The 57,671-nt window shown below is 73.9% G+C and carries 51 protein-coding genes and 3 pseudogenes (1 of these 54 running past the window's edge); 29 read left to right on the top strand and 25 right to left on the bottom strand.

From position 1 onward, the window contains the following. A protein-coding gene (locus tag FF36_RS14265; protein WP_044885535.1) for an MMPL family transporter crosses the window boundary here: on the top strand, positions 1-222 show its final stretch. 2,202 nt of this gene lie to the left of the window's left edge; the window shows 222 of its 2,424 coding nt (coding positions 2,203-2,424); its start codon lies off the left edge, out of view; its stop codon occupies positions 220-222. Here FF36_RS14265 and FF36_RS14260 read toward each other — a convergent pair. Next, positions 150-1,367, bottom strand: coding sequence for a sensor domain-containing phosphodiesterase (locus tag FF36_RS14260; protein WP_044885583.1), 1,218 nt, complete (start codon positions 1,365-1,367; stop codon positions 150-152). The two genes, FF36_RS14265 and FF36_RS14260, sit on opposite strands and share 73 nt — an antisense overlap. A gap of 221 nt (positions 1,368-1,588) precedes the next feature. Here FF36_RS14260 and FF36_RS34920 point away from each other — a divergent pair, with 221 nt between their 5' ends. Then, positions 1,589-1,771, top strand: a complete 183-nt coding sequence (locus tag FF36_RS34920; protein ID WP_044885534.1) for a hypothetical protein — start codon at positions 1,589-1,591, stop codon at positions 1,769-1,771. 60 nt (positions 1,772-1,831) lie between these two features. Here the strand turns inward: FF36_RS34920 and FF36_RS14250 are convergent, their stop codons facing one another. Then, entirely contained in the window at positions 1,832-2,095 is a 264-nt protein-coding gene (locus FF36_RS14250; protein ID WP_044885533.1) for a DUF2277 domain-containing protein, read from the bottom strand. Positions 2,096-2,258: 163 nt separating this feature from the next. On the opposite strand from FF36_RS14250, the gene FF36_RS34915 reads away from it, so the two are divergent. Together FF36_RS34915 and FF36_RS40830 are read left to right on the top strand one after the other, a co-directional pair. Next, positions 2,259-2,783 (top strand): hypothetical protein, encoded by a 525-nt coding sequence (locus FF36_RS34915; protein WP_396230625.1) that lies wholly within the window; start codon positions 2,259-2,261, stop codon positions 2,781-2,783. Then, entirely contained in the window at positions 2,762-3,040 is a 279-nt protein-coding gene (locus FF36_RS40830) for a pentapeptide repeat-containing protein (protein ID WP_128423315.1), read from the top strand. Before FF36_RS34915 ends, FF36_RS40830 begins: the two co-directional genes overlap by 22 nt. Before the next feature lie 14 nt (positions 3,041-3,054). Here FF36_RS40830 and FF36_RS14240 read toward each other — a convergent pair whose 3' ends face one another. The 3 genes from FF36_RS14240 to FF36_RS14230 all read right to left on the bottom strand — a co-directional run bounded on the left by FF36_RS14240 (position 3,055) and on the right by FF36_RS14230 (position 5,614). Continuing rightward, positions 3,055-3,522, bottom strand: a complete 468-nt coding sequence (locus FF36_RS14240; protein WP_157871717.1) for a hypothetical protein — start codon at positions 3,520-3,522, stop codon at positions 3,055-3,057. A gap of 351 nt (positions 3,523-3,873) precedes the next feature. Next, the gene (locus FF36_RS14235) at positions 3,874-4,767 is read right to left on the bottom strand and encodes an oxygenase MpaB family protein (protein WP_044885530.1); all 894 of its coding nucleotides are present in this window, start codon (positions 4,765-4,767) and stop codon (positions 3,874-3,876) included. A gap of 367 nt (positions 4,768-5,134) precedes the next feature. Further along, positions 5,135-5,614, bottom strand: a complete 480-nt coding sequence (locus FF36_RS14230) for an SRPBCC family protein (RefSeq protein ID WP_044885529.1) — start codon at positions 5,612-5,614, stop codon at positions 5,135-5,137. Between the two features lie 485 nt (positions 5,615-6,099). Here FF36_RS14230 and FF36_RS14225 point away from each other — a divergent pair, with 485 nt between their 5' ends. From FF36_RS14225 to FF36_RS37925, 3 genes are all read left to right on the top strand, one after another. Next, positions 6,100-6,507, top strand: a complete 408-nt coding sequence (locus FF36_RS14225) for a hypothetical protein (protein ID WP_044885528.1) — start codon at positions 6,100-6,102, stop codon at positions 6,505-6,507. Beyond that, the gene (locus tag FF36_RS14220) at positions 6,504-6,728 is read left to right on the top strand and encodes an SAM-dependent methyltransferase (RefSeq protein WP_044885527.1); all 225 of its coding nucleotides are present in this window, start codon (positions 6,504-6,506) and stop codon (positions 6,726-6,728) included. Before FF36_RS14225 ends, FF36_RS14220 begins: the two co-directional genes overlap by 4 nt. 212 nt (positions 6,729-6,940) lie before the next feature. Then, positions 6,941-7,204, top strand: a complete 264-nt coding sequence (locus FF36_RS37925; RefSeq protein WP_236706509.1) for a hypothetical protein — start codon at positions 6,941-6,943, stop codon at positions 7,202-7,204. A gap of 9 nt (positions 7,205-7,213) precedes the next feature. Here FF36_RS37925 and FF36_RS14210 read toward each other — a convergent pair whose 3' ends face one another. Beyond that, the gene (locus tag FF36_RS14210) at positions 7,214-7,627 is read right to left on the bottom strand and encodes a GNAT family N-acetyltransferase (protein ID WP_044885526.1); all 414 of its coding nucleotides are present in this window, start codon (positions 7,625-7,627) and stop codon (positions 7,214-7,216) included. Between the two features lie 307 nt (positions 7,628-7,934). Here FF36_RS14210 and FF36_RS14205 point away from each other — a divergent pair, with 307 nt between their 5' ends. The 4 genes from FF36_RS14205 to FF36_RS14190 all read left to right on the top strand — a co-directional run bounded on the left by FF36_RS14205 (position 7,935) and on the right by FF36_RS14190 (position 12,166). Beyond that, the gene (locus FF36_RS14205) at positions 7,935-9,281 is read left to right on the top strand and encodes a vanadium-dependent haloperoxidase (protein ID WP_044885525.1); all 1,347 of its coding nucleotides are present in this window, start codon (positions 7,935-7,937) and stop codon (positions 9,279-9,281) included. A gap of 226 nt (positions 9,282-9,507) precedes the next feature. Next, complete coding sequence (locus FF36_RS14200; RefSeq protein ID WP_044885524.1) at positions 9,508-10,311, top strand: ABC transporter permease; 804 nt, start codon at positions 9,508-9,510, stop codon at positions 10,309-10,311. Positions 10,312-10,336: 25 nt separating this feature from the next. Continuing rightward, entirely contained in the window at positions 10,337-11,158 is an 822-nt protein-coding gene (locus tag FF36_RS14195) for an ABC transporter permease (protein WP_044885523.1), read from the top strand. 54 nt (positions 11,159-11,212) lie between these two features. Further along, a complete protein-coding gene (locus tag FF36_RS14190; protein ID WP_044885522.1) occupies positions 11,213-12,166 on the top strand; it encodes an ABC transporter ATP-binding protein in 954 nt (317 codons plus the stop codon). 126 nt (positions 12,167-12,292) lie between these two features. On the opposite strand, the gene FF36_RS14185 is transcribed toward FF36_RS14190, so the two are convergent. Next, complete coding sequence (locus tag FF36_RS14185; protein ID WP_236706508.1) at positions 12,293-15,355, bottom strand: SpoIIE family protein phosphatase; 3,063 nt, start codon at positions 15,353-15,355, stop codon at positions 12,293-12,295. Positions 15,356-15,938: 583 nt separating this feature from the next. Here FF36_RS14185 and FF36_RS14180 point away from each other — a divergent pair. Beyond that, a complete protein-coding gene (locus FF36_RS14180; RefSeq protein WP_044885521.1) occupies positions 15,939-16,229 on the top strand; it encodes a WhiB family transcriptional regulator in 291 nt (96 codons plus the stop codon). 117 nt (positions 16,230-16,346) lie between these two features. Further along, the gene (locus FF36_RS14175) at positions 16,347-18,068 is read left to right on the top strand and encodes a phytoene desaturase family protein (protein ID WP_044885520.1); all 1,722 of its coding nucleotides are present in this window, start codon (positions 16,347-16,349) and stop codon (positions 18,066-18,068) included. Here the strand turns inward: FF36_RS14175 and FF36_RS14170 are convergent. The 10 genes and pseudogenes from FF36_RS14170 to FF36_RS14130 all read right to left on the bottom strand — a co-directional run bounded on the left by FF36_RS14170 (position 17,998) and on the right by FF36_RS14130 (position 31,618). Beyond that, complete coding sequence (locus tag FF36_RS14170) at positions 17,998-18,966, bottom strand: helix-turn-helix transcriptional regulator (RefSeq protein WP_044885519.1); 969 nt, start codon at positions 18,964-18,966, stop codon at positions 17,998-18,000. The genes FF36_RS14175 and FF36_RS14170 overlap by 71 nt on opposite strands. Before the next feature lie 50 nt (positions 18,967-19,016). Next, positions 19,017-21,614 (bottom strand): FxSxx-COOH system tetratricopeptide repeat protein, encoded by a 2,598-nt coding sequence (gene fxsT, locus FF36_RS14165; RefSeq protein ID WP_052681111.1) that lies wholly within the window; start codon positions 21,612-21,614, stop codon positions 19,017-19,019. 313 nt (positions 21,615-21,927) lie between these two features. Further along, complete coding sequence (locus FF36_RS14160; RefSeq protein WP_044885518.1) at positions 21,928-22,494, bottom strand: FHA domain-containing protein; 567 nt, start codon at positions 22,492-22,494, stop codon at positions 21,928-21,930. Then, on the bottom strand, positions 22,491-23,831 hold the full coding sequence (locus FF36_RS14155; RefSeq protein ID WP_044885517.1) for a VWA domain-containing protein: 1,341 nt from the start codon (positions 23,829-23,831) through the stop codon (positions 22,491-22,493). Before FF36_RS14155 ends, FF36_RS14160 begins: the two co-directional genes overlap by 4 nt. Then, on the bottom strand, positions 23,812-25,005 hold the full coding sequence (locus tag FF36_RS14150) for a protein phosphatase 2C domain-containing protein (RefSeq protein WP_242418886.1): 1,194 nt from the start codon (positions 25,003-25,005) through the stop codon (positions 23,812-23,814). The genes FF36_RS14155 and FF36_RS14150 overlap by 20 nt, the downstream gene beginning before the upstream one ends. Then, positions 25,002-26,673: pseudogene (locus FF36_RS14145) on the bottom strand (serine/threonine protein kinase); the annotation flags it as partial. The gene FF36_RS14150 and the pseudogene FF36_RS14145, both read right to left, overlap by 4 nt. A 13-nt stretch (positions 26,674-26,686) precedes the next feature. Further along, the coding region (locus FF36_RS37920) for a serine/threonine protein kinase (RefSeq protein ID WP_277912932.1) at positions 26,687-27,320 on the bottom strand (634 nt) is incomplete at its 3' end. Beyond that, positions 27,317-28,750 (bottom strand): hypothetical protein, encoded by a 1,434-nt coding sequence (locus FF36_RS14140; protein WP_044885515.1) that lies wholly within the window; start codon positions 28,748-28,750, stop codon positions 27,317-27,319. The genes FF36_RS14140 and FF36_RS37920, both read right to left, overlap by 4 nt. A 565-nt stretch (positions 28,751-29,315) precedes the next feature. Continuing rightward, positions 29,316-30,338, bottom strand: coding sequence for a glutamate ABC transporter substrate-binding protein (locus FF36_RS14135; protein ID WP_242422504.1), 1,023 nt, complete (start codon positions 30,336-30,338; stop codon positions 29,316-29,318). Positions 30,339-30,394: 56 nt separating this feature from the next. Next, positions 30,395-31,618 (bottom strand): hypothetical protein, encoded by a 1,224-nt coding sequence (locus FF36_RS14130; protein ID WP_242418899.1) that lies wholly within the window; start codon positions 31,616-31,618, stop codon positions 30,395-30,397. Here FF36_RS14130 and FF36_RS35950 point away from each other — a divergent pair. The 4 genes from FF36_RS35950 (at position 31,608) to FF36_RS31540 (ending at position 35,664) form a co-directional block, all read left to right on the top strand. Continuing rightward, a complete protein-coding gene (locus FF36_RS35950) occupies positions 31,608-31,979 on the top strand; it encodes a hypothetical protein (protein ID WP_199865394.1) in 372 nt (123 codons plus the stop codon). The genes FF36_RS14130 and FF36_RS35950 overlap by 11 nt on opposite strands. Positions 31,980-32,652: 673 nt before the next feature. Next, the gene (gene modA / locus FF36_RS14120) at positions 32,653-33,435 is read left to right on the top strand and encodes a molybdate ABC transporter substrate-binding protein (RefSeq protein ID WP_157866955.1); all 783 of its coding nucleotides are present in this window, start codon (positions 32,653-32,655) and stop codon (positions 33,433-33,435) included. Between the two features lie 229 nt (positions 33,436-33,664). Further along, positions 33,665-34,486, top strand: coding sequence for an ABC transporter permease (locus FF36_RS14115; protein ID WP_242422503.1), 822 nt, complete (start codon positions 33,665-33,667; stop codon positions 34,484-34,486). Between the two features lie 62 nt (positions 34,487-34,548). Next, positions 34,549-35,664, top strand: a complete 1,116-nt coding sequence (locus tag FF36_RS31540; protein WP_242418885.1) for an ABC transporter ATP-binding protein — start codon at positions 34,549-34,551, stop codon at positions 35,662-35,664. Positions 35,665-35,755: 91 nt separating this feature from the next. On the opposite strand, the gene FF36_RS35450 is transcribed toward FF36_RS31540, so the two are convergent. Then, positions 35,756-36,073 (bottom strand): STAS domain-containing protein, encoded by a 318-nt coding sequence (locus tag FF36_RS35450; protein WP_206778457.1) that lies wholly within the window; start codon positions 36,071-36,073, stop codon positions 35,756-35,758. A 677-nt stretch (positions 36,074-36,750) separates the two neighbouring features. Here FF36_RS35450 and FF36_RS14100 point away from each other — a divergent pair. The 3 genes from FF36_RS14100 (at position 36,751) to FF36_RS14090 (ending at position 39,548) form a co-directional block, all read left to right on the top strand. Continuing rightward, the gene (locus FF36_RS14100; protein WP_044885512.1) at positions 36,751-37,470 is read left to right on the top strand and encodes a GAF and ANTAR domain-containing protein; all 720 of its coding nucleotides are present in this window, start codon (positions 36,751-36,753) and stop codon (positions 37,468-37,470) included. Then, the gene (locus FF36_RS14095) at positions 37,467-38,237 is read left to right on the top strand and encodes a GAF and ANTAR domain-containing protein (protein WP_044885511.1); all 771 of its coding nucleotides are present in this window, start codon (positions 37,467-37,469) and stop codon (positions 38,235-38,237) included. Before FF36_RS14100 ends, FF36_RS14095 begins: the two co-directional genes overlap by 4 nt. 126 nt (positions 38,238-38,363) lie before the next feature. Next, a complete protein-coding gene (locus FF36_RS14090; RefSeq protein ID WP_082121904.1) occupies positions 38,364-39,548 on the top strand; it encodes a fatty acid desaturase family protein in 1,185 nt (394 codons plus the stop codon). 92 nt (positions 39,549-39,640) lie between these two features. Here FF36_RS14090 and FF36_RS14085 read toward each other — a convergent pair whose 3' ends face one another. Next, on the bottom strand, positions 39,641-40,270 hold the full coding sequence (locus FF36_RS14085; protein ID WP_052681106.1) for a TetR/AcrR family transcriptional regulator: 630 nt from the start codon (positions 40,268-40,270) through the stop codon (positions 39,641-39,643). Beyond that, a complete protein-coding gene (locus FF36_RS37915) occupies positions 40,271-40,420 on the bottom strand; it encodes an aldehyde dehydrogenase family protein (protein ID WP_255649208.1) in 150 nt (49 codons plus the stop codon). Between the two features lie 229 nt (positions 40,421-40,649). On the opposite strand from FF36_RS37915, the gene FF36_RS14080 reads away from it, so the two are divergent. After that, on the top strand, positions 40,650-41,489 hold the full coding sequence (locus FF36_RS14080; protein WP_044885510.1) for a mycofactocin-coupled SDR family oxidoreductase: 840 nt from the start codon (positions 40,650-40,652) through the stop codon (positions 41,487-41,489). 9 nt (positions 41,490-41,498) lie between these two features. Here the strand turns inward: FF36_RS14080 and FF36_RS14075 are convergent, their stop codons facing one another. From FF36_RS14075 to FF36_RS14060, 4 genes are all read right to left on the bottom strand, one after another. Next, complete coding sequence (locus FF36_RS14075) at positions 41,499-44,027, bottom strand: CaiB/BaiF CoA transferase family protein (RefSeq protein ID WP_044885509.1); 2,529 nt, start codon at positions 44,025-44,027, stop codon at positions 41,499-41,501. After that, positions 44,024-45,340 carry an acyl-CoA dehydrogenase family protein gene (locus FF36_RS14070; RefSeq protein WP_082121912.1) on the bottom strand — a complete coding sequence of 439 codons (1,317 nt, stop codon included), beginning with the start codon at positions 45,338-45,340 and terminating at the stop codon, positions 44,024-44,026. The genes FF36_RS14075 and FF36_RS14070 overlap by 4 nt, the downstream gene beginning before the upstream one ends. Before the next feature lie 50 nt (positions 45,341-45,390). Further along, positions 45,391-46,509 (bottom strand): acyl-CoA dehydrogenase family protein, encoded by a 1,119-nt coding sequence (locus tag FF36_RS14065; protein ID WP_044885571.1) that lies wholly within the window; start codon positions 46,507-46,509, stop codon positions 45,391-45,393. 133 nt (positions 46,510-46,642) lie between these two features. Next, positions 46,643-47,326, bottom strand: a complete 684-nt coding sequence (locus FF36_RS14060) for a TetR/AcrR family transcriptional regulator (RefSeq protein WP_242422502.1) — start codon at positions 47,324-47,326, stop codon at positions 46,643-46,645. A gap of 298 nt (positions 47,327-47,624) precedes the next feature. Between FF36_RS14060 and fxsT (FF36_RS14055) the strand changes: the two are divergent. Then, positions 47,625-50,109: pseudogene (gene fxsT, locus FF36_RS14055) on the top strand (FxSxx-COOH system tetratricopeptide repeat protein); the annotation flags it as partial. 9 nt (positions 50,110-50,118) lie between these two features. Next, positions 50,119-50,864: tetratricopeptide repeat protein (locus tag FF36_RS37910; protein WP_242422501.1), on the top strand; the 746-nt coding region annotated here is incomplete at its 5' end. 37 nt (positions 50,865-50,901) lie between these two features. Here the strand turns inward: FF36_RS37910 and FF36_RS14050 are convergent. Then, positions 50,902-51,396 (bottom strand): hypothetical protein, encoded by a 495-nt coding sequence (locus FF36_RS14050; protein ID WP_128423312.1) that lies wholly within the window; start codon positions 51,394-51,396, stop codon positions 50,902-50,904. Between the two features lie 327 nt (positions 51,397-51,723). Here FF36_RS14050 and FF36_RS14045 point away from each other — a divergent pair, with 327 nt between their 5' ends. From FF36_RS14045 to FF36_RS14015, 6 genes and pseudogenes are all read left to right on the top strand, one after another. Then, on the top strand, positions 51,724-52,122 hold the full coding sequence (locus FF36_RS14045) for a DoxX family protein (RefSeq protein WP_236706497.1): 399 nt from the start codon (positions 51,724-51,726) through the stop codon (positions 52,120-52,122). A gap of 1,764 nt (positions 52,123-53,886) precedes the next feature. Continuing rightward, on the top strand, positions 53,887-55,113 hold the full coding sequence (locus FF36_RS14030) for a DUF418 domain-containing protein (RefSeq protein ID WP_044885503.1): 1,227 nt from the start codon (positions 53,887-53,889) through the stop codon (positions 55,111-55,113). A 67-nt stretch (positions 55,114-55,180) separates the two neighbouring features. Next, positions 55,181-56,188 carry a sensor histidine kinase gene (locus FF36_RS14025; protein ID WP_242422500.1) on the top strand — a complete coding sequence of 336 codons (1,008 nt, stop codon included), beginning with the start codon at positions 55,181-55,183 and terminating at the stop codon, positions 56,186-56,188. A gap of 5 nt (positions 56,189-56,193) precedes the next feature. Continuing rightward, the gene (locus tag FF36_RS14020; protein WP_044885568.1) at positions 56,194-56,832 is read left to right on the top strand and encodes a LuxR C-terminal-related transcriptional regulator; all 639 of its coding nucleotides are present in this window, start codon (positions 56,194-56,196) and stop codon (positions 56,830-56,832) included. 110 nt (positions 56,833-56,942) lie between these two features. Further along, positions 56,943-57,268: pseudogene (locus FF36_RS40370) on the top strand (hypothetical protein); the annotation flags it as partial. A gap of 1 nt (position 57,269) precedes the next feature. Then, positions 57,270-57,671 (top strand): RNA polymerase sigma factor (locus FF36_RS14015; RefSeq protein WP_242422499.1); only part of this gene is annotated, 402 nt, incomplete at both ends.

Genomic DNA, 57,671 nt, shown 5'->3' with positions numbered 1-57,671 from the left:
CTGGTCCGCCTGTACATCGCGGCCGGCGCCGGCCACCCCGATCGGGGCACGGCCGCGGGCGGTGGATCGACCGCCCCGGGCGGCGGCCTACCGCCGTTCCCCCGGCCCCGCACACCCGTGCGCGGTGTCCGGGGTGCGCACCGGCCGGCTCACCCGCCGGCCGCGACGCAGGCGTCGCGCAGCACGGGGGTGGGGGAGCCGAGCAGGAAGCCCTGCCCGTAGCGGATCCCGGTCTCGCGGGTGGTGCGCAGCTCGCCGGTCGTCTCGATGCCCTCGGCGATCACGGCGCCGCCGATCTCCTCGGCGACGTGCACCAGCCCCGTCGCGACCGCGCGGCGCGCCGGATCGACGTCGATGCCCTGGGTCAGGCTGCAGTCCATCTTGATGATCTCCGGGCGGAGCCGGACGAGCTGCTCCAGCCCGGCGTAGCCGGCGCCGACGTCGTCGGCGGCGAGACGGACCCCGAGTCGGCGCAGCCGGTCCAGGGCGCGGGTGACCTCGGGGGCGTCGGCGATCCGCTCGTGCTCGGTGATCTCCACCAGGAGGCGCTCCGCGTCGGTCCCAGTGACCATTTCCACCAGGCCGGCGGACAGGGTGGTCGCGCAGACGTTGACGGCGAGGCCGATGCGCGCGGGGATCTGGGGGAGCGCGCCCAGCGCGCGGCGCACCGCGGCGAGCTCCAGCTCGACGGTCAGCCCGACCGCGCCGGCCGCCGCGAACCACTGCGTCGTGCTGCGGGAGGCGTCCGGAAACCGGGACAATGCCTCCACTCCGATGATCCGGGCCTGTTCCAGGTCGAACACCGGCTGGAACGCGAGCGCCGGGCCGCCCTGGTCGATCAGGCGGCTGACGTCCAGCCACACCTGGCTGCGCGCCTGCCACATCCGCTGCAGGTCGGTCACGGAGTCGCGCAGGATCTCGGCGAGCATCTGCAGGAAGCGGGCGTCCCGCTCGCGCAGCTCGTGGTGGGGCCGGTGGGCGATGCAGCCCAGCAGACCGTAGAGCGCGTCATCGCCGTCCATGACCGGCACGGCGGCATAGGAGCGGATGTCCAGCTCGCGCGCTACGGGCGAGTTGGCGGTGCGGGGGTCGGCGAGGGTGTCGGGGATGAGCGCCGGCAGCCGGCCGCTGAGGACCTCGGCATACAGGCCGGTCTGTCGCCGCACGGTGGACCCCTGGGTGATGTGGAAGGATCCGCCGTCGCCGTTGAGGACCTGGACGACGAGCACGTCGCCCTCGATCCGGCCGAGCCACGCCGCGTCCATGTCGAGATGCCGGCGTAGCACGCCGAGCAGCTCCACCACCGCCGGCGAGGGCGTGGGGACCTCGGCCGTCGGCCCGAGCAGCGTGGCCGCGCGCACCGTCATCCGCATCACCTCCCCGCGAGGTGTCTGTGCCCGCGGACGCGTCCGCGCACACGCGCGCCAACCGCCGCCCTGCCTCCGCGAGCCGGACAAACGTGCAGGTCAGGGGCTTGTCTGTGGTCTGCATCAGATCGGAGCAAATTCGGTGCTTTATGCACGCGGGAGCGGGAAGGGCCCAGAGCGAGGGCAGCAACGCCGCGGAACCAACCAGGTGGAGTGACCACGTGAGCATGTTCGACAGCTTGTTGCACGGACTTGACGACCAGGAGCAGGACCGGACGCGGGAACTGATCGCCGACAGTGTCGCCACCGATCGCGCCGACGCGCTCGCCGGCAAGGCGCCGGACCGGCTCGTCGACTCCGGCAGCCGTCACCGCCGTTCGCGGGCCGAGACCCAGCGCCGGTAGCGGCCCAGCCGTCGGCAGGTGGCTTGCCGTCGGCGGGTGTGGCCGGCCGTCGGCAGGTGGCTAGCTGTCGGCCCTGGCGCGTACTTCCGGCCGCCGCAGCGGTGGCACCGTCGAAGGCGGTTGACGGCGGGCCGGAAGCGCGTCGAGCAGCCGCTGCACCGAGGCGGCGACCTCGGCGACGGCGGCCTCGAAGGCGGCGTCCGCCGTGGTCGGCGGCCGGCGCAGGCCGCTGATCTTCCGGACGAACTGGCGGGCGGCGGCCTGCACCTCGTCGGCGGTCGCCGGCGGCTCGAGTCCCCGCAGCTCGGTGATGTTGCGACACATACCGCAACGGTAACGACCGGACGCCCACAGCCACCTCCGGGCCATCGGGTCGTGGCTCCGGGCCATCGGGTCGTGGTCTTCCCCGAAAATCACATACCCCGGGCGGCTGGATTGGGGGAAAATAAGGAGGGGTGCAGTGTCGTGCCCATGCAAGATGCGGGGCATGGCGGTACTCACCGTGGAGGGGAGCCGAGCGCTCATGGCGGACGGGTATTACGGCGAGTCGTCGGGTGGCAACCGGGGGGCGGGCCGGCGCGGCGAACGGTTCGCCCAGGCGCGCCGGCTGGCCGGCCAGGCGCGCCAGGACCGCACCACCTCGTGGTATATCCCGCTGGTGATCACGGTGATCGCCGCCGGGGCGTCGTTCGACGCCTTTGGCCGCGCCGTCGGGTTCCTCTACGCCCTCGCGCTGACGCTCGCCTTCGTGGCGCTGACCTGGACGACGATCCGGCTCATGCCGTCGGTGTCCGACGAGCTCAATGTCTCCCGCGTCAGCGGCCCCCGCAAGCTGTACGCGGTCGTGAACACCCCGGTGCGCACCCGCGGCTTCTTCGTGCTCGCCGCCGCCCTGCCCATCGTCATCGCCCTGATCAAGGCGGTCGGCTTCTTCGTGCTCGGCGGCATCCTGCTCGTCGGCGTCGTGGTCGGTGCCGCCGTGGCCGCCGCCTGGGTCTTCGAGCGCCGCTAGCCGTTGCGACCCTCGGCCCGGCGTCGGCGGCTGCCCGGCCGGCGTCGGCTACGGGGGCGGACCTGACCGGGGCAGACCTCCGCGGGGCGAGCCTCACCGAAGTCAGCGCGCAACGCCCGACCCTCCACCAGAGAAAGGCCGGCACGTCCCGCAGGGGACGTGCCGGGCCGAGCGTGGAAAACGCGCGTCCTCGACTGGGGATCACGGTGATCGGAGGTCCGCTTCTGAAGCCGACCCGTAGCGCCCACCCCAGCTAGAAGCGTGCAGAAGGTCAGTGATGGTGGTGGTGGTGGTGACGGTGGCGGTGGTGTCCCTGATTACCCCCGCCGTTGATGACAATGATCGTGACACCTCCGGTAGAGCCACCTTTCTTCAGTCCGCCGCCGGTGTTGCCGCCACCGAGTTTGCCGCCGCCGGGGTAGCCGCCACCGGTGTTGATGCCGCCGCCGGGTTTGCCGCCGGGGTAACCGCCCCCGCTGGGGTAGCCGCCCCCGCTGGGGTAGCCGCCCCCGCTGGGGTAGCCACCGCCGGTGGTGCCGCCGCTGCTGGGGTTGCCGCCGCCGGTGGTGGTGATGCCGCTGCTGGGGTTGCCGCCGATGCCGGTGTTGCCGCCGATGCCGGTGGGGTTGCCGGTGCTGCTGGTGTTGACGCCGCCAGTGTCGGCGCTGGCCGACGGGGCCACGAACACCGCTGCCACGGCGAAGGCCAGGGCGATCACATACAGAAGTCTCCGTTTCATCATGTTCCGCTCCCGTCGATGGTTATGGCGCCTGACGGCGCCATCGGGCACAGGACGGTGGCCACCCTCCACGGCGATGTCACTCAGAGTGTGCACTAAATCGCCGTAAGCTCAGGATGGGGGACGTTGACCGTGTGCGCCACTCTGCCGGCATCCGCCCGCCCGGAGGCGCTTCGGCTCGACGCGAGGCAGGGGCTCTGCGGACGCCGTGGGTATCCGGCGCGCCTTCTACCCGTTGACCACCGCGGGCAGTCCTTCCACCTCCCGCGATCGGGTCGACCCTCGCCCGACCCACCGGGGTCGACGTCGAGCGGCGTTGGCGATGTTGGGCACTATCGGTGGCTGGAGTAGTCAGGCGGCGGGTCGGTCGGGGTCGGTTCCGGGCGCTGCCGGTGCCGGGCGGGTGGCCCAGCGGATGGTCGAGACGATGCCGTGGCCGGCCAGGCGGCCGATGGTCGCCTCGGCCGCGGGCAGGTACGGCAGGCGCAACGGCCAGCGGGTCCAGGCGGGCATCAGGCCCACGGCCGCCGACGCCAGCACGCCGTAGGGGGGTCGGGCCAGGAGTGGGAGGGGTGCCTGGAGCAGCAGGTAGCGGGCCGCGGCTCGAGCCTCGGGGGTGCCAGCGAGTTCGGGACGGAACGCGCGCAGGGCTCGTGCCAGTTCCGCTTCGGTGCGCGGCGGGTCGGCGGCGCCGAGCTTGTCGGCGACGGTCGCGGCGTCGGCGATGTAGGCGTCGCGTTCGGCGGCGTTCAGCGGGCCGCCGGTGCCGTAGCGCTGATATGCGGCGAGGAAGCTGTCGACTTCGGCGATGTGTACCCAGCGCAGCAGGTGCGGGTCGCCGGCGGCGTAGGGACGACCGTCGGGGGCTACTCCGCGGACGCGGCGGTGGACGCCGCGGACCCGGGCGACGGCCCGCTCGGCCTCCTCGGCCGGGCCGAAGGTCGTCGCGGCGAGGAAGAAGCTGGTCCGTTGTAGCCGGCCCCACGGGTCGTGGCGGAAGTCGGAGTGTCCCGCCACCCCGGCCATGGCCAGCGGGTGCAGCGACTGCAGCAGCAGCGCGCGCAGACCACCGACGAACATCGCCGCGTCGGCGTGCACGCGGCGGATCGGCCGGTCCTCGGCGAACCAGCGTTCGCCCTCGGCGTCGAAGATCTGTTCCCGTCGGCGCGGGCCCTCCGGGCCGGCGACCCGCTGCAGGACGTGGCCGCCGAGCCAGGCCCGCACGTCGTCGGCACCGCTGATCATCCGTACACCCACCATTACCCCATGATGCGCCGGGCGGCGCGCCACGGTCCTGCCGCCGTCACGGGTGCCAGCGGACATTCACCGGGTGGTGTGCGGAAGTGCTGTGAGGGCCGGTGCCTGCCGCCGGTGGCGGAAATTGCTGGAGGGTGATGACGGTTGGGGCCGGGTGAGCGAGCATGAAGCTCCAGCATCTGTTGATCGCCCTGTGGCCGGGACCGCCACGGACCGATTCTCATATCTGTGCGTGGTTGATTGGGCGCGGACATGTTCAGGCCGAGCCTGAATCTGGATGATCGTGGTGTTCCGCGGAACAGGGCCGCGTCGGGCCGCCGGGCGGACGCATGCGGCCGGCAACGCTGGACGGCGGTCAGGCGGTCAGGCTGACCAGGCGGTCGAGGTTCGCCAGCGACTTCTCCAGCATCGTCAGCGGCACCACCGGCCAGCTCACGCGGGCCTTCCACTTCTCCGACACGGCGCTCCAGTCGCAGTAGGAGGTCACGTCGGTGGTGTGGTCGTCGACCGGCGCGAGGGCGTAGCCGTAGACGTGGCCGATCGGGGGGTGGTCGACGCCGCCGACCGTCCACTCGACCAGGGCGTCGGGCTCGATGCGGGTGACGACGTTGCGCACCCGGTACTTGCCCATCGGCAGGTCGCCGAGCGGCTCGCGGTCCATGTCCATCTCGAACGCGTCGCCGGCGCTCGTCACGCGCCGGGCGTCGCCGGCGGCCACGAGCATGCCCGACCCGTCGATGCGGACGTGGCCGTCGGGGTCGGTGACAAGCTCGAAGATCCGCCCGGCCGGGGCGGAGATCCGGCGGGTGGTGGAGATGCGGTGCTCGTCGGCCACGGGTGTGCTCCTTCGCGTCGGGACAGATCCCGATGGATCCGGGGTGCCGGGGTGCCGTGCCGCCGGTCAGCACCGCGGGCCCGCGGTGATCCGAGTCACGCCCTTACGTTGTATATGCCGCGACCGGTCGGCGCTCAACCGTTACCGTCACCACCTCGGGCGGCCCGCGACCGCGGCGCTCCCGCCGCGGCGGCACGCGCCAGAGCGGGGTTTCCCCACCCCGGACGGCAGCCTTCCCTCGGCCGTCGACGGCTACTGCGGCGCGGCCCGGGTCTGTTGACGAACGGCACCGGCTACGAGGGGCGCGCCCCGGGCCTACCGGGGACCGTGCAAGAGTGCCGATCACCATCGTTGCGACTTACTGATGGGCGTGGTCGGGTGCGGCATACGATCCGTTGGTGGTGGCGAAGAGAACGAGTAAGGGTAGTGGGGGATCCGGGCGAAACAGAAATATTCTAAGAAGGTTGAACGATCGTCTTTGGGATATGGCAGGGGAGGAATGGGAAAGGGATCGGACAGCTGACGCCTACTATGCCTCCCCGGCGCGTGCGTACATATTCCTTGAGGACGGCGCGATGACACTCCTCGACGGCTACAGCAGAAAGATTGAGTCTATTTCCCGCGGTCGGGCTGCCGAAATCCTGCAGCTCATCGAGGGGGGTCGAGAAGAGAATGGAGTCGAGTTCGGTGTGACCGTCTGGAAGGAGATGAAGGGTCACGGAAAACTCCTGCTTTTCGAGACCTCCACTGAGTTTTCCCGCCATCTGTTCGGAGCCGCCCTGGGCGCGGGGGTGACGCGGCGTGAGGGCGTGGCGATGGATCCTGATGGATTTCGGGGTGCCGTGCCACCGGTCAACACCGCGGGCCTGCGGACCTCCGCAGAGCGCTCATGACAGCCGACGCGTCGCCCCAGCAGGACCCGGGCCCTCGGATCGACACCTCCGTGCCGCACGCGGCCCGGATCTGGAACTACTGGCTGGGCGGCAAGGACTCCTACCCGGTGGACCGGGAGGCCGGCGACGAGCATCCTACGATCTTCCCTGGCATCGCCGAGCTCGCCTGTGCCTCCTTCCCCGCCGTCGACGGCTACTGCGGCGTGGCCCGGAAGTCCTGACGTGATCAGAGCCGGGGATTTCGACTACGAACAGCACGGCGGCGGCTACGCGACGCAGCGGCGAGCCGACCCCCGGATCGAGGCCCAGCTACATGCCGCCCTCGGGGACGCGCGCACCGTGCTCAACGTGGGGGCGGGCGCCGGAACTGATCGAGGCCGACCGCCGCCGGTTTCCCGGCATCGACCTGATCTGCGCGCTGATCGGTACGCGCGTGACCGTCGAGCCGGTGCCGATACCCGGGGACTGCGTCGACGGGTTCATCGAGGCTTTCTACGCCCGTCCGGAGCGGTTCCTCGATCCGGCGGTACGCCGGGCACAGTCGGTGTGGGGCTTCATCAGCGACGCCGACGAGACCCGAGCGGTTGACCGGCTTCGACACGATCTCGAGTCCGGGAGCTGGGATCGGCGGCACGGGCACCTGCGGACCCAACCCGAGTTCGTGGGAGCGCTCCGACTCGTCGTCGGCCATCCCTGAGCCGGCCGGTCAGCCCAGGGGGTGGACCCAGCGCGTCCAGGACGACTGCGACCGGTAGTCGGCCGCGCGGTAGAGCGCGTGTGCCCGGGTGTTGGTGTCGTCGACCATGGCGTCGATCCGACGGCCGCCGAGGGCGAGGAACCGTTCCCGCGCGGCGGCCAGCAACGCCCGGGCGACTCCGGCGCGCCGGTGCTCGGGGGCGACGGCGAGCCGGTACAGGTGACAACGCCAGCCGTCCCAGCCGGCGATGAGCGTGCCGACGACGGTCCCGTCGACCTCCGCGACCAGCACCGCCTGCGGGTCGTGCGCGAGCAGCGCCGCGACCCCGGCGGCATCGTCGCTCACGCTCGTCCCGTGCGCGGCCGACTGCCAGAACGCAAGGAGGAGCTCGACGTCGCCGTCCCGGCCGGTGCGAATCCTCACCCGACGATTCTCCCGTCCAGACCCGGGCCGAGGTGAGCGTTTGGATCGGCCGTGTCGAGAACATCTCGGTTTCGCCGCACGGCCGACGTCATCCGTGCGAGAGTGCACGGGTGCAGGGTTATCTTCTCGTGGGTTGGCCTCATGTCGACCTCCAGCGGGTGACGAGCGCGGCCTGTCGCCGGATCTGAACACCCCCGGGCCGGCGTACGGCCGACGCCCATAGGCGTCGCCGCCTCCTTCACTCGCTTTCGCGGAGACGATTGTGTTCTCTTCACGTGTGGTAATACGTGCGGCAGTTCGGGGGCGCGTGCGCTCGGTCGCCGTCACCGTCGCCGTCACGCTGGCCGCTGCGACGATCACGGTCCTGGGCCCGGCCGGAACGGCGGCGGGCGCGGCGGACGCGGCAACAGGCTCGGACGCGGCAACGGGCTCGGACGCGGTGGTGGGCTCGGACGCGGTGGTGGGCTCGGGCGCGGCAACAGGCTCCGACGTCGTCCTCACCTGGTACGACGTCACGGCGGACACCGTCGCCGCCGCGGCCCTGCCCACCCAGGTCACCAACAGCCGGATCTGGGCGGTCAGCTGGCTCGCCGCCGACCGTGCCCTCACCGTCCGCCCAGGGTCGCCTGGCCGTCCAGAGTCGCCTGGCCGCACCTTCGCCACCTCCGCGTTCGCGACCGCACTGCACGACAGCCTCGCCGCGCTCGTCCCCGCCCGCGCCGCCGACCTCGACGCCGCCCTGGCTGCCACGCTGCGCCAGCTCCCCGACAACCACGACAGGTACGCCGGCATCGACGCCGGTCAACGCTCCGCCCGCGCGCTGGTCGCCGAACGTGCCGGGGACGGACTCGACGTCGCCTCGGTCAACGCCCCCTACAGCCCACCGCCGCCGGCTCCGGGCGTCTGGCGGCCCACACCCCCCGCGTACGCCCCGGCGGTGCAGTCCGGGCAGGGCCGGGGACGAACGTTCCTGCTCGGACCGGCCAACCGGTTCCGTCCCGGGCCACCGCCTCCCCTCGGATCGGCGCAGTACCGCCGCGACCTCGCCGAGATCCGCGCGATCGGAGCCGCCGACAGCACCGTGCGCACTCCCGCCCAGACCGACGTCGCGAAGTTCTGGGCCCAGGCCTCCCTCGCCGGCTACACCCCCCTCCTGCGCGGCCTGCTCGCACAGACCGGCGGACGGTCGCTCGGGTGGCAGGTCCACCTGGTGGCCACGTTCCACGAGGCCACCATCGACGCCCAGATCGCCGTCTACGACGCGAAATACGTCTACGTTCGCTGGCGCCCCGTCACCGCCATCCGCGCGGCGGACACCGACGGCGACCCCACCACCGCGCCCGATCCCACGTGGACGCCGCTGACCACCACGCCGGCACACCCCGAATACCCCAGCGGGCACACCACCTACGCCGGCGCCGCGCAACGCGTGCTCGAAGCGTTCACCGGCCCCGGGCCCCGCCAGCCGATCACGGTGAACAGCGCAACCGCACCGGGCGTCAGCAGGACCTACACCTCGTGGCGGCAAGCGACCGACGACAACATCAACGCCCGGGTCTGGGAAGGCATCCACTTCCGCGGCACCGACATCACCGGCGCGGAACTCGGCCGAAGCGTCGCCTCCTACGACCTCCACCTGCTCGGACTTTCATGACGACCATGCCTGCGAGGGCAGCCACCGGTCTTCGACCAGCTCACCGCGCGCGAACCGGTGGCCCTGGCGCGATGCCGGCTCGGGCTTCCACGTCGCCGGCGGCCTGCGCACACTGACCGGGGCGAGGCCGCGCGGCGCGGGCGGCGCCGCCGGGCCCGGGCGGGGTGCGCCGGGTCGCGTGGGGCGTGGTGCGGCGGACTGGGAGGCGTGGGAGGCGTGGCCTTCGATGCGCGCGACGGCCCGGGTGTACTGGCGGCTGTTGCGGGCGGGGATTCGTCGCCAGTCGGCCTACCGGCTGGCGGCGTTCGGCGGGGTGGCCGCGAACGCGACATTCGGGCTGCTCAAGGTGGAGGTGCTGTTCGCGACGGTGCGCGCGGCGGGCGGCGAGCTGGCCGGATACGACGTCGGTCGGATGAGCACCTACATCTGGCTGTCCCAGGCGCTGCTCGGCTCGGTCAACCTCACCGGCCGGACCGACATCGCTGAGAGGATCAAGGACGGCCGGGTCGCCGTCGACTTCCTGCGCCCGCTGGACGTCCAGGCCGCCGAGATCACGACCGAGGTCGGGCGGGCACTGTTCGCGCTGATCCCGCGGGGGATCCCGATGCTCGTGATCGGCCTGTTCGTCGGGATGGCACAGCCCGGATCGGTCGCGGCGTACCCGCTCGGCGCGGTGAGCCTGCTGCTCGCTATCGTGATCTCCGTCGCGACCGCCTACCTGGTCGGGGTCGCCGGCTTCTGGCTGGTGGAGACCCATGGCGTGCAGGTCTTCTATCTGGTGGTCTCGGGGTTCCTGGCTGGGCTGTTCGTGCCCATCCGGCTGTTCCCGCGCTGGTTGTGGGTCGCTGCCCAGGCGACGCCGTTCCCGTCGATGTTGGCGTACCCGATCGACATCCTCGCCGGCCGCGTGGGCCTCGCCGGCGCGCTCACCCTGCTCGCGGCGCAGCTCGCGTGGCTGGCCGGCGTCGGCGGGCTCGGCCAGGCGCTGACCCGCGCCGGCCGGCGCCACCTCGAGGTGCAGGGTGGCTGAGGTACGGGGTGGCCTGAGGCGTGGGGTGGCTGAGGGGGTCACTGTTCGAGCTCGGCTGCGTCCCTACCGGGTGGTGCTCGCCGCTCGGGCCAGCTCCCAGACCGTCTACCGGGCGAACTTCGTCCTCGACCTAATCAGCTCCCTGCTGGCCGCCGTCGTCGAGCTGGCCGAGGTCTGGGTGCTGTTCCATGCCGTGACGCGGCTCGGCGGGCTGGAGTTCCACCAGATCCTGCTGGTGTTCGGCCTTGCCGACCTGGCCTTCTCCCTCGCCGACCTGGCCTTCGGGCACTGCGACAACCTGCCCACGTACCTGCGTGCCGGCACCCTCGACGTGTTCTACCTGCGGCCGCAACCGTTGCTGCTGCAGCTGGTGACCAGCGACATCAGCCTGCGGCGGCTGGCGCGCGCGGCCGTCGGGCTGGCGGCGCTCGGCGCCGGTCTGGCCGTCAACGACGTCGCCTGGGACGTGGGCGGTGTGGCGCTGCTGGTGGTCGCCCTGGTCAGCGGCTGCGCGACGTTCGCGGCGATGTTCGTCCTGGCGGGAGGCCTGCAGTTCTTCCTCGTCGACGGGGCGGAGATGACCAGTGCGTTCGTCTACGGCGGCCGCTACGCCGCCACCCAGCCGGCGTCGGTGTGGTCGCGACCTCTCCAGGTGGTGTTCGGATTTTTCTTCCCGATGGCCTTCACCGGTTTCCTGCCGACGCTGCGGCTGCTCGACCTGCCGGCACCCGCGTGGCTGCCGACGTGGCTGGGCTGGTGCGGACCGCTCGCCGCGCTCTGGGCGTGGGCGCTGGCGCTGCTGTGCTGGCACTGGGGTGTGCGGCACTACCGCGGCGGCGGCGGATGAGGCAGACGGCTGCGGCAGACGGCTGAGGCAGACAGCGGATGGAGGAGACGGCGGATGAGCGCGATCGTCGAGACCGCGGGGCTGACCCGGGAGTTCACCGTGCGCGACGGGCCGCGCCGGCGGCGGCTGACCGCCGTCGACGACCTGACCGTACGGATCGAACCCGGCGAGGCGGTCGGCTACATCGGTGCCAACGGGGCCGGTAAGTCCACCACGATCAAGATGCTGACCGGCATCCTCGTGCCCACCAGCGGCACGGTGACGACCTGCGGGCTGCGCCCTGTCAAGGACCGGCGCCGGCTCGCCCGCCAGATCGGGGTCGTGTTCGGGCAGCGCTCCCAGCTCTGGTGGGATCTGCCGGTGCGGGAGTCTTTCCGGATTCTGGCCGCGATCCACGCCCTGCCCGCCGCCGTCGAGCGTGCCCGCACCGATGAGCTGGTCGAGCGGCTCGAGATGGCCGACTTCCTGGCCACCCCGGTCCGTCAGCTGTCCCTGGGCCAACGGATGCGCGCCGAGGTCGCGGCCGCGCTGCTGCACGCTCCCCGACTGGTGATCCTCGATGAGCCCACGATCGGCCTCGATGTCCTGTCCAAGCAGCGGCTGCGGGAGTTCCTCATCGCTATGCGTCGCACCGACGGCACGACACTGTTGCTGACCACCCACGACATGGGTGATGTCGAACGTCTGTGTGACCGGGTCCTGGTCGTCGACCACGGCCGGCTGGCCTACGACGGCGACCTGGCCGGCCTCGGGCGGACCACCGGCGCAGAGCGGGTGCTCGTCGTCCACCTCGCCGCGCCGTCCCCGGACCTGATCGGGATCCCCGCGGCCCGCCACCTGTCCAGCGAGGCGCACGGCCTGAGCCAGCGCCTGGCGTTCGACGCGGAGACCACCACCGCCGCCCGCGTGTTCGCGGCGGTCGCGGAACGGGTCGAGGTCCTCGACTTCACCGTCGAGGAGCCCGACATCGAGGACGTCGTCCGCCGGATCTACGCGGCCCGCCGCTGACCGCCGCCGCCCGCCGCTGACCGCCGAAACCCCGAAACCCCGAAACCGCCGAAACCGCCGAAACCGCCGAAACCGCCGAAACCGCCGAGACATGGTCCGCCCACCCCGTGATCGGCCCGGGGACGGTCAGCCCAGGCGGACGGCGAGCAGGGCGGTGTCGTCCTCGGTGTCGGCGTCGCGGCCGAGCGCGGCCAGCGCCCGATCGCAGACCTCCTCGGGGGTGCCGAGCGCCGTGGCTCCCGCCCGGAGCAGCTCCATCCCCTCGTCGACCGGTCGGCGGCGGTCCTCGACCAGGCCGTCGGTGAAGAACAGCAGGGTGCTGCCCGGCTCCACCGTCAGCTCCGTCTCGGGGTAGTCGGGCAGGCCGGCGCTCAGCGGTGGCCCGGGTTCGAGGTGCAGGTAGCGGGCCGGCTGGTGCGGGGGGATCAGCAGCGGCGGCAGGTGCCCGGCGGAGGCGAGGACGAGCCGGCCGTCGCCGGGGTCGAGCAGCGCGAACGCCGCCGTCGCGATCCGGCCCTGCTCGAGGCGGTTGGCGGCCGCGTCGAGCAGGGTGAGCACGGCCCCGGGGCTGGTCTGGGCGACGGCGTGGGCGCGCACCGCGGCACGCAACTGGCCCATCGTCGCCGCCGCGTGGATCCCGTGGCCCATCACGTCGCCGATGACCAGCGCGATCCGGCCGTCGTCGAGGGGCAGGACGTCGTACCAGTCGCCGCCGACCAGGGCTCCGGCGCTGCCGGGCAGGTAACGCCAGGCGAAGGCGAGTCCGGGGATCTCCGGCAGGCGCTGGGGCAGCAGGCTGCGTTGCAGCGTGACCGCGGTCCGGCGTTCCTGCTCGTACTGGCGGGCGTTGCCGATCGCGACCGTCGCTCGGTCGACGAGCTCGGCGACCACGCGTTGCTCGTCGTCGGCGTAGGCGCGGCCCTCGGCGGCGGCCAAGCCGACCGCCGCCACCGGCCGACCGCCGAGCACCATCGGCAGGGCCAGCCGCGTGCCATCCGGGGAACGGGCCGGCCGGCCGGTGCGCAGCGCCTGTGTCATACCCCCGCCGTCCGGGACGCCCCGGCCGCCCAGCCGGCCGCGGATCGGGGCCGCGGTCGGGTCCTGAACCGAGACCGCGGTCGGGCGGTTGCCGGCGGTCGGGCGGTTGCCGGTGGTCGGCAGCGGGTCGGCGCGGTCGGCGACGGCGACGATCTCGACGCCGCCCTCCTCGTCGAACCGGCACGCCGCCGCCCGCCCCGCATGCCACGGCACGAGCAGGGAGACGAGGTGCTCCAGGATGCGTCGGGTGTCCAGAGTGGAGGTGAACAGGTCCGTCGCGGCGGCGAACAGGGCGGTGCGTTCCCGGGCCTCCCGCTCCACGGTGAACAGCCGGGCGCGTTCCAGCGCCAGCGCCGTCTGCGTCGCCAGCGCCTGGACGAAGGCCCGCTCGTCGTCGTCGAACAGGCGGGAGTGGTCGAAGGAGAATCGCAGCGCGCCGAGGGTGCGGTCGCCGACGAACAGGGGCAGCACGCACATCGCCACCGCCGTGGGCTCAAGCTCGGCGAGGTCGGGGTAGCGGGCGTCGCGCTCCCGACGTGACTCCAGCCAGATCGGCTCGCCGCTGCGCAGCGCGTCCGTGGCCGGCAGCCGGTCGTCGAGCCGCTCTGCCCGCAGCGCCGCGATCATGCTCTCCCCGTAGCCGACCGACCCGGGGATGGCCAGCCGGCCGGCGCCCTGCGGGATCATCAGTACCCCGCCGCTGGCGCCGAGCGCCTTCGCGCCCTGCGAGACGACGGCGGCCGCGACCTGCTCCGGGGTGGTCGCCCGGGCCAGGGCGGCGGTGACCCGCTGCAGGCGGGCGGAGCGTTCCGCCGTGCGCTGGGCGGCCACGACCACGTCGAGGGTGTCCAGCAGGTACTGCTCGAAGCCGCGGGTCTGCACGGCGCCCTCGCCGCGTTCGGCGGCGCGCAACTGTTCGACCAGGGAGCCGATGTACCAGCGCCGGAACGCGACATGCTGGGGCGGGGATTCGAGGGTGAGCAGCCTGGCGGCGCGGGCGTAGTCCTCGATCTCCTCCAGCGCCGCCAGGTACTGTTCGGCGTCGGCCGCCGTGCTCAGCGGGAGGACCAGCTCCAGCGGGGTGCGCGGCCGCCCGGCCGACGCGGCCGCCAGCGCCTGCCGTTTGATCGCCTGGCGGGGCCCGGCGAACCGGGTCGTGACCGTCCCGAGCAGTTCGGCCAGCCGCTCGGGCACGGCCGCGCTGGCCCCGGACGCCGCGCCGCCCGCGGCCAGCGCGAACTCGCGGACCAGTCCGTCGACGTGGTGCTTCGCCGCGAGCAGGAGATCGGTGGGCACGTCGCCGAGACGGACGAGATGCCCCGGCGCCGACGTGGGCTGCCCGCCGGCGGACAGGATGATCGTGCCGACGCCGCGCAGGCCGCTCATGCCCCTGATCCCGACCGCGTGCGTCCCGTCGCTGTCCGCGGAATCGCCGCTCTGCGCGGAATCGCCGCTCTGCGCCGAACCGCCGCTCTGCGCGGAACTGCCGGCCTTCGCCGAACTACCGCCCTGGGCCGAACCAGCGGGCCGCCGACGCGTGGGGGGAGTCCGTGGCGGGGGAGTCCGGCCGGTGTTCGAGGCGGCCGGTCTGCCCTCGCCGCCGCCGCTGCCCCCGCCGGTGCCGGCGACCGAGCCGTCGTCGTCCCCGGCGAACTCCGCCCATACGATCTTGCCCGCGGCCACCGGCTGGACTCCCCAGCGGGTGGCCGAGGCGGCGACCAGCGCCATGCCCCGCCCGGTCAGCCCGTCCCCGCCGGCCGGGGGGCGAAGCGGCATCGTCTGGCTGCTGTCGCTGACCTCCACCCGCAGCGCCGCGCCGCCGGTGAGGATCCGCACCTCGATCGGGGCGGCCCCGTGCAGCAGGGCGTTGGTCGTCAGCTCGCTCAGCACCAGTCGGACGTCGTCCACGACCGGCTCCCACCGGGTGCCGGCGAGCATCCGGACGGCCAGCTTGCGCACCTGGTCGGCTCCGCCGGAACGGCCGTCGAGACGCACCGTGGCACGATCGCTGCCGACGGCGGCATCCCCGCCCGCCACGCCGTCCTCGGGGTCACCCCTCTGCCCGGCTGCCCCGGCCGGCTCACCCTCGCCTGACCCGGGCTCGCCGGGCCCGGTGGCGACGGCGTCGCTCACCTCGCTGTGCCTGCCCATCCCGCCGGCCTCCCGTCCGACCGACCACTCCTGATGGCGGCCAACCCTAGATACCGGCCAACCCTGATGGCCCTGACGCGGCGCGACCCTTGACATGGCGCGACCCTTGACGCAACGCGGCCCGGCACCTTGCCTGCCGTTCACTTCTGTGGTTCGCCGCGTCCTTCGGCGAGGTCAAGCATGCCAGAAAAGTCGGTGATGCCCTGGGCGACGCCCCCCGAACCGGCTGCCGGCGGCCCGCCGCCGCCCGTCGGCCGCAGACGAATCGGACCAGGTCAGGATGTCTGACGCGCCGTCTCCGGCCGGGCGCGTCGGGATCGTCACGGCAACCGCCCGCGGAACCGGACGGCTGGTCGGCGGCGTCATCCCGGGCCGGCGAGCGGGGCAGGTTTCGGTCTCGTGACGAAGGTCTGCGGCAGGTTTCCGTCGGCGCGCGGGGGAATAGGCACTTCGTGCCGCGAGGCGCCATGTCCGTCGTTCGCCCGGATCGCCCCCGTCTCGGTCGGGTCGGGGCCGGATGGATCGGGGCCGGCGTGTCCGGCCGCCACCTGTCGGATCGCTTCACACCGGGAGAGGCCGCAACATGCCGGTATCAGCCTCCACGCACCGCACCTGGTCACCCACCGCCGACGTCCCCCCGCTCGCGTCCTGGCGCAGCGCGGGCGCCTGCGGAGCCGGTGATCTCGACCTGTTCTTCGCGCCCGACGGCGTGCCCCGCCGCGAGCGGGCCCGGCGGGAGGCGGCCGCGAAGGCGGTCTGCGCAGGGTGCCGGGTGCGACGGGAATGCCTGCGCTACGCCCTGCGCACGGGCGAGCGGTTCGGTGTCTGGGGCGGGCTGACGGAAGGGGAACGCGCCCGCATCGACCAGCCGTGACGCCGGCGCCTGGTGGGCGAGCGCAGCCGACCATGACGACCTCGGCGGCATGGCAGACTCGGCGGTGTGGCGGATGCGGCGGTGTGACGGACGCGGTGACGTGACGGACGCGGTGACGTGACGGACGCGGTGGTCGTCGGCGCGGGCGTGAACGGACTGGTGGCCGCGAACATGCTCGCCGACGCGGGGTGGGACGTCGTCGTCTGTGAGGCGGCCGGCGTCCCCGGCGGGGCCTGCCGGTCCGCGCAGGTCACCGCCCCGGGTTTCGTCAGCGACCTGTTCAGCGCCTTCCATCCGTTCGCCGCGGCGAGCCCTGCCCTGCGCCGCCTGGACCTGCCCGCTCACGGGCTGGAGTGGTGCCGGGCGCCGCAGGTGCTGGCCCATCCCACCCCCGACGGCCGCTGCGCGCTGCTGTCGATGGACCCGGCTCACACCGCGCGGTCGCTCGACGACTTCGCCGCGGGCGACGGTGCGGCCTGGCGGGCGCTGGTCGACCGGTGGGCGCCGCTGCGCGAACCCCTGCTCGACGCCCTGTTCGGCGCACCGTTCCCGCCGCTGCGCGCCGGGCTGCGCCTCGCCCGCCACCTTGGTGCCGCCGACGGGCTGCGCTTCGCCCGGTTCGCCGCGCTGGGCGTGCGCCGCTTCGCCGAGGAGGAGTTCACCGGCGAGGGCGCCGCCCTGCTGTTCGCCGGCAACGCCATGCACGCCGATCTCGGTCCGGAGACGGTCGGCTCGGCGCTGCTCGGCTGGCTGCTGACCATGCTCGGGCAGGACGTCGGCTTCCCCGCGCCGCGCGGCGGGGCCGGGCGGATCCCTGAGGCGCTGGTCAACCGCCTGCGCGAGCGCGGTGGCCGGCTGCGCACCGGAGCGGCGGTGCACGCCGTCGAGGTGCGCGGCGGGCGGGCCCGCGGCGTCCGGCTGGCCGACGGCAGCGTGCTGCCGGCGCGGCGCGCGGTCATCGCCGACGTCGACGCGGTGTCGCTGTACCGGAACCTGGTCGGCGCCGGGCACCTGCCCGCCCGGCTGCTCGACGACCTGACCCGCTTCCAGTGGGACCACGCCACCATCAAGATCAACTGGGCGCTGTCCGGGCCGATTCCCTGGGCGGACCCGCGGTGCGCCCAGGCCGGCACCGTCCATCTCGGCGGCACCCTGGACGATCTGAGCCGCACCGCGGCGCAGCTCGCCCGCGGCCTGGTGCCCGCCGACCCGTTCTGCGTGCTCGGGCAGATGACCACGACCGATCCCACCCGCTCGCCGCCGGGCACCGAGAGCGCCTGGGCCTACCTGCACGTCCCCCAGCTTCCGCGGGGCGACGCCGGGGGAGCGGGCATCGCCGGGCCGTGGAACGACGAGGCGGTGGCGCGCGTCGTCGAGCGGGCCGAGCGCACCGTCTCCGCGGCGGCCCCCGGGTTCGCCGCGCGGGTGCTGGCGCGCCACGTGCAGTCGCCGGCCGACCTGCAGGGCTCGGACGCGGTGCTGCGCGGCGGGGCCGTGCACGGCGGGACCGCCGCGCTGCACCAGCAACTCGTCTTCCGTCCGGTGCCGGGGCTCGGCCGACCCGAGACCCCCGTCACCGGGCTGTACCTGGGCTCGATGTCGGCCCATCCGGGCGGCGGCGTGCACGGCGGCCCGGGGGCGCTCGCCGCCCGCGCCGCGCTGCGGGCGGCCGGCCCGTTCGGCCCGGTGCAGCGCGCCACCGTCGCCGCGCTCAACCGACGCCTCTACGCCCCGTCCCGCCCGACGGCTCCCGCCGGCCCAGGCGCCCCTACTCGGCGGGAGCCGCCGACGGCGCCGAGCGGAGGAACAGCTCGCCCATCGCCCGGACGCGGTCGGTGAGCTCCGCCGGCTCGACGATCGTGAACGGCGCGCCGACGGCGCCAAGCACCATCGCGGGCCAGGCCAGCGAGTCCACCTCCATCCGCAGCCGGCACGAGCCGCCGTCGACCTCCGCCACGCTGCCCCACCCGCCGACCACCCGCGCGACCTCGGCGGCCGGCGCGGCGACATCGACCAGGACCTGCTGGCGGATCCCGGCGCCGGCGACGGCGCGCTGGACATACGCCGCCGCGTCCCCGCCGGGCGGCTGGCGCGGTCGCACTCGCCGGCCGGTGGCGGTGGGCTCGGCGAGCCGATCCACCCGGAAGGTGCGCCAGTCGTCCCGGTCGAGGTCGAAGGCGACCAGGTACCAGCGCCCGCCGAGCGCGACGAGGCGGTGCGGTTCGACGCGGCGCCGGCTGCGCTCCCCGGCCCGGTCGGTGTAGTCGAAGCGCAGCTCCTCCTCGGCCCGGCAGGCCAGCGCGATCGCCGTGAGCAGCCCGGCGTCGAGCGTCGGGCCGCCCCACGGCGCGGGCGTGGTGAAGGCGGCGACCGCGTCGACCTGTCGGCGCAGCCGCGGCGGCAGGAGCTGGACGATCTTCGCCAGGGCCCGTACCGACGTCTCGCCGACGCCCGTCACCGCCCCCGCGGCCGCGGTGCGCAGCCCCACGGCGACGGCGACGGCCTCGGCGTCGTCGAGCAGCAGCGGCGGCAGGGCCGCGCCGGCCCGCAACTGGTAGCCGCCGGCCACCCCGCGGGTGGCCTGGACCGGGTAGCCGAGCTCACGCAGCCGATCGACGTCGCGGCGCAGCGTGCGGGGGCTGACCGCGAGCCGTTCGGCGAGCTCGCCGCCCGGCCAGTACCGGTGCGTCTGCAGCAGGGACAGCAGCCGCAGCATCCGGGCGCTCGTGTCCGCCATCGCCTCGCCGCTCCCGCTCCCGCGCCGCTCCTGCGCCGCTCCGCCCGGCGTCAGGATGCCATGCCACCATCCGGGTGCGGGCGGGGACGGCGCACCGCGCGGTCGGTCCGGGCGCGGGTGGCGGCGAACTGGCGGCGCCAGCGGCCCAACGCCTCCTCGAACAGCTCCTGCGCGCCGCGGTAGTCACCGCTCGCCGACAGGCTGGCGGCCAGGCTGTGCGTCGAGGCCAGCGTGTCGGGATGGTCGTCGCCGAGCAGGCGCCGGCGGCGGGCCAGCACCTCCTCGGTGAGCCGCCGGGCGGACTGGAACTCGCCGAGATCGTCCAGGGTGCTCGCGAGCCGGCTGGCGAAGGCGAGGACGTCGGGATGGTCGTCGCCGAGCAGCCGGCGCAGCCGGGCGAGCACGTCCTCGTCGAGCGCGCGAGCCGTCCGGAACTGGCCGAGCCCGCGCAGGACGCCGGCCAGGTCGGTGGTCGTGTCGAGGGTCTCGGGATGGTCCTCGCCGAGCAGGCGGCGCCGGCGGGCGAGCACGTCGTCGAGGAGGGTCCGCGCGTTCCACCGGTCACCGAGGGCGCCGAGGCGCCCGGCGAGCTGGTGGGCGCGGGCCAGGGTGTCGGCGTGGTCCTCGCCAAGGGCCGCCCGGGACCGGGCGACCGTGTCGGCGAGCAGGCCGTGGGCGGCCTCGTGCTCGCCCAGCTCCCACAGCACGATCGCCAGGTTGGCGGCGGTCGCGAGGGTGTCCGGGTGGTTCTCGCCGAGGAAGCGCAGCCGTCGGGCGAGGGTGTCGCGCTCCAGCTCCCACGCGGCCTCCCGCTGCCCGACCGCGAGCAGGGCGACGGCGAGGTTGTTCGCGGTGGCCAACGTGTCGCGATGGTCCGGGCCGAACCGTCCGAGGTTGCGGCGATACAGGTCGCGGGCGAGGTGCTCGGCCGCGGCGTAGGCGCCCCGGGCGTACAGGTGGGAGCAGTGGACGTCCGCCCAGGCGTGGAGCTGGTGCGGGTCGTCGGGATCGTCGAGGGTGTCCAGCGCCGCCAGCAGGTGCGGGACGACAGGCGCCTGGGCCGACCAGGTCGGCCGGTCGGCCGGGCTCTGGGCATACGCCGCCGCGAGCAGCCGTCCGGCGAGGTCGCCGAGCTCGCGGCGCCGACGCGGGGTCAGTCCCGCGGCGACCGCGTCGCGCACCAGACCGGGCAGGGCGATGCTGTCCCCGGCGCGCCGGGCCAGGCCGTGGTCGACGGCGACCGCGACGATCCGATGCAGGTCACGCTCGCCGTCGCCGCGGCGCTGGCGGTGGGTGGGCCCGATCCGCCCTCGGCGGGACGGCGGCCTGCCCGCGCGTAACAGGGACAGGGGCACCGGTGCCGGCGCGAGCAGGGCGCACAGCTCCAGCAGCCGCACGGTCGCCGGTGCCGACTGGGCGTACCGCTGCTGGAACAGCGTCCAGCACAGCTCGACCGGGGCGTGGCCGTCCCGGCCGGTGAGGAGGTCCCGCGGGTCGCGATCATCCTGGGCGAGCAGTCGGGCGGCCAGCCCCACCGCCAGCGGCTGGCCGGCGAGCCGGGCGGCGATGGCGTCGGCGACACCGGGGTCCAGGTCGGGTCGCCGGACGGTCAGCAGGGCGACGGACCGCTCGCGGGGCAGGGGCCCGACCTCGACCGCCGGCACCGGATCGCCGCGCCGCGCCGTCCCGTCGGCGTCGACCAGCAGCAGGTGGCCCGATCGGGCCGGCAGCGACTGGTCCAACCACCGCCACAACCCCGATGCGTCGCGGGCGTCGTCGAACACCAGCAGCCAGCGGTCACGCCGGTTCAGCTCGGCCAGGACGGCACCGATCGTCGCATCGACGCCGGCGCGGGCCGGCAGTCCCAACGGCCCGGCGAGCGCGGCGAGCTGCTGGCCGAGCAGCGGAAGCTGCCCCGCGTCCAGCCACCGGACCAGTCCGTACCCCGAGGCGTGCCGGTGGGCGTAGTCGACCGCGAGCTGGGTGCGTCCGCTGCCGGCGGGGCCACGAAGCACGACGGCCGGCACCGGGCCGCCCGTCAGGGCCCGGCGGACCTGGCTCAGCAGCGTCCCGCGCTCGACGGCCCACCGATCCCGGCGCGGCACGTTCCACCCCGCGGGCAGTAGGGGCGGGAAGGGGGCGACGGGCGCGTCGGGACCGGGCTGCGCCGGGAAGGGGGCGACGGGTGTGGCGGGACCGGGCTGCGCCGGGCGGGGGGCGCCGGGCGGGGCGACGGCGTCCAGGAGCCGCCGGGTGGCGGCGGCCTCGTCGACGCCGAACAGGTCGACGCGATGGACGGTCGCCAGCATCTCGGGGACCGGGCCGTCGGCCACCCGGAGCAGCAGCAGGGGCCGCGTCGCCAGCACCGCGGCCCATTCCAGCGTGCACCAGGGGGCCTCGAACAGGGCCGGGGAACAAACGACCAGGACGCGTTCCGCCCGCGCCACCTCGGCGCCGATATCGGAAACGGCGTACTCCCCACCGGGCGATTCGGAAGGCTGTACCCGCACCGTGCGGCCGGCGGCCTCGAGAATGTCGGTGATCCAGGCGAACCAGTTCTCGTCCGGACCGGCGTGCGAAAGGAATAAGTCGGTGCCCGGCTGGGCGGTACCGGCGGCGTCGACCGCGAAAGGTCGGGTAGATCGCACGACGACAGAGCCTGCCAGAAAAGGACATGGCGATTCACCCCCCGCGGCTGTGACCTACGGCGGCCGAGGGTCGGCCGGCACAACGACGTAAAAACAAATTCCCGTCGCGCGCGATGCCCGGCCGGAAGTTTTCCGGAAGCCGGCTGATGGGAAATACACCGTAGGTGACGCCGCTCGGCGGCGGCGAATGGCAATGGGTGAAACCGTAACAAATTCCTACCCCTTCGGTCAGGTCCGGGGGAGGGGACGTGCCGCCCGCCTCGCCCGGCTCGGACCGTCAGGGCCACCGGGGCCGGCGCGGCGGTCGGGGGCGCTACCGGTGGTGGACCGTGATCCGGGTCCAGGAGCCGAGGTACACCCGGTCGCCGTCGTCGAGCGCGACGGCGCTGCCCGGCGTCAGGCGGACCAGGTGCCCCGGGTCCGGGCCGACCCAGGTGCCGTTCGACGAGCCCAGATCGGTGACGCGCAGGGAGCCGTCCGCCAGGAGTTCCAGCGCGGCGTGGGAGCGGGAGACCCCGGGATCCCCCGGGTCGCCGGACAGGTCGATGCCCGGCGGGGTGCGCTGGCTGCGGCTGCGCCGACCGACGACGGTCCGCGAGGCGGTCAGCTCGACGGTCGCCGGACGGGACCGCTCGGGAAAGGCGGGCGCCCCGGCGTCGTCACCCCGCTCGAAGAACGCACGGTCGACGGAGATCCGCGCGCTCCAGCTCCCGGCCCCGCCGCCGGGCGTGTTCGCACTCGGCGGCGGCGCGACGCGCAGGGGCACGGCCCTCGCCGGCAGCGGGCCGGTGCCCGTGGCGAAGTTGTGGTCGCAGGCCGGGCAGTGCGTCCCCGCTGCGCGGCGCGGGCACCCGCAGAGCGGGCAGGTCTCCCGCCTCACCGCTTCGCGGGAACCGTCAGCGTCGAACCGGCGTCGAGGTCCATCTCGTCGAGCTTCTCCACGTCGCGGCGCAGCCGCACCGAGCCGGTGACCGGGTCGTCGATCTCGACGACCTTGCCGAGTCGGTCCAGCGTCGCGCCGTCGTCGGCCGCGGCGGCGATCTGGGCCGCCCGGCCCAGCAGCGTCACGGCGCTGACCTCGTCCCCGGCGCGGCGCGCGGCGAGCCCGTCCTGCACCGCGCGGGCGAGTTCCGCCTGCCCGGTGTAATGGGCGACGACGCCGTCGATGCGGGTCGACAGCTCGGCGTCCTCGGTCCACACCGCGCGGACGCGGGCCTGCGTGACAACCTCGCCGCCGACGACCAGGCTCACCCGCGCGGCGAGCCGCTCGTCGCCGACGTCGGCCGGCGGCACGTCGACGCACAGGTGGTACTCGCGGGTGCCCGCCGCCCACGCGCCGGTCGGATGATCCCGGGTGAACGGGTTCACCTCGACCGCGCGCAGCATCAGGTCGTCGACCTCGGGGGAGACCTGGCGCAGGAAGCGGGTGGTGGAACCCTTCGGCGTCCACACCCGCAGCGCGACGTCGGCCACGCCGCGGGCGAGCGCCTTGGCGACGAGGGCGCGGAAGTCGTCGGCCATCTCGGCGGGCTCGCGCAGCAGCGACACGGTGCCGAGCAGCCGGGTGGAGATCTGGCGCAGCTCGTCGACCCGCCAGTCGGCGCCCACCCCGCGGCAGTCGCACTGGAAGGCGCCCTCGCACGCGGCCAGCGCCGCCTCCAGCGCCCGCGCGCTCTCGCCGTTCTGCCCGTCGGTGAGCAGGATGGCGTGGTGGATGGCATCCGGGCGCGACGCCATGAGCTGCGCGGTCAGCCGCAGCCAGCGGCCCATCGCGGTGCCGCCGTGCGGCCGCAGCCGGGCGACCGCCCGGCCCGCGGCCGCCCGCGTCTCGGCGCTCGCCGTCACCAGCTCCCGGCGCTCCGGATAGACCACCCGCGCCTGCTCGGTGCCCTCGACCACGGCGAACGCGACGCCGTCCGGCAGCGCGTCGATCGCCGCCCGCGCCGCCCGCCGCGCCTCGATGATCTTCGATTGCGGGTACTCCATGGACCCGGAGCAGTCCAAGATGATCACCTCGGCGGCGCCGGGGGCGTCGCCGGCGCCCACCGCGGCCGCCGGCCGGCCGGTGCTGGGGCCGGCATCGGCGACGACACCGGCGACGACACCGGGCGCGGCGGCGGCCTCGTCGCGGGCGGCCACGGTGATGACCGCGTGCACCTCGCCGGAACCCTCCGCGAGGAACTCGTTCTGGCTGACCTCACAGGTGAAGGTGATCATCCTTGCTCCCCGGGATATCGATGACGATCACGGTGATGTTGTCGCCTCCGCCGCGGGCGAGGGCCACGGTCGTCAGGTGGCGGGCGACCGCGAGCGCCGGCGCGTCGGTCGGCAGCTCGGCGATCCGATCGGCGAGGGCACCCGCGGCCGAGAGGTAGTTCCACAGCCCGTCGCTGCACAGCACCACCCGTCCCGGCCCGTTCAGGGCCGTCGCGGCGACGCGGGGGACCGCCGACGCGCTGCCCGTGCCGATCCAGTGGGTGATCGTGTGGGCGCCGGGGCCGGTCTCGGCCCGCTCCGGCGGCAGCAGGCCGGCCCGCACGGCCTCTGCGGCCAGCGTGTCGTCCGCGGTGAGCAGCCGCGCGCCGGACCGGTCGATCAGGTAGGCCCGGCTGTCGCCGAGCCAGCCGACCGTCAGCCGGCCCGGCGTCACGATGGCGGCCACGAAGGTGCACGCGGGCGCGTCGTCCGGACCGCTGATCGTCGCAACGGCGCTGCGCTGCGCGGTCGCGGCGGCCGCCCGCAGGGCGCTCGCCTGCCAGCGGGCGGTGTCCCCGCCGGGCGGCACCGGGCCGGGACGAGAACCGAGCGGGCGGGTGTCACCGCTGTCGCCGCTGTCGCCGGTGCTGTCGCTGCTGGTGCCGCCGGGGTGGGGCGGCGTGGCCGGCGGCGCCGTCAGCATGCCGGCAAGCTGCGCGAGCAGGTCGACGGCGTCGCGCGCCGCCCGCACCGCCGCCGGTCCCGACCCCGGGGCCGTCGACACCCCGTCGCAGACGACGGCGAGCGTCGCGGCCGGCCGGTCGTCGACGGGCCCGGCGAGGACACGCAGCGCGAAACCGTCCTCGTTGGTCCGGTGCACCAGGCCGCGGTCGGACACCCCCGCGGCGCTGCCGAGATCGAGATCGGCCCGGTCACCGGGCGGGTCTCCCGGACGCAGCCCGGTGCCGCAGCGTTCGCAGAACCGGTCGTGCGGGAAGACGACCGCCGCACACGCCGGGCACCGCCCGGCATCCGGGGTCCCCTCGACACCCGGGATTGCTCCGACACCCGGGATTGCTCCAGCGCCCGGGGTTCCCTCGACACCCGGGATTGCTCCGGCGCCCGGCGATCCCTCGGCATCCGGCGTTGCGCCGGCGGGCGTGGCGCCCGGCTGCGGGCGCTGCTCCGTGGTCACACCAGCGTCCGGGGACGGACGCCGTTGGCGAGATCGACCAGGGCGTACCGTTCGTCGGGCGTCGCGGCCAGACGGGCCAGCGTCCGGTAGGCGCGTTCCAGGCCGAGCCGCAGCGCGGCGGGCCGCAGCGCCGACCCTGCGACGTTCACCTGGGGGTCCGCCGCCACCGCGCCGGAGGTGACCAGGTCGAGCGCGCCGGCCAGCAGGTCTCGGGTGAGGGTCGCCCGGGCGGCCGGGGCGAGGTCCAGATCGTCGAGGATCGTCGACGCCGCCAGCAGGCCGGCCCGGTCCGGGGCACCCGCGGCGGTGACGGTGCCGAGCACCCGGGCCAGGCGCACCCGCGCCTCGACGTGGGCCGCCGACGCCGGCGGCACCCGCCGGTAGGCCTGCGCGGCGCCGTCGCGGTCACCGGCGGCGAGGCGGACCCGGGCCAGCCCGAACGCGGCGCTGGTGAACGTGTCGTCGGTGCGCGAGACCAGGTCGTAGAGCTCCTGCGCCCGGGGCAGGTCGCCGCCCGCCTCGGCCGCGCGGGCCAGCGCCAGTTTCGGCGCGAGCTCGCCGGGCACCTCGCCGTACACCCGCTCGAACGCCGCGACCGCCCCCGCCGCGTCACCCTCGGCGAGCAGCAGCAGGCCGCGTTGCCAGTGCGCCCGCCAGGCGAAGGGGTCCTCGGCGGCCACCGCGTCGAGCAGCGCCCGCGCCGCGTCGTGCTCGCCGAGCCGGGTCCGCAGGTCGGCCAGGCGCAGCCGGGCGCCGACGCTGCCCGCACCCATCGCACCGAGCAGCTCGGCGAGCTGGCCGGGGGCGACGTCGGGCAGCGCGGCGAGCGCCGCGGCCGCGGGATCGTCCGGATCGGGCAGCAACGCCGGGAGCAGAGTCGGCAGCAGCGCCGAGGGCACCGGGTCGGCCGGCTCCCCGGTGGGGTGGGCGTCACCGGTGAACCGTGCGCTGCGGGCCGGTATCGGGGTGCCCCGCTGCGCGGCGACGATCTCCCGCAGGACGCCGAGCAGTTCGCCGTGCATCTCCTCGGCGCTGGCGAAACGCTGGTCCGGGTCGAGCGCCGTGGCCTTGACCAGCAGGCGGTACAGCGACTCGTGCCGGGCGAGCACCGGATGGCCGGACGCCGGCGGCAGGGTGTGCCGGTAGGTCGAGGTGTTGCCGCGGAAGTCGAGGACGAGGGTGGCCAGCGTCCGGCCCACCGTGTACAGGTCCGAGGCCACCGACGGGCCCTCGGTGGGTACCTCCGGCGCCTGGTAGCCGAGCGTGCCGTAGACGGCGCCGTCGTGGTCGTCGATCCGCCGCACCGCGCCGAGGTCGATCAGCCGCACCGCGTCCCGGCCGACCATCATGTTGTCCGGCTTGAAGTCGCAGAACACCAGACCGTTGCGGTGCAGGTAGGCGAACGCGGGCAGCACCGCGAGCAGGTAGGCGACGGCCTCGGCCACCGGCAGCGGGTCGGGCCGGCCGGCGGCGGCCCGCCGTCGGCGCAGCACCTCGCGCAGCGACGTCCCGCCGACGTACTCCATCACGATGTAGCCGGTCCCGGCATGCTCGACGAACGTGTAGATCTTCACGATCGCCGGATGGTCGACCGCGGCCAGGAACCGGCGTTCGGCTATCGCCGCGGCCTGGGCGTGCCGGTCGCCGGAGTCGAGCAGCCCCTTGAACNCCNCCCAGAAGNCCCCGCCGACGCCGTGGTCGCGGGCCAGGTAGACCCAGCCCTGCCCGCCGTGGGCGAGGGCGCCGGCAATCTCGTACTGGCCGACGCGGTCGCCGGGCCGCAGCGCCGGGCGGAACGAGTACGGCTGCCCGCAGCCCGCGCAGAATCCCTCCGCCAACGGCGGCTGCCCCCCGCGCGAGCGGCCGACCGGCTCACCGCAGCGGGCGCACAGCCGTAGCCGCTGCGGCAGCTGGGGGTCGGCGAGCAGCAGCGACGTCGGATCGGGCAGCTCGATCTCGGGCACGCGCACCAGCCCGGCGCCCAGCCGGTCGGGCGCGCTGTGGCTCCCCGACCCGCGCCGGGACCGCCGCGAGGCGGAGGCCCCCGTCGACGCCGAGTCGCCGGTCCCGCCGGATGTGCCGGACGCGTGGGTTCCGCCGGACGCGCCGGTGCTGCCGGTTCCGCCGGTTCCGCCGGACGGGTGGCCGGACGGGTGGGTCGCACCGGTCACGCCGCCGGCCGTCGTCGCCGCGGCGGGACGGCCGTCGGCAACCGCGAGGCCGGGCGGCCGGTAGGCGAGGCCGGTGATCGTGCAGTAACCGTCCTCGATGACGCCCTCACAGTCCGGCTCGGGACACCGGATCGCCTCGGTCATGCATGCTCCTCGGATCGGGCGGGGTATCGGGCGGGCGCGGCTGCCAGCAGGGCGTCCGCGTAGGCGCGGACGAGCTTCTCGGCCCGGTCCAGGTCGATCGGGGCCGATCCCAGCGCGGCCAGCGCGGGGGCGTAGCGGGCCTCCACCGCGGCGGATTCACCCAGTCCGGTGCGCCCGGCCTTGGCTCGCAGCGCGCGCAGCAGCCCGCGCAGCTCGTCGCGGCGGCGCACCGGCGCCGCGTTCGCCTCGGCGATCGCCGTCGCCGTCGCCAGCGTCGCCTGGGCGGTGCGCCGCCAGGCCGGCAGGCCGTAGGCGACCAGCCGCCAGTCGCCGGCCTCGCCGGCAGCGGTCAGCCGGTCCAGCCACGGCCGCAGGCCGCGCCGCGGCGCGTCGAACCACCCGTCGGACAGCCGCAGCAGGCCGTCGGCGTGGCCGCTGACCCGCTCGACGACCTCCCGGGCACGGCGCTCGCCGACCTGCGCGGCCGCGACGACCTGCGCCAGCAGCGCGTCGGCCGCGGCAAGGTCCGCGGCGAGATGGTCGTGTGCCCGCGCGAGCGCGGCGACGGCGTCGAGGGCCGGGGCGAGCGCGTCGCCGACCGCGGCCAGCAGCTCCGCCGGCACGTCGAGCGGGTCGGCGGCCACCGCGACCTGGGCGAGCGCCAGCGCCGCGCGGGCCGTCGCGAGCGCCGGAACCTCGTCGTCCACGACCCAGTCGTCGGCCTCGGACCCGCTTGCGGCCTCGGACCCGCTTGCGGCCACGGACCCGCCGCCGTCCATGGACCCGCCGTCCACGGACCCGCCGTCCACGGACCCGCCGTCAGCTACGGACACGTCGTCGTCCACGGACCCGCCGTCGGCCTCGGCGCCGCCCGGGCCGGCGCTCCTCGGGCCGGCGCCGGCCAGGGTGAGCCCGAGGCGGTGCGCCGTTGCCTGAGCCTCGCCGAGTTGCCGGCCGAGCGGTGCCAGCGCCTCGCGGTGCGTGGCCCGTGCCGCGATGATCTCGTCGGCGGCGGCGCGTAGGGCGCGGACGTTGGCGAGCGCCTCGTCGAGACGGCGCTGGGCGGGAATCTGGGCGGGACTGTCGTGCCCCGCGGCCGCGTCCACGGCGCCGGTCGGGCGGTCACCGTCGGGCTCGGCGTCCAGCAGCGCGGCGAGCCGGGCGGTGCGCCGGGCGCCGAGCCGTGGGCCCTCTCCCCGTTCGGCTGCGGCGGCGGTGAGCAGGTCGTTGAGTGCGGCGTGGGTCTCCCAGAGGCCCACCAGGCGGCGGCGGGCGTCGGCGGCGATCTCGGCGGTGCGTCCGCGCAGCCGCGGCGGATCGCCGAGGTGCCGGTCGATGACGGCGTCGAGGTCCAGCAGCTCCGCGGCGAGCTGCGCGCTGCCGGAGCGCAGCCTGGTCAGGGCCGCGTCGACGTCCGAACGGGTGCGCATCGCCGGTCACGCCCCCCGCGTCGACGCGAGCGATCCCGCTGCCCGCCGCGGCCAGGGCCGGGCGGGTCGGGCGTGCCGGGCGGAACGTGGTGTGCGGGCGCCGGTGAGGCGCGCGGATCCGGCCGCCCGTGGCGCGCGACTCGCCCCCGCGGCATCAAGCATGCCCGCCATGCCCTGAGTACCACCGCCCCGATCGTCCGTTTCGCGACCGTCCCGGCCTCGCCGGGACGCCCGCGCCTGCACCGCCCTGAGCCGCGGCGGTCAGGGCGCCTGGGGCGGTCCGACTCCGCGGGATGGCTGATCGTAAATCGGCCGAGCACCTTCCGTGGGGCGATGTCGCCTTATCGTCACCTCGCCCGGCTCACGGTGCCGGCATGCTAGGCGGTCCGGACCCGGGAGCAGGGCGAATCCGGCCGGCCTGGGAAGAAGTAGTGAGGGCGACCCGCCTTCGGCGTCGCGGCGGGACCGGCACCGTCGGGGGNGGGCGCAGCCCCGGCAGCCGTCGCTGGACCAGCACGGCCGGCCCTGCCTCGCGCCGCCTGGAACACCGAGCCGAGCCGCCGCGTCACCCGCCGTCGGTGTAGCGGGGGACCGGCACCGCCGGGGGCGGGCGCAGGGCCGGCAGCCAGTGTTGGACCAGCGCGGCCCAGGTGCCGTCGCGCAGCACGTCGGCGAGCACGCCGTTGACGAAGCGGGTCAGCTCCGGATGGCCGCGGGCGACGCCGATCGCGTCCGGCTCGTTGGACAGTCCCGGGCCGACGAGGTGGACCCGGGGATCCTGCGCCGCCATGCCGGCGAGGACCGCGCTCGTCGTCGTGATCCCCGCGACCTGGCCGGACTGGAGCAGCACGAGGCAGTCGGCGATGTTCGGAACGGTCCGCACCAACGGGTGCGACGGCGCCCGGCGCAGGGTGTCCACCGTGGTGGTCCCCGCCGCGGTGCACACCGGCTGCCCCCCGAGGTCGTCGAGGCCGCGGGCGGGCGAGTCGAGGGGGACCAGCACCCGCTGCGTCTCGTACCAGTAGACGGTGGAGAAGTCGATCTGGCGGCGTCGCTCGCAGTTCGTCGTCATGGTCGCGACGACGATGTCGACGTCTCCACGTTGCAGCACCGGGATGCGCTCGGCGTAGGTCGTCGCGCGGAACCGCACGTGCCCGTCCGCGCCGAAGATCGCCCGGCCGATGCGGTTCGCCAGATCCACGTCGAAGCCCTCGAACTGCCCGGTGAACGCGTTGATCGAACCGAACGGGGGGACGTCGGCGAGCACCGCGGCCCGCAGGTAGCCGCGGTGCTGGATCGTCGCGAGGAACGTGCCGGCCGGCATCGCGCCGGGCGCCGGGGGCACGGGCGGTGGCCGCAGACTGGCCTGCGGATCGCCGCAGCCTGCAGCGCCGCCCGCCGGTGCCGGGGCGCCCGGTGCCGGGGCGCCCGGTGCCGGCGGGGACGCGGCGGCCGTCGTGACCAGCGGCCGTGCCTGCGCGGGAAGCCCCGCGTCGACGGTCGCGCAGCCGGCGCCGGCGAGGGCCAGCAGCACCGCGACGGCCACCGCGATGACCCGCGGCAGCATCATGGGGGTAATAGGGGTCATAGGGGTCATGGAGGTCGTGGTGATCGGGGTGATCGGGGTTTTCGGCATGACGGCGGCTACCGATAGTCGTTGATGCGGAGCTGGATACCGACGAGGGCGAGGGCGGCGGCGAACAGGAGGGCCGCGGTGACGGCCAGCGGCAGCGTGTCCAGGGCGTCGTCGGCGGCGGCGAGCCGCTGCTCGAACCGACCGCGGCTGGCGTCGAACACCACCGTCGACGCGGTGTCGAATCGTCGGAAGGCGTCGGTGCCGCCGCCCTGAGCCAGGGCGACGGCCTGCTGGAACCCGCCGACCTCGGCGACGAGCGCGCGGACCCGCGCCGCGCTGGCCTGGTAGGCCTGCCAGGCGGGCGCGAGCGCGTCGCGGGCGGGCCGGTCCGGGCCGGGCAGCGCCGCGGTCGTCGCGAGCAGCCCGGTGCGGGTCGGCCGGGCCTGGGGGTCGTAGCCCAGCCGGGCGCTGACGGCGTCGGCGTCGGCGTCGAGGTCCGCGCCGTTGCCCCGGGAGATCAGCGACAGGCTTTCGTCGCCCCAGGCGCGCAGCGCGAGTACCCGGGCCTGCGCGGTCATCGTCATCGGCACGTAGCCGTCGTCGCGGCTGTCGAGCAGGCGGGCGCGCTGCACCCCGAACGCGGCGATCGTCCACCCGAGGGCGATCGTGGCGAGCAGCGTCGCCGCCACCAGCGCCGGGTTGAGGATGCGGTTGGTCCGCCGGAACAGTCGGATCTGCAGGGCGATCAGCACGGCGAGCGTCGCCAGCCCGGCGACGGCGACCACCACCGGGTGGTAGGCGCGGCTGGCCTGCTGGTAGTCGCGGTCGATGCGGTCGGCGGCCGCGGCGGCGAGGCGGTCGGCGGCCGGCAGGATCGTGCCCTGCATCAGGCTGGACGCCGCCCGCTGGTAGGCGCCGCCGACGACGAGGCCGAGCCGGTTGTTCGCCCGGGCCCGTTCCACCTCGCCGGTGTAGACGGGCAGCCGCTCGGTGAGCACGGTCAGTGGCTCCCGCGGCCCGCCCGCGCGGGCGAGGTCGACGATCCGCTCGCTCGCGTCGGCGATGGCCCGCTGGTAGGCCGCGCGCTGGTCGGGGGGCTCGACGCCGCCGGCGAGGAAGGCCCGCGCCGCCGCGGCGTCGGCCGCCGAGAGGTCGGCGTGCAGGCTCTGCGCCGCGATGAGCGACGGACCGCTGTCAGTCCGCAGCGAGTGCAGCGCCTGCTGGCGGGCCCGCACGGTGGTGAAGGCCGCGACCCACAGGACGAGCAGGCCGACCGTCACGATGATCGACAACAGCCGCAGCCGGCCGGGCGGGGTGGCCGTGCGGCGCCGCAGCCCGCGGCGCCCGGGCGAGCCGCCCCTGCCGCCGCCCGTCCCCGGTCCGCCGGCCGATCCCGATCCGCTGGCCGCCCCCAAAGTGCCGCTCGTTCTCGGTCCGCCAGCCGTGCCCGATCCGCTGGCCGCCCCCAAGGTGCCCCCCGTTCTCGGTCCGCCGGCCGTGCCCAAGGTGCCGGCTGCGCCCCCGGCGGCCGTGCCCGTCGCGCCGCGAGCTGCGGTCGGAGACGGCGCGGTCGTGGCCGGCGGGGTGGAGGGAGGCGGGGTGGAGGGAGGCGACGGCGTGCCCACCGCGGTCATATTTGGTGATCTTAGGTGAATCACGGCGTTCCGTGGCCACGGTGTCAGCTTTGCGTCATCACAGTTGCGCCGTTTCGGCGGTCGGCGCTCCGGCGCGCGTATCGCAGAGCGATCTGCTCGTGGGATCCGGCTTCGCAGCAAGATCGTCCTGAACGCAGGGAGACGCTGGGCGCGGTTCCGCGGTTCCGCGGAACCGCGTGATCACCGAAGCCGGGGCTGGACGCGAAGATCCCGCGGTGCCCGCGAAGAGGTGGTGTGCATGGGAACGACGCCATCTGGCTCTTGTGTAGGGACAAATCGGACACGGAACCCTATAGAAGAACCATGGAGGCGCTCTCCCACGCACCCGCCGCGGCCGCCCAGGCCGGCCCGTCGCCCGCCGTCCGTTGCGTGGTGTCCGTCGCCCGTCCGCGCGTGCCGCGGACCTGGTCGGTCACGGGGTAACGGCCCGCCTGTGGGCCCCTGGGTGAGAGCTCCGCTCCATTAGTAATGAACGGGTTGCGACCCGCATCGGACAGCAGTATTTCATGAGCGTGACAAGTCAGGTGGTTCTACGCAGGTCAGCGCCGCTGTTCGCCGCGGCTACAACATTCGTCTTGGTCCTGACCGCATGTGGTTCGAGTGGAAGCTCCGGCGTAAGTGCGCCGGCCGCGACCCCCTCGGTATCAGCGAGCAGGACCCCAACCTCAGGTATGGCTGCGCCCCCGGGAATGGCCGCCTCCTCGGGCATAGCCGGCATGGGCGGCCACGGCATGAGCGGCATGGGCGGCATGGGCGGCATGGCGGCCGCCAGCACCGCGCCCGGATCCGTGCTCGTGCTCGCGCCGGGTACGCTCGCCACGGTGTTGCCGATGGTGGACAAGGAGTTCGTTCACGCGCATCCCGCCGCCTCGGTGTCGCCGAGTTTTGGCCACTCACCGGCCCAGGTCATCCAGGTGAAGCAGGGCTCGCCGGGCGACGTGCTGCTCACCGTGGGCGCCGAGTCGATGGCGGAGGCCAAGAAGGACGGCCTGCTCGCCGGTGACTCCACCGTGTTCGGGCGTAACCGGTTGGAGATCATTGTTCCGGCGGGGAACCGGAAGGGGGTCCACACCCTGGCCGACCTCGCCAAGCCCGGTCTGACCGTGGTGCTGCCGGACGAGTCGACGCCGGCCGGCGTGTACGCCGACCGCGCCCTGGCGAAGGCCGGGGTGACGGTGAAGCCGGCGTCGAAAGAACTTGGCAGTCCGGACGTCGCGCAGAAGGTGGCCACCGGGAACGCCGACGCGGGCATCGCGTTCGTCACCGACGTCAAGGCCGGTGGATCCAAGGTCACCGGCATCGACATCCCGGACGCCGATCAGGTGCCGGCGGAGTACCGCGCGGCCGTGCTGAAGAACGCCAAGCATGCGGCGGCCGCCGGAATGTTCGTCTCGTTCCTGTCGTCACCGACGGCGCAGCAGCAGTTTCGGCAGTTCGGATTCCTGGCCCCCTGAGCCCCCTTAGCCCTCTGAGACACCGCACCCGTATCCCCGCGTCGCCGGCCGGCACGCGATGACGCCGAACCCGATGACGCCGAACCCGATGACGCCGAACCCTCTGTAGCCGAACCCTCTGTAGCCGAAGGCGATGACGCCGAACCCTCTGTAGCCGAACCCTCTGTAGCCGAAGGCGATGACGCCGAACCTGATGACGCCTGATGCGACGACGCCGGATCCGCGTCGCTTGCCGTGGCGCCGTCGAGAGCGCGGCGGCCACCGTGGCGGGCACGGCCTGCCGCTGTGGACGGTCCCGCCGGCGCTGCTCGGTGTGATGTTCCTCGTGCTGCCACTGGTCGGACTGCTGGTGAACGTGCCCTGGACCGCGGTCCCGGTCCAGTTGCGCGCCCCCGACGTGCGCAGCGCCCTGTACCTGTCCCTGATCTGCCCGATCGGGTCGACTCTGATCGCGATCGTGCTCGGTGTGCCGCTCGCCTGGCTGCTCGCCCGCGGCCGTTTCCCCGGCCGCGGCCTGGTGCGGGGCCTCGTGACCCTGCCGATGATCCTTCCGCCGGTGGTCGGCGGGGTGGCCCTGCTGTACGCGTTCGGCCGCGGCGGCCTGGTCGGCCGCTGGGGGTACCGCGAGTTCGGGATCTCGCTGCCCTACACCACGCTCGGGGTCATGGTGGCCTCGGCGTTCGTCTCGATGCCGTTCCTCGTCCTGGCGGTGGAGGCCGGCATCGTCCAGACCGGCGTCCGCTACGAGGAGGCGGCGGAGACGCTCGGCGCCGGGCGGCTCATGGTGCTGCGCCGCATCACCCTGCCCATGCTGGCCCCCTCGCTCGGCGCGGGGGCCACGCTGTGCTGGGCCCGGGCACTCGGCGAGCTCGGCGCTACGCTCACCTTCGCCGGGAACCTGTCGGGCACGACGCAGACGACGCCGCTGGCCGTGTTCATCGCCCTGCAGACCAGGCCGCAGGACGCGGTGGTGCTCAGCCTGGTGCTGTTCGTGCTGTCACTCGGCGCCCTGCTGGCGTTGCGGGGCCGTCGGATGGTCGGCAACCCGTGACCGCCGAGCCAGCCGCAGAGTCTGCCGCCGAGCCAGCCGCCGGACCAGCCGCCGGACCAGCCGTGGGGCCAGCCGCCGGGCTGCAGGCCCGGCTGGGCGTCAGCCGAGGGGCGTTCACCCTCGACGCCCAGCTCGCCGCCGCACCGGGCACGGTGCTCGCCATCGTCGGCCCGAACGGGGCGGGCAAGTCCACGGCCCTGCGCTGCCTGGCCGGGCTGACCCGCCTGCGCGCCGGCCGGATCGTCCTGCACGGCAGCGTCCTCGACGACCCGGCCACGGGCGCCTTCCTCCCGCCGGCGAAACGGTCCGTGGGCGTGATGTTCCAGGATTATCGGCTCTTCCCGCGGCTGTCGGTCCTGGACAACGTCGCCTTCGGCCTGCGGGCGCGGGGAGTGCGCCGGCGGGCGGCCGGGGTCGCCGCCGCGGGCTGGCTGGACCGGGTGGGCCTGCGCGAACACGCCGGCGCCCGGCCGGAGACCCTGTCGGGCGGCCAGGCGCAGCGGGTGGCGCTGGCTCGTGCGCTCGCTGTCCGGCCGGAGCTGCTGCTGCTCGACGAGCCCTTCGCGGCGCTGGACGCCGAGTCACGCCTGGACCTGCGCGACGATCTCGCCGACCACCTGAGTTCCTACGCCGGCAGCACCGTGCTGGTCACCCACGACCCGAACGATGCCCTCGCCCTGGCCGACCGGCTCGTCGTCCTCGACGGCGGCCGGGTCGTCGACGAGGGCGCGACCGCGGACGTGGTCGCCCGTCCGCGGTCGCGTTTCGTGGCGAAGCTCGTGGGCGCGAACCTGCTGACCGGGCAGGTCAGCGGCGGCGTCGCCCGCTTCGGCGCGCTGCTCGCGCCGGCCCCGGGGTGCGCCGACGGGCCGGTCCTCGCCACGATCGCCCCGTCGGCGGTGCACCTGAGCATCACCGGCGCGGCGGGCGTCGGCGGCCCGGCGCAGGTCACCGGCGGCCCGACAGGGCTCACCGGCCAGGCCGAGCGCGCCGATCACGTCCGGCGCGTCGTCGCGCACCCCGGATTCGTCCGCGTCCACCTGGCCGGCGAGCCGGAGCTGATGGCGGATCTGCCGACCGGCCGCCTGCCGGGCCTGGCACCGGGCACCGCGGTGCGGGTGACCATCCCGCCAGACGCGTTCATCATCTACTCCGACGACGCCCGCTGCCCGACCTGACTCGATGCGTCCGGGTCCGGATCCGCGTGAGCCGCGGTTGCGGTGCCAGTCGCGGTTGCGGTGCCAGTTGTGGTTGCGGTGCCAGTCGCGGTTACGGTGCCAGTCGCGGTCGGGGCCGTAGACGCGGGGATTCGGTAGGAGGGGCTTCGCGGCGACGGACGTCGAAGGGTCCCGCGAGGTCGGTGAGAACGAACAGTCGGTAGGCCAGGGGGCGGGCCCCGATCACGACCAGGCGCTGCCCCGACATGATTGCGCGCTTGCGGGCGGAGACCAGGGCTCCCAGCCCCAGGGCGTCGAGGAAATCGACCTCGGCGAGGTCGACCACGACGGTGGGTGCCTCGGTGCGAACGGCCGCGAGCAGCGCCGAGCGAAACGCCCCGACGCTGGCCAGGTCGACCTCTCCACTCACCTCGACGCTGGTTTCGGCGGATCCGCGATGGACCGTCACCGCCAGCCTCTCGGCAACCCAGGTATGCCGCCGGGATCCGATTGGAGGGGGCTCGGCGTCGGCCTCGACTGATTCCCTCTTCACCGGGTGTTCCTCGGTAACGAGGAATCGCCGGATGTCATCCGCGGCCGGCTGGAGCCGCGAAAGCCGGCGCGACGGGGCCGCAGTGCCGATCGAAACCGACGCGGCTGGAGGGGATGGGTCTACGCCAGATGCAGTGCACAGGGATCCGAAAAAGGATTCCGCTGACCACCGTCGTCTCAGGGGAATCCGCTGAGACCCTCATGCCCGTGGACTCCCTTGCACGCTGAAGATCAACGCGTCACCGGGAGTCTGGAGCGACGTCGGCTCTCTGAAGCCACCGCGATTGTGGCATGTCGGACGTCTCACCGCAAGGCCGACCATCGGCCCCGGGGAGCCGAGGTAGTGGATCCACGATCCGACCGTCCGGTTCACCGCCGCGGCGGTGAACCGGACGGTTACCGGTGCGTCCGTCGCCCGTGGATCCCCGTACGCTGTAAATGTCCAGCGGGTGGTTGGCGGACCTTCGCCGGTGCATGGATGTGGGCAGTGCGGCCCGACGTTGGGGAGGGGCTATCGCCTCGAGTGAGCGTGTCCGGTCCGGTCTCGGTGCGGCGGTGGCGGCCGAGAGCGGCCTGGCGGCGGCCGATGGTCTGTGTCGGGCGTGCGTGCGGCTTCTCGGGGTCGACGGGGCAGCGGTCTCGGTGGTGCGTGACGGCGTCTCAACGGGGACGTTCGGTTCCAGTGGCGCGCTGAGTCGGCGACTGGACGAGCTCCAGTTCACCTTCGGGGAAGGCCCGTGTCTCGACGCGGTGCGCGACGGCCGCCCGGCGCTGGTCCCGGACCTCACGCTGACGACCGAGACCCCGTGGCCGGTGTTCGCCGGCGCGGTGATGGCCGTCGGAGTACGAGCGGTGTTCGCCCTGCCCGTGGTGCTCGCCGGAGCGCCCATCGGCGCCCTGGACCTGTTTCGCCACACTCCCGGCCCGCTCGGCGGAGAGAACCTGGCGGGTGGTCTGTTCGCCGCAAGGCTGGCCACGTTGCCGCTGCTGGATCTGGCGGGCGGGGATCTCGAGGGGGAGGCTGCCGGTGACAGCGGCGAGGGGACACGCGAGTTTGCCTCCCTCGAGCGGGTCGAGGTCTACCAGGCCACTGGGATGATCATGGCTCAGTGTGACGTCGATCCGGCCGAGGCGCTGGTACGACTGCGAGCCTACGCGTTCGCGCACGACCTGACCGCGAGCGAGGCGGCCTGGCGGGTGGTGCAGCGTCAGGTGGCTCTCGACGATGACAGTGCCTGGGCCTTCCCGGACGACGACCCGGGGATGATCTCGTGAGCGCCGAGCGGGAGCGTCAGGTCACCCGGGCCTTCGTGTCGCTGGCGAACAGTCTGGTGGACCGCTTCGACGTGGTGGACCTCCTGGACGGGCTGACCGCGGACTGTGCGCGGCTGCTCGACGTCGAGTCCGCGGGCCTGCTCCTGGCCGATCAGCACGGCACCCTGCACATGGTGGCGGCGTCCTCCGAACGCACCCGCAACCTGGAACTGCTCCAGCTCCAGCGTGACCAGGGCCCGTGCCTGGACTGCTACCGCGGGGGCGCGCCCGTCAGCGTCGCCGACCTGCGCACGGCCACGGCGCGCTGGCCGCGGTTCGTCGCCGCCGCCACGCAGGCCGGCTTCGTCTCGGTCCATGCCCTGCCGATGCGGTTGCGGGACACGGTCCTGGGCGCCCTCGGGCTGTTCGGCACGCAGGTCGGGACGCTCAACGAGGACGATCTGAGCCTCGGCCAGGCACTCGCGCACGTGGCGAGTGTGGCGATCGTGCAGGACAAGGCGGCCACGGATCAGATGGTGATCAACGAGCAGTTGAAGGGTGCGCTGAGCAGCAGGGTCGTCCTGGAACAGGCCAAGGGCTTTCTGGCGCAGCGCGGGGACCTCGAGATGGACGAGGCGTTCGGTCGGCTGCGGACCTATGCCCGCGACCACAATCTGCGACTCACCGATGTCGCTCGCGCGGTCGTCGCCCGGGAGATTCCCGCGCAGCGCCTGCTCGATCACGCCGCCACCAGGGCATCTCGACCGCGGCGCAGCAAGCCGAGTTGAGAACCCGAGGGCTGGGGTAGTCTGATCGTTGTCACTTCAGCGTGGCAGTGTTCTCGTCCTGGTCTGGTCCGTACGCCTGTTCCGGGTTCCCTCTCGCTGATGCATTCTCGGCTGAGAGGGATGACCATGGGCGTGGACGCCGTGGCCGGATTCAGTGCAGCAGAACTCACCCCGACGCCGGTGATGGGACCGGCTGCGGCGGTCCGTGGCAGCGAGTACGCCGAACTGCGGCGCCGGGTCACGGGCGCGGCGTTGCTGGATCGTCGGGCCGGCTGGTATTCCGGGCGGATCGCGGTGAACCTGAGCCTGCTGGCCGGCGGCTGGTGGGCGTTCGTCGTGCTGGGAGACTCGTGGTGGCAGGTGGCCACGGCGGCGTTTCTCGCGGTGATGTTCACCCAGGTGGCGTTCATCGGGCACGACGCGGGCCACCGCCAGATCTGCAGCGGCCGCCGTGGCAACGATCTCGTGGGCCTGCTATCGGGAAATGTGCTGGTGGGGCTGAGTTACGGCTGGTGGGTGGCCAAGCACAACCGTCACCATCGCCATCCCAACCAGGTGGGCCGCGACCCGGACATCGCTCCCGGCGCGTTCGTGTTCACCGCCGCCGAGGCCGGGCGGCGCCGCGGGTGGGCGCGCTGGCTGACGAGCCACCAGGCGTACCTGTTCTTCCCGATCCTCCTGCTGGAGGGGCTGAACCTGCACGTTGCCAGCGTGCGGGAGCTGGCCGGGCGGCGGGACCGGACCGGGCGGCGGGACCGGACCGGGCGGCGGGACCGGACCGCGGCCGCCGAAGTGGTCTTGCTGGTGGTTCACCTCGCCGGCTACCTGACCGCCGTCGCCCTGGTTCTCCCGCCGGTCAAGGCGGTGGTCTTCGTGCTGGTCCATCAGGCGCTGTTCGGCCTGTACATGGGATGCGCGTTCGCTCCGAACCACAAGGGAATGACGATTCTCCCCGGCGACGAGCCCGACTTCCTGCGCCGGCAGGTGGTGACCGCGCGCAACATCCGGGGCGGTCGGGCCACCGACGTCGTGTTCGGGGGGTTGAACTACCAGATCGAACACCACCTGTTCCCGAGCATGCCGCGACCGAGCCTGCGCCGGGCCCAGCCGCTGATCCGCGCGTTCTGCCAGGCGCACGGCGTCGGCTACCGGGAGACCGGCGCGCTGGCCTCCTACGGCGAGGCGCTGCGGCATCTGCACCGTCTCGGCGCGCCGCTGCGTCACCCGACCCCGGAAAAGCGGATGATCACCGCCCTGGATCTGGCTGCCGCCCAGGGTGGTCTCCGCCGCGCACAGCAAGCGCGTGAATAGCCGCGGCCGCCGGTCCGCTCGGTCCTCTGCTCGGCACCGTTCTGCCAGGTCGCCGTTCTGTCGATTCGCCGTTCTGTCGTGTCGCCGTTCTGTCAGGTCGCCGATCTGTGCGGCGGCCGGGGCGCGATGGAGGCGACGACGAACATCCGCAGGGTCGCCTCGACGGCGTCGCTGTCCTCGGGTGGATCGGTCATGAGCATGTTCTGGACGCGCAGCAGCCAGCGGGCCATCGCGGGGGCGCCGACATCGTCGCGTAGCTCGCCGTTCTCCTGAGCGGTGGCGATGTAGCCGGTGAGCGTGGGCAGGGTCCGCTGCTGGATCACGCCCGAGGCGTAGGCGGCACCGACCGTCTGGGCGGCGTTGTCGCGGTCGAACAGCAGGGACAGGAACGGCGACTGCGCGACCGCCCGCCGGGCGGCGAGGAACGCGTCGACCAACCTGTCCTCGAACCGGCCGTCACCGCTCATGATCCGGTCGGAGGCGGCCATGAGCCCGCGGGCCTCGAGGAGCACCACCCCGGCGAGCACCTCGTCGCGGCTTCTGAAGTAGGCGTACACGGTGGTTCGGTGGATCAGCGCCTCGCGGGCGATGTCCTCCACGGTCGTCCGGGCGACCCCGTGCCGCAGGTAGCAGCGCATCGCCGCGAGCAGGATGCGTTCGCGGGCCTCGTCCTCGGTGGTCGGGGCGTGGTCGCCCCACCGCGCCGGCCGGGTTCGGGCCATCTAGACGGGGAAGCTCACTGTCTTGATCTCCATGAGGTCCTCCAGGCCCTCGCGTCCGACCTCACGGCCGAGTCCGCTCTGCTTGTGGCCGCCGAACGGCGAGTCGACATCGAACCACGGGCTCGGCACCCGGTGCGACGCGCCGCTCACGCCGATCACCTGCCTCCGTCCGGGCGGCACCAGTCCACTCGGGATCTACACACGACAGTTCTCGAAGTTTGTCGTCTTTGTGGCTGGAAAACAAGTGTGATCTGTCGCGAGAGAAGGACTTTCTTGGACTTCAATCAACAGATCTTGTCGTCTGTTGACCAAGCCAGCGCGGGTGGGTAGCGTCCCGAGCTGACCGCGAGGCCGGGCACCGCCGAGGAGGAGGCCGCTGATGAGTCGTCTTGAGGGCAAGGTCGCGCTGGTCACAGGTGCGGCCCGCGGGCAGGGAAGGTCACATGCGGTGCGGCTGGCCGAGGAGGGTGCGGACCTGATCCTCGTGGACGTGCTCAAGGACCTGCCGACGCTCGAGTACGGGCTCGGGACCGACGCCGACCTCGCCGAGACGGTGGCGGCGGTCGAGGCCCTGGACCGCCGCGTCGTGTGGGGCCAGGCCGACGTCCGCGACGCCGACGCGCTCCAGGCGCTCGTGGACCGCGGGGTCGGCGAACTCGGCAGGTTGGACATCGTCTCCGCCAACGCCGGCATCTCCCCTCGGCTCGCGAAGCTCTGGGAGATCACGCCGGCCGAGTGGGACGAGCAGATCTCCGTCAACCTGACCGGCGTGTTCACCACGATCCGCGCGGTCGTGCCCCCGATGATCGCCGGTGGCCGTGGGGGAGCGATCGTGCTCACCAGCTCGGGGGCGGGCCTCGCCGGGATCCCGCATCTCGGCGCCTACAACGCGAGCAAGCACGGTGTCGTCGGCCTCGCGCTGACGCTGGCCAACGAGCTGGCCCGCCATGACATCCGGGTCAACGCCCTGTGTCCCGGGACCGTCGGCACCCCGATGGTCACCCAGAACCGCGCCCAGTACGGCGTCTTCCGGCCCGACCTCGACAACCCGAACCTGGCGGACACCATGGTGGCGCTGAAGAAGGTCTCCCCGCTGGGCCGGCCCTGGATCGAGCCGATCGACGTGACCAACGCCCTGCTCTGGCTGGTCAGCGACGAGGGACGCTACGTCACCGGCATCACGCTGCCGATCGATCAGGGCACCCGCAACCGGTCGTAGACGCCGGGATCAGCGGGAAGCGCCGGCGATCCGGCCGTTGTCGGACAGCAGCGCGGCTACCTCGGCGGCGGTGAGGCCGAGTTCCGCCCGGAGGATTTGTTCGGTGTGTTCACCGAGCAGGGGAGCGGGGTTGTCGGGCGGGTCGGGTAGCCGTTCGGACCGGACGGGTGCGTTCTCCAGGTAGAAGCTCTGCCTGATGTGTGGGTGTCCGGACAGCCGGAACAGGCCGCGCTCGGTGTAATAGGGGAACGCGGGCAGCTCGGAGACCCGCAGCATCGCTGCGGCGGGTACGCCGGCCGCCTGCAGCAGGGTCATGGCCTCGACGGCGCCGTGCTGGGCGAGCCAGCCGGTGAGGGCGGCGTCGATCCGATCGCGGGCCGCGGCGCGTCCGTTCGCGCTGGTGAGGGCAGGTTCGGTGGCGAGGGCAGGTTCGGTGGCGAGGTCGGGGCGGTCGAGGACGCGGCACAGCGCCTGCCAGTCGTCGTCCCCGCGGACGGTGACGACGCACCAGTCGTCGTCACCGGCGGTGGGAAACACGCCCCAGGGCGCGTCGGGTCCGGTGGGCCCGTCGACCGCGGCGCCGGCGCGGACGAGGGCCTTGTCGGCGGCTGTCGCGGCCGCGTGGCCGAGCATGACCTCGGTCTGGCTGACGCTGACGGTGCCGCCGGTGCCGGTGCGGCTGCGGCGGATCAGCAGCGCGAGGACGCCGGCGATGCCGATGCGGGCGGCGACGTGGTCCGGGTAGACGGTCAGCGCGTCGGAGAACCCGTCCGCTTCGCCGGGGTAGCGCCACTGCGCGGTCAGGCCCGCGCAGGCGCGGACCAGCGGTCCGTAGCCGAGCCGGCGGCTCCAGGGGCCGGTGGCACCGAACGCGGAGCTGTCCACGACGATGACGGCCGGGTTGGTGTTCCGGAGAACGTCGTAGCCGAGTCCGAGGGATTCCAGGGTGCCGGGACGGTAGTTGGTGAGCACGACGTCGGTGTCGGCGACCAGCCGTAGGAACAGGTCCTTGCCCTGTGGAGAACGCAGGTCGAGGCCGAGGCTGCGCTTGTTGCGGTGGCCGGCGGCGAAGGTCACCGTGATGGCGTTGCCGTCGCGGGCCTGGCGGCTGCCGTCGGGGAAGGCGTCGTTCTCGACCTTGATGACGTCGGCGCCCTGGTCGGCGAGCAGGCGTCCCTGTTCGGCGCCGACGACGATGACACCGAGGTCGAGGACGCGCAGCCCGGCGAGCGGCCGGCCGCCCGGATCGGCGGCGGCGTCCCCCGAACCCGGGGTCGGGCCCGATGTCGGGGCCTGTGCCTGTGCCTGGGGCGGGGCCTGGTCCTGGGTCGGTGCCTGGGTCGGTGCCTGGGCCGGGGCCGGTCGGGTGGCCCAGCTCGGCGGCGCTGCGGAGTCCGGGGGGAGGGCGGGCGCCGGGCCTCGGATTCCGGCGCGGTGTCCGTCCAGTTCGAGCACGCCGTTCGGGAAGGGGGCCGCTATCCCCGGGGCGAGTTCGACGGGGGTGAAGGCGCCTCGGGCGCGGATCTGCTCGGATTCCAGTGCTTCGTCGAGGTCGAGGACGGCGGCGGTGGGGACGCCGTGACGCTGCCCGGCCTGTTCGAGTTCCGCTCGTGTCCTGTCGGCGAAGAACCGTGCGATCGCGGGCAGGAGGGTGGTGGAGGCGAAGCGGGTGGTCAGCTTGTCGTAGGAGGGGTCGGCGAACTGCGCCGGGCTTCCCATCCACGCGAACATGGCGCGCCACTGCCGCGGGGCGAGGATGCACAGGCGGACGAAGCCGTCGGCGCAGGGGATGATCGGGTACTGGTGGCGGGCCTCGGGTCGGCCCCGGGGAAGTTTGCTGGCGGGTACTCCCGCGGTGGCGCTGCCGGCGATGCCGTAGCCGGGGTCGAGTGCGGCGACCGCGCCGTCGAGGACGGCGAAGTCGAGGTGGTCGCCCAGACCGGTGCGCAGGCGTTCGAGGTAGGCGAGGAGCACCACGAACACCGCCTGCGCCGCGGCGCAGTCGTAGGGCAGGTCGCCGGGAGGCAGCAGCGGCGCGCGGCCGGGGATACCCGAGCGGGACAGCTCCCCGGACAACGCGTGGAACACCGGGCCGGTGGCCTGCCAGCCGGCGTGGGGACCGGTCCGGCCGAACGGCGTGGCGGACAGGACGACCAGGGACGGATGCTCCCGCCGGATCTCCTCGACGTCGAGCGTCGCCGCCTCCGGCGCGGTGGGCGGGGTGCTCTCCAGCAGGATGTCGGCGCCGGCCAGCAGGGCGGTGAACCTGGTGCGGTCGGCGGGCCGGGTGAGGTCGAGCGTCACGGCGCGTTTGCCGAGGTTCGCGGCGGCGAAGCCCAGCGAGACCCCGGCGACCCGGCGGCCGGTGCGGCGGTCGGCGGCACCGCCGGGAGGCTCGACGCGCAGGACGTCGGCGCCCCATTCGGCGAGGTGACGGCCGATCGCGGCCAGCGGTCCGGTGGTCAGGTCGACGACCCGCACGCCGGTCAGGGGCAGATCGAGCGGTTCGCCGGTCGCGGCGGGCTCGGCGGTGGTCAACTGAACCGCCTGGTGGCCTGGGCCTTGCGGACCTCGCGGAACGGGACGTTCTTGTCGACCTCGGGTTCCCGGGGCAGGCCCAGGACCCGTTCGCCGATGATGTTCCGCTGGATCTGGTCGGTGCCGCCGCCGATGGAGGTGACGAACGCGGCGAACGACGAGCGGTTGACCTCCGCGGCGACTGGGTCGGTGTCGCCGTCGAGGACCGACGAGGCGCCGAGCAGGTTCGTGGTCACGTCCACGCCGGTGTGCACGATGCGGGACATGGCGAGTTTGCCGATGGACGCCAGCGGTGACGACGCGCCGCGCCCGGCGTCCGCCCGCGCCCGCAGGCCGTTCCAGGCGTTGACCTTCTCCAGCGTGTACAGCCGGGCGATCTCCTGGCGGGTGACGGGGTCGTCGGCCTTGCCGACCTTCTTCGCCAGCTCGACGTAGTCGGCGCCGCCGATCTGCCGGGTCCACGGCGACTGCCGGTCCGCCAGGGTCGTCTCGCCCCCGCCGGCCCGCCGGCGCTGGCGGGAGCTGCCGCCGGCGGCGGCTCCCATGATCAGCCGCTCGAAGCCGAGCGCGGTCTGCAGCACCCGCCAACCGTCGTTGACGTCGCCGAGGCGGTGGGTGTCCGCCACGACGGCGTCGGTGAGGAACACCTCGTTGAACTCCGACCCGCCCGTGACCTGGTGGATCGGCCGGATGTCGACTCCCGGCTGGTCCAGCGGCAGCCAGAAGAACGTCAGACCGCGGTGCTTGGGCACGTCCCAGTCGGTGCGCGCGACGAGGAAGCCGTGGGTGGCCTCGCGTGCTCCCGACGTCCACACCTTCTGACCGTTGACCACCCAGGTGTCGCCGTCGCGGTCGGCCCGGGTCTGCAGCGCCGCGAGGTCGGAGCCGGCGCCGGGCTCGCTGTAGAGCAGGCAGCCCTGCTGCTCACCGAGGGCCAGCGGTCGCACGAACGACCTCTTCTGTTCGTCGGTGCCGTGCGCCAGGATCGTGTTGGCGAACAACTGCGTCACATCCAGTGCGGCCGGTTTCGCGCCCACCCGGGTGAACTCCTCGGCGACGACCCGGCGCAGGTCGCGGTGCAGGCCGCGCCCGAACCACTCGACCGGCCAGGTCGGGGCCGCCCACCCCGAGTCGACGAGCCGCTCCCGCCACCGCGGGCCCCCGCCGCCGGGCTGCCAGTTCTCGGCCAGCCACGCCGCCACCTGCGCGCGCACCCGCTCCACCGACGCCTCCTCAGACGCCTCCTCAGACGCCTCCTCAGACGCCTCCTTCGACGCCTCCGGCGGCGTGCCCGGCCCTGTCGTCGCGGTCATCGGGTTCTCCTCCTCGTTCGCGTCACCCGCGGTGTCGATCACCATTTCGATCACAGACCGATTCGGGTGGCCAGCAGGTCACGGTTCGCGCGGGGACTGCCCCAGAGCTGCACGCCGGAGCGGGCGCGCCGGTAGTACAGGTGGGCCGGGTGCTCGTAGGTGAACGAGATGCCCCCGTGCACCTGCATGTTCGTCCGGGCCGTCGAGAAGAACGCCTCCGAGCAGAACGCCTTGGCCAACGGCGCGACCGTGGCGACCTCCGGGCTGTCCTGCGCGAGGGCCCACGCACCGTAGTAGGCGGCCGACCGGGCGGACTCGACGTCGACGAAGGCATCGGCGCACAGGTGCTTGACCGCCTGGAAGCTGCCGATCGCCCGGCCGAACTGCACCCGCTCCTTGGCGTAGCCGACGGCCATCGCGAGCGCGAAATCGGCGCCGCCGGCCTGCTCCGCGGCCACCGCGATCCGGGCGGCGTCGAGGAAGCGGTCGAACACGGCCGCATCCGCCGGGGCCGAAAGCGGGGTCGCGGCCACGCCGTCCAGTCGCACCCGGGCCAGCCGCCGGGTGAGGTCGAAGACCTCCAGCGCGCTGCGCGACACCCCGTCCGCGGCACCGTCGACGGCGAACAGGCCGACACCCGCCGGGGTGCGCGCCGCCACCACCAGAAGATCGGCGTCCAAGCCGTCGGGCACGAAGGACTTCGTCCCGGTCAGCCGCCACCCGCCCCCGTCCCCGTCGCCGCTGACCGCGGCGCAGTGTACCCCGGCCGCGTCCCAGCCGCCGCCGTCCTCGGCGAGGGCGACCGTGGCCACCACCCGTCCCTCGGCGACCGCCTCGAGGTAGCCCGCGGTCACCGCCCGGTCGCCGCCGACCAGCGCGATCGTGGCCAGCGCCGTCGACAGGAACGGCACCGGCACCAGCCGGCGTCCGAGCTCCTCCAGCACGATCGCCAGCTCGACCGGGCCGGCCCCCGCGCCGCCGTGCTCCTCGGGCACCACCAGCCCCTGAAGCCCCAGCTCGCGGGCCATCCGCTCCCAGCCGGGACGCTCCAGCGCCGACGGTGCCGCCATCAGCCGACGCACCTGCGCCTCGGGGAAGGTCTCCTCGACGAACGCCCGCACCGTCGACCGCAGGGCTTCGTGATCGTCGGTGAACTCGAACGTGCCCACGGCGGCCTCCAGACGACCCGTCACACCCCAAGTACTGACCAATGGTCAGCATCTTCGGGGCGGACGTTACTGACCAATGGTCAGGATGTCCAGGGAACGGCCGTGCCGGCTCGGCTCCGCCCGGCCCGGCCCGTCAGTCCGACGCCGGCAACCAGGCCCGCAGCCCCGCGATGATCACGGTGAGGCCGTTGTCGAAGTCGGCGTCGGTCGCGAACGTGTAGGACCAGCCGTGCGCCGTGACGTCCCGCAGGCTCGGGAACGGGTCGAGGTCACCGGGCAGGTTCACGGTCGACCCCGCCAGCGCCTCGCCCCGGTCCGAACCCAGGAACCGCGCGAACTGGTGCTCGCTCACCAGGCAGCCACGCGTGTAGGTCGAGAGCAGGTGGTAGGCGTACCCCGCCTGCTCGGGCGTGAAGCCCGCCCGCAACAGCACCCCGAGCTGCGCGTCGATCCGCCCGTAACTGGAATCGAGCGCCTGCTGGGAACGACCCATGATCGCCCACTGACCCACCACCAGCTCGAACAGCGCCGGATCGGACCGCAGCACCGCCCGGAAGCCCTCCCAGTAGCCGCGCAGGTGCGTCTCCCAGTCGTCGGAGTCGATCACCGGCAGGGCCTCGTTGAAGCGCCGCACCGCTCGCCCCAGCAGCGCGTCGACAAGATCGTGCCGTCGTGGGAAGTGGTAGTGCACCGCGGGATGCTGCACCCCGAGGGCCGCGGCCACCTTGCGGATGGTGACCTCGGCCAGGCCCGCCTCGGCAGCCAGCCGCTCCGCCGCCACCAGGATCACCTCGGCGTCGAGAGACCCCCGCGGCAACCGACCGTTCACCTGCGCCGGCACGACACCGCCTCGGCGCCACCACGACCGGCGGCGACCGACCTCCCGACGACTGACCTCCCGACGCCCGGCCTCCCGACGCCCGGCCTCCCGACGGCCGATCCCGCGATCATGCCCGACCGCGGCCGATCAGCCGACCCGAAGCACACCTCCCGCATCGCCCAAGGCTAACCGCGCGACGCGAATCCCCTCGAGGTGGAAGCAGCACGACCGCAGCGCCGAGCTGTCGCTACCACAGCGGATCGAGTGGTTTGGGTGACTGTGTCATGCTGTTCGGGTGACGGGCGGGGGCGATGGTCGCGCTCTCGACATCTTCGTGTCCTGCGCCGCGGACGGGCTCGGCTGGGCTGAGTGGATCACGACAACGTTGGAGGACGCCGGGCATCACGTCGCATTCGGCGCCTGGGACGCGGTGCCCGGGACCCATCGGGCCTCCTGGCTGGACGGGGTGACGCGGCAGGCACGCCACACCATCGCGGTGGTCTCGGACGGCTACCTGGATTCGCCGACGGCGCCGACGGAGTGGGGCGCGGCCTGGTCCCCGCGGATCATGGACGGTGAACGCCGGCTGCTGGTCGCGCGGGTGACGGACCGGCCGATCCCCGGCCTGCTCGGCCAGCTCGTCCCGATCGACCTGGTCGGCCGCAGCCCGCTGGCCGCGCGGACGATGCTGCTCGCGGCGGTGCGCGGCGAGGCAGAGCGAGTCGGGGCCGGGCATCCCGGGGCCGGGCATCCCGGGGCCGGGCATCCCGAGGCTGGGCGTCCCGAGGCTGGGGACGCTGGGGAGGGGCGGCCCGAGGCCGGGCGAGTGGGGACCGCCCGGCGGGCGGAGACGGTGTCCGGTGGCCCTGGGGCGGTGTTTCCGGGGGAGCTGCCGGCGGTGTGGAACGTGCCGCGGCCCTCGGCACGGTTCGTCGGCCGGACGGCGACGCTCGGCCAGCTCGACGACGCGATGTCCGCCGGCCGGCTGGTCGCGGTGACGGGCCTGGCGGGCATCGGGAAGACCAGCCTGGCCATCGAGTACGTCCGTCAGCAGCGGATGGACCTCGACGCGGTGTGGTGGGTGCCGGCGGGACGTCCGGAACTGGTCGGGGAGCGGGTGCGGGCACTCGCACCGGCGCTGGGTCTGCCGGCGCACGCGGAGCCCGCCGCGGTGCTCGCCCGCCTGGACGCCGCCGACGGCCGATGGCTGCTCGTCCTCGACGACGCCGCCAGCCCCGGTGAGCTGCCCGGCTGGCTGCGGCCGTCGACCGGCGCAGGCAGGATCCTGGTGACCTCCCGCTCGGACGCCTGGGATGGCGCCGGCATGGTGGTGCCCGTCGGCCCGTTCACGCGGGCGGAATCGGTGGCGTTGCTCAGCGAGCGGCTGCCGGCGGTCGACCGGACGGTCGCGGAGCGGATCGCCCACCAGCTCGGGAATCATCCGCTGGCCCTCGACCAGGCGGCGCACCGCATCGGCCACGCCCGAGTCCCCGCCGAGACCTACCTGACGGCGCTGATCGACCGGCCCGCCGTCGTGCTCGGCCAGGGGGAGGTGCCCGGACGGCCCGGAATCACCGCCGCGAACCTGTGGACCGAGCCGATCCGCCGGCTCGACGCGGACGCGCCGGCCGCAGGCGAGCTCCTGCACCTCGCCGCGCACGGCGACGCCTCCGCCCCGCTGCCGCTGCGGCTGCTCACGGCCGCGCCGGAGGCGATCGGCGACGCGGAGCTACGCGCGGTGGCCGGCGATCCGCTGGAGCTGGCCGACACGGTCGCCACCCTGGAACGCGCCGGCCTCGCCCACCGCGACGGCGCCGCCCTGGCCCTGCACCCCCTGGTCCGCACCGCCGTCCGCACCGCCACCAGCCCCGAGGACGCCGACCGGCACGTCGACACCCTCGGCCGGATGCTCCACGCCGCCCTGCCCGAGCAGATCGCCGCCACCCCGGACGCCTGGCCGCCCTGGCGCGACCTCCTCCCGCACACCCTGGCCACCCTCGAGGCCACCGACCCCGCCACCGACACCCCGCACACCGCCTGGCTGGCCGAACACGCCGCCGCCTACCTCACCGAACAGGGCCACCCCGAGCAGGCCGAACCGCTCGCCGCCCGCGCGGTCGCCGCCCGCGAACGCCTCGACGGCCCCGACCACCCCGACACCCTCACCGCCCGCGAAACCCACATCCGCGCCGCCCTCAACGCCGACCACCTCGCCGAAGCCGGCCCGCTGGCCGAACGCAACGCCACCGACCGCGAACGCATCCTCGGCCCCGACCACCCCGATACCCTCACCAGCCGCGAAACCCTCGCCCGCGCCTACCAACAGGCCGGCCACCTCGACCACGCCACCGACCTGTTCGCCCAGAACCTCACCGACCGCCGCCGCATCCTCGGCCCCGACCACCCCGCCACCCTGGAAAGCCGCCATGATCTCGCCGTGGCCCACGCCGACGCCGGCCACGATGACAGGGCGGCGGGAGTACTGCGGGCGACCCTCACCGATCGCGGCCGCATTCTCGGTGCCGACCATCCGGACACCCTCGACTCCCGCCACCATCTCGCCGTCACCTACGAGCGAATCGGTGCGACCGGAGACGCCCTCGCCCACGCCGAACCCACTCTCATGGCTCGTGAACGCGTCCTCGGCGCCCACCACCCCCAAACGCTGGACAGTCGCCACCAGCTCGGCGTCACCTACCACCAGGCCGGCCGTCTCGACGAAGCCGCCCGCGACCTCGACCAGGCCCTAACCGGTCGCGAACAAGTTCTCGGGCCTACTCNCCCCCACNCCCTCGACAGCGCGCAGGCTCTTGCCCGCACGCACCTCACAGTCGGACGGCCTGAAACCGCCGTGCCCCTGTTCGATCGAGCACTGACTGGCCGCGAACGCGTCCTCGGGCCCGATCATCCGAAGACCGCGCAAAGCCGAGAACAGCTTGCCGCCGCCCACGTCGCGGAAGGCCGGCCAGGTGAGGCCGTGCCGCACCTCGAACGCCTCCTCGACCGTCACGAACGGCTCCTCGGCCGCGCGCACCCAAGGGCCATGGAAGCCCGCGACGACCTTGCGGCCCACTATCGCGACTCAGACCAACCCGAGGCGGCTCGCTACCACCTCGAACGGCAGCTCACTGCACGCGCACAAGCCCACGGCGTCGCCGACGCCCGTACTCTGCGCACGGCCACCGGGCTCGCCGAAGTGTGCCGAGAGACCGGCCGGACGCCCCAGGCCGTGGAGCTCACCGAACGCGTCCACGCCATCCGGACCCACACCCTCGGCGCAGACCATCCCGACACCCGTGCCAGCCGCACCACTCTCGCCGACACCTACCGCCAGGCCGGCCGGCACGCCGACGCCGCACCCCTCTACCGCGACGCCCTCACCGACGCCCTGCGCGATCACGGCCCCTACCACCCGGACACCATTCGCGCCCGCCGCGTGCTCACCGACACCACCCGCCAGTCGGACGCCGACAAACCGCCCTCACCCGAACGGCCACCGACCTCCGAAACCGGATATTCCCGCCTCGGCCCGTAACCGAGTTGGCCTGTCTTCCGCCAATCGCGGTGGTCCGTCAACGTGTGTCCGGGGACCCGCCGCCATCTTCATGCGGGGAGGCGTCCGCGTCGTCGGACGGCCGGCCGAACCTCTCCAGCTTGTCGAACAGACGCGACCTCGCATCATCGGCAGGCCCCGACTGCTCGGCGGCACGCTCCCGCTTCTCACGGGCCCGCGCGTCCGCCGCCTCGTTCGCCTTGTCTCGAAACTCCCGCATCATCTGGTCAAGCTCTCGCTGAGCGGACTCGAACTCGTGCTCGTCGGCGAGGCGGTTCATCACCTCGTTGCGGTCGCGGGACTGCCAGGTGCGGGTGAACGAGCCGTCCCAGTCGACCGGGCGCAGCGGCGGGCGGCCCCCGGATGGCGCCTCCGGCGGTTCCGCGGAACCGCCCCGCGGCGGTTCGGCCGGCTTCGGACCAGCGTTGGCGTGGGCGTCCGGTGGAGGTGGGGCTGCGTCCCGATCGGCGTCGGGGGCCTGGTCGGGGCCGGGGTCGGTCGGGGAACTGGACACGGTCATCCTCCCTGTGGCTGGCACCGCCGGTAATGATCCCACTGCGGCCGGTCCGTCGGGCGGCCGAGGGTCAGACTGCCGAGGGGCGGTCGGCGTCGGCCTGGACTGGCGGGAGGGCCCGGGGTTGCGGGCGGGCAGTGCTGCGGGCGGGGAGTGCTGCGGGCGGGGCGAGTGCTTCGGGGTGCGGGAGGAGTGCTGCGGGCGGGGAAGTGCTGTGGGTCGGGGGAGTGTAGGGCCGGGATCGGCACGTGGCTGCGGCGCGGCTGCTGGCTGGGTCCTCGTCGTGGCCGGCGACCTGCGGGACCCCGCGATGGTTCGATGGGACGCGTGACATCTTCACAATTCACCCCGCCCGGCCCGTTGCTGATGAGCGGGGCCTTTCTGGTCAGCGGGGTGACGCACCTGGTGCGTCCCGCCGTGTTCGAGCCGCTGATCCCGCGGGCGCTGCCCGGTCCCCGGGCGGTCGTCTACGTCAGCGGCGTCGCCGAACTGGTCTGCGCGGCCGGGTTGCTGACGAAGGCCCGGTGGGCGGGACCGGCCAGCGCCGCCCTGCTCGTCGGGGTGTGGCCAGGGAACCTGCACTCGGCGCTCGACGCGACGGCCAAGGCCCGCCGCAGCGGCGGCCGGCCCCGCGACGTCGCTCGGGCCGCCGCCATGTGGGCTCGCCTGCCGCTGCAGATCCCGATGATCCGCGCAGTTCTGTCCAGCTCCCGCCGCGCCGCCTAACGAACCGTCGCAACCCTCCGATCCCGACCCCGACCCCACCACAGCCCCGGCCCCGGCCCCGATCACAGCCCCGGCCCGGAGGATCGATCACGTCGAGTCCGGCTCCGGGAGACCCGGCCTTGACGATCGTGGCGGTCCCTACAGGCTGGGCTGCGGGACGTCGCGGTGCTGGGTGATCCACGAGCCCGCCGGGCCGTTGAGCATGCGGGCCCGGTGGAGGCGACGGTGGAACAGCGCGACGAGCTCGGCGTCGTGGCGGCCATCGTCGGCGAGGACGAAGTCCTCCAGCTCGCGCTCGCCGTCCGCCCACGACCGTGGGCGTCGTCCCACCAGGGCGGCGGTGTCGTCGAGGTCCGCGGCGACGACCGCCGCCCCGATCTCGTCGATCCGCTGCAGGTGTCGGGCGAGCCGCACGGACATGCGGTTGTGGTACCGCTGCGCGCCGGCGCCGAGGTCCTGCCCCTCGAGGGAGCGGGTCAGATGCCGGTGCGCCGGCCCGTACGCCGACCCGACCGGCTCGGGTTCCGCGACCTCCACCAGCTCGACCCCGACGACGGTGGCGATTCCTTCGAGCGCCATCAGGTTGGTCTCGATGCACCAGTGCAGGTTGAGCATGTAGTCCGTGCCGGGCACCGGATCGGCGAGCACGGAGTGGAACTCGAGCTGGTTCGACAGGGCCCACAGAATGTAGTGGTAATGNGCTCGCCGTCCGCCCACGACCGTGGGCGTCGTCCCACCAGGGCGGCGGTGTCGTCGAGGTCCGCGGCGACGACCGCCGCCCCGATCTCGTCGATCCGCTGCAGGTGTCGGGCGAGCCGCACGGACATGCGGTTGTGGTACCGCTGCGCGCCGGCGCCGANGTCCTGCCCCTCGAGGGAGCGGGTCAGNTGCNGGTGNGCCGGCCCGTACGCCGACCCGACCGGCTCGGGTTCCGCGACCTCCNCCAGCTCGACCCCGACGNCGGTGGCGATTCCTTCGAGCGCCATCAGGTTGGTCTCGATGCACCAGTGCAGGTTGAGCATGTAGTCCGTGCCGGGCACCGGATCGGCGAGCACGGAGTGGAACTCGAGCTGGTTCGACAGGGCCCACAGAATGTAGTGGTAATGNACGGCCTGGAGGTCCACCGCGGTGCCGCTGCGTTCCTCATAGCGGCGCATGAGAGGGGCGAGGTCGCCCAGGGCGACGAACGGGCTGCGGACCCACATTCCCCCGAGATCCTGCAGGGGGTCGCCGACGTGCCCGAACTCCAGATCGAGCAGCGCGGTGATGCGTCCGCCGGAGTGCAGGAGCTGCCCGGCGTCCCAGACGATGGCCGACTCGCGGCCGCGCGAGTCGGGACGGTGCCGCGACAGCCACCCCAGCACGAACTCCTGGAAGGGGTCGGGCCGCTTCTTCAACTTCCGGTAGGCGGACTCCTCGAAGTGCCGCAGACCCACCGCGCCGGGATCCTCGCCGGCACCGGTTCGACATCGACCCACCAGGCCGGGCGCCACCGCGCCTGCCGCTCGACGCGCACGACCTTCCCGCCCACCTCACGTTCCAACCAGCCGGTTATCCACTCGCCGTGCCCGTCGCCGGATGCAGACAACCCGACCTCCCCGCTTCATCGCGAAAGGTCATCATGAGCGTCCTGGCACCGGATGTCACGCCGGATGCGCGCATCACGGATGGACCTGTCCGAGTGCGCAGGGGGTTCAGGCCCCCCGCCGAAGAGGGTGTCCAGGCCCCTCGTGGCGGTGGCCGGGCGCCATGAGTCTGAGGGTCATGACGCAGACGCCTCCCGCGACGGCCGCCCCGCCCGGACCCCGGCACTCCCCGCAGCGCGCGCTGGCCCCCGACCTGGCCCGCGGCGCGATGCTGCTGTTCATCGCGCTCGCCAACGCCGGGAACTGCGCCTTCGCCGGCCAGCCCGGCATCGACAGCACGCCGCACGGCGCGGAGCGGGTCGTGGACTTCCTGATGATCACGCTGGTGAACAGCCGGGCGTACCCGGTGTTCGCGGTCATGTTCGGCTACAGCCTCGTCCAACTGGCCCGCCGCCGGGCAACCGACCCCGACGGCGGGCGCGGTGTCCTGCTGCGCCGCAACGCCTGCCTCATCGGATTCGGCTTCGTGCACGCGACGCTGCTCTACTTCGGCGACTTCCTCGGTGCCTACGGCATCGTCGGCATCGTCGCGACACTCGTCCTGCTCCCGCGAGGCGACCGCTTCCACCGGCTCGTGCTCTGGCTCTGGGGGCTCCAGACGCTGGAGGCGGCGGCCGTCGCGGTGGCGGTCGTCCTGCGGTGGCGACGGGGACCTGCGACGCTGACCAACGCGGCCGACCCGTCGCTGGCGGCGTCGTCCTACGGGCGCTCGGTCCTCGACCGGCTCGCCGAGTGGCCCGTCCACACCGCGACCGTGATTCCCTTCATCGTCATCGTCTGGCTGGGCATCTGGGCGGCGCGGCGGCGCATCCTCGAAGACCCGGCCGCGCACCGGCCGCTCCTGCGTCGGGTCGCCTGCGCCGGCCTGGGTGTCGCCATCGTCGGCGCGCTGCCGTACGCCTTCGTTTCGGCCGGTATCGCGCATGTCGACGCGGGTACAGTGCACCGCATGTCGTGGCTCCACGCGGTCACGGGCGAGTATGCCGGCCCCGGTTACGTGGCCCTGTTCGGCCTCGCGGCGGCACGACTGGCCCGGCCGCGGCACCCACGCTCGGATCGGGCCGTGCGCTGCGTGGACGCCGTGGCGGCCCTGGGACGGCAGTCGCTGACGTCCTACCTGGCCCAGTCGGTAGTGTGGCTGGCACTGTTCTCCCGGTGGGCGCTCGACCTCGGCGGTTCCACCTACGTCGCCACCCTCGCCGGCCTGCTCGTCTGGACCGGGTCGGTGGGGTGGGCCTGGGCGATGGATCGGCGCGGCCGCCGGGGGCCGGCCGAGACGGTGCTGCGCCGCATCGCCTATGGCGTCCGCGCGCGCCCCGCCCGTCCCGCGCACCGGGCGGTGTGAGGTGAGCGGGACGGCAAGGCGGTCGACGGCCGACCCGCGGGTCCCGACCGCCCCGGCGGTGGCCGCGGTGTCCGTGGTCGCCGTTGTCGCCGTGGTCGCCGCGGTGGTGTGCGCGGCGGTCGCGATCGCGTGGGCGGTGGCCGGCGGCGGCTACTTCTGGCCTCGATGGGTCTGGTTCGGGGTCGCCACCACCGCTGCCGCCGCGTTCCTCCTGGGTTGGACACGGCGCCACCCGCCGGGCCGGCGGCGCCGACTCGCGGCCGGGCGAGCAGTGTTGGCGCTCATCGTGCCGGTCGACGTGACGGTGTGGGCGCTGTCCGGGGGTGGGTACTTCTGGCCGCTGTGGAGCATCACCGCGTGGTCGATCCTCTTCGGCGGGTATGTCTGGGTGGTCAGCCGCCTGCCGGACAGGCGGGAGCAGGAGCTCACCACCAGGGTCGCCGTCCTGGCGCACACCAGGCGCGCGGTGCTGGACGGGCAGGCCGCCGAACTCGCAAGGGTCGAACGGGATCTGCATGACGGTGCCCAGGCACGCATGGTCTCCCTCGCGCTCAGCCTCGGCATGGCGGAGGACCTGGTCCGCGCGGACCCCGAGGCGACCGCGCGGCTGCTGCGAGAGGCGCGGTCCACCGCGGTCAGCGCCCTGGACGACCTGCGTACCGTCATGCACAGCATCCACCCCGCGGTGCTCGCCGACCGCGGCCTTGCCGGCGCGCTTCGGGCCCTCGCCCTGGACCTCGCGCTGCCGGTGACCGTCGACGGCGACGCCCCGGCGCAGTTGCCCGCGGCGGTGCAGTCGGCCGCCTACTTCGCCACCGCCGAGTGTCTCGCCAACGCCGTCAAGCACAGCCAGGCCACGGCCGGCGGGATCAGCCTGCGGCATGACGGGGCCGTTCTGCGGATCGTCGTCACCGACGACGGGATCGGCGGCGCCGACCCCGCGGCGGGGCTGGGGCTACGCGGCGTCAGGCGTCGGCTCGAGACGTTCGACGGCCGTCTCGACCTCGACAGCCCGCCGGGCGGGCCCACCGTCATCACGATCACCGTGCCCCACGGTCCGGGCCGCCTGCAGTGAGCCGGCTGCGCATCGTGCTCGCCGAGGATCTGACCCTGCTGCGCGACGGGCTCATCCGGCTGTTCCAGGCGCACGACTTCGAGGTCGTCGCGGCGGTCGACAACGGTCCGCAGCTCGTCCGGGATCTCGTCGCGCTGCGCCCGGACGTCGCGGTGGTCGACGTCCGCCTGCCACCCGGTCACACCGACGAGGGCCTGCGGGCGGCGCTCGCCGCCCGCCAGCAGCTTCCCGGCCTGCCGGTGCTCGTGCTGTCCCAGTACGTCGAGCAGCTCTACGCCCGGGAGCTGCTGGCCGACGGGCTCGGCGGCATCGGCTACCTGCTCAAGGACCGGGTCTCGGATGTCGGGCAGTTCATCGCGGCGGTGCGGCGCGTCGCCGCCGGCGGCACGGCGCTCGACCCGAGCGTCGTGGCGAAGCTGCTCGACAGCCGCCGCCGGCCGCTGGACCGGCTCAGCCCGCGGGAGCGCGAGGTGCTCGCCCACATGGCCCAGGGCCGCTCGAACGCGGCGATCGCGGCCAGCCTGGTGATCACCGAGAAGGCGGTCGGCAAGCACACGGCCAGCATCTTCACCAAGCTCGGACTGCAGCCGTCCGAGGACGACAACCGGCGGGTGCTCGCCGTCCTCGCCTACCTGGAGGGGTAGCGCCTGCCCGCGCCGGGATGCACGGGCCGAGGTTCGGGCTCGTGCGCGCCGCCGAACCGCCCATCCGCAGTGGTCGTGCCGGGGTGTAACCCTGCCGTCTATCTGTACGGGTGAGGCGGTGGCGACCGGTGGCGGGTGGTCGGGCGTGGATCCGACGACGCACCGTGGCGGGAGAGGAGGCGGTCGGCGGCACCGGCGGCGGCGCGTCGGGCGACGGCTGTGACGGCTGTGACGGCGGTGACCTGGGTGGCGAGGGTGGCCGAGCCGGAGCCGGCGTCGGAACCGGCCGGGGCGGCGGCGCTGGCGTCGGCGTGTTGTCGCGTCCTGACCCGCCGCGGTTGCGGGTGGTGTCCGATGACGTCTATCCGGGCTGGGAGGAGATCTATCGCGACAACGTGGAGCGGGTGTACAGGATCATGTTTGCGAAGGTGGGGAANCGTCCGGACGCCGAGGACCTGACGGCCGAGGTGTTCATGGCGGCGCTGCGTCCCCTGCGGGTGTCGGCTAGCGTCGGTGAGGTGCGGGCGTACCTGGTCGCGACGGCCCGCACGGTGCTTGCCGCGCACTGGCGGCGCACCCTGGGAGTCGCCGTCACCACGCTCGACGAGGATTCCGCCCAGACGATGTTCACCACCGTCGGCGCCCCGGCCGGCCCGTCGGCGCTGGACAGTCCCGCTCGCGCGGAGGCGATCCTGGCCGCGTTGCCGGACCGGTATGCCCGCATTCTGCGGCTGCGGTTTCTGGAGGCGTGCACGCTGCGGGAGGCCGCCGACGAGCTCGGGATCACGGTAGGGAACGCGAAGGTTCTCCAGCACCGCGCGCTGCGCCAGGCGGCCCGG

Origin of the sequence: Frankia torreyi, assembly GCF_000948395.1 — a bacterium.
In the GTDB taxonomy this organism is placed as follows: Bacteria; Actinomycetota; Actinomycetes; order Frankiales; family Frankiaceae; genus Frankia; species Frankia torreyi.
The sequence above is the reverse complement of the archived record's forward strand: the minus strand, read 5'-3'. Positions and strand labels throughout refer to the sequence as shown.

What these genes read in the sequence shown, in the direction of transcription:
- FF36_RS14260 (WP_044885583.1), bottom strand. Translation starts at nt 1,367, where the DNA reads ATGACGGTGCGCGCGGCCACGCTGCTCGGGCCGACGGCCGAGGTCCCC.
- FF36_RS14250 (WP_044885533.1), bottom strand. Translation starts at nt 2,095, where the DNA reads ATGTGTCGCAACATCACCGAGCTGCGGGGACTCGAGCCGCCGGCGACC.
- FF36_RS34915 (WP_396230625.1), top strand. Translation starts at nt 2,259, where the DNA reads ATGGCGGTACTCACCGTGGAGGGGAGCCGAGCGCTCATGGCGGACGGG.
- FF36_RS14240 (WP_157871717.1), bottom strand. Translation starts at nt 3,522, where the DNA reads ATGAAACGGAGACTTCTGTATGTGATCGCCCTGGCCTTCGCCGTGGCA.
- FF36_RS14235 (WP_044885530.1), bottom strand. Translation starts at nt 4,767, where the DNA reads ATGATCAGCGGTGCCGACGACGTGCGGGCCTGGCTCGGCGGCCACGTC.
- FF36_RS14225 (WP_044885528.1), top strand. Translation starts at nt 6,100, where the DNA reads ATGGCAGGGGAGGAATGGGAAAGGGATCGGACAGCTGACGCCTACTAT.
- FF36_RS14220 (WP_044885527.1), top strand. Translation starts at nt 6,504, where the DNA reads ATGACAGCCGACGCGTCGCCCCAGCAGGACCCGGGCCCTCGGATCGAC.
- FF36_RS14200 (WP_044885524.1), top strand. Translation starts at nt 9,508, where the DNA reads ATGCGCGCGACGGCCCGGGTGTACTGGCGGCTGTTGCGGGCGGGGATT.
- FF36_RS14190 (WP_044885522.1), top strand. Translation starts at nt 11,213, where the DNA reads ATGAGCGCGATCGTCGAGACCGCGGGGCTGACCCGGGAGTTCACCGTG.
- FF36_RS14185 (WP_236706508.1), bottom strand. Translation starts at nt 15,355, where the DNA reads ATGGGCAGGCACAGCGAGGTGAGCGACGCCGTCGCCACCGGGCCCGGC.
- FF36_RS14180 (WP_044885521.1), top strand. Translation starts at nt 15,939, where the DNA reads ATGCCGGTATCAGCCTCCACGCACCGCACCTGGTCACCCACCGCCGAC.
- FF36_RS14170 (WP_044885519.1), bottom strand. Translation starts at nt 18,966, where the DNA reads ATGGCGGACACGAGCGCCCGGATGCTGCGGCTGCTGTCCCTGCTGCAG.
- FF36_RS14155 (WP_044885517.1), bottom strand. Translation starts at nt 23,831, where the DNA reads ATGATCACCTTCACCTGTGAGGTCAGCCAGAACGAGTTCCTCGCGGAG.
- FF36_RS14140 (WP_044885515.1), bottom strand. Translation starts at nt 28,750, where the DNA reads ATGCGCACCCGTTCGGACGTCGACGCGGCCCTGACCAGGCTGCGCTCC.
- FF36_RS14135 (WP_242422504.1), bottom strand. Translation starts at nt 30,338, where the DNA reads ATGACCCCTATTACCCCCATGATGCTGCCGCGGGTCATCGCGGTGGCC.
- FF36_RS35950 (WP_199865394.1), top strand. Translation starts at nt 31,608, where the DNA reads ATGATCGACAACAGCCGCAGCCGGCCGGGCGGGGTGGCCGTGCGGCGC.
- modA (WP_157866955.1), top strand. Translation starts at nt 32,653, where the DNA reads ATGGCTGCGCCCCCGGGAATGGCCGCCTCCTCGGGCATAGCCGGCATG.
- FF36_RS14090 (WP_082121904.1), top strand. Translation starts at nt 38,364, where the DNA reads ATGGGCGTGGACGCCGTGGCCGGATTCAGTGCAGCAGAACTCACCCCG.
- FF36_RS14085 (WP_052681106.1), bottom strand. Translation starts at nt 40,270, where the DNA reads ATGGCCCGAACCCGGCCGGCGCGGTGGGGCGACCACGCCCCGACCACC.
- FF36_RS14080 (WP_044885510.1), top strand. Translation starts at nt 40,650, where the DNA reads ATGAGTCGTCTTGAGGGCAAGGTCGCGCTGGTCACAGGTGCGGCCCGC.
- FF36_RS14070 (WP_082121912.1), bottom strand. Translation starts at nt 45,340, where the DNA reads ATGACCGCGACGACAGGGCCGGGCACGCCGCCGGAGGCGTCGAAGGAG.
- FF36_RS14030 (WP_044885503.1), top strand. Translation starts at nt 53,887, where the DNA reads ATGACGCAGACGCCTCCCGCGACGGCCGCCCCGCCCGGACCCCGGCAC.